The 45,068-nt window shown below is 73.3% G+C and carries 37 protein-coding genes and 1 pseudogene; 9 read left to right on the top strand and 29 right to left on the bottom strand.

Annotation, left to right across the window (positions count from 1 at the left end):
• Window positions 1-426: 426 nt before the first annotated feature.
• The gene (locus ACWC9T_RS28745) at window positions 427-1,185 is read right to left on the bottom strand and encodes an MBL fold metallo-hydrolase (RefSeq protein ID WP_449823957.1); all 759 of its coding nucleotides are present in this window, start codon (window positions 1,183-1,185) and stop codon (window positions 427-429) included.
• Between the two features lie 5 nt (window positions 1,186-1,190).
• On the bottom strand, window positions 1,191-2,141 hold the full coding sequence (locus ACWC9T_RS28740) for a saccharopine dehydrogenase NADP-binding domain-containing protein (protein ID WP_449823956.1): 951 nt from the start codon (window positions 2,139-2,141) through the stop codon (window positions 1,191-1,193).
• Between the two features lie 161 nt (window positions 2,142-2,302).
• Here ACWC9T_RS28740 and ACWC9T_RS28735 point away from each other — a divergent pair, with 161 nt between their 5' ends.
• Window positions 2,303-2,782 carry a MarR family winged helix-turn-helix transcriptional regulator gene (locus tag ACWC9T_RS28735; RefSeq protein WP_449823955.1) on the top strand — a complete coding sequence of 160 codons (480 nt, stop codon included), beginning with the start codon at window positions 2,303-2,305 and terminating at the stop codon, window positions 2,780-2,782.
• Between the two features lie 159 nt (window positions 2,783-2,941).
• On the opposite strand, the gene ACWC9T_RS28730 is transcribed toward ACWC9T_RS28735, so the two are convergent.
• The gene (locus ACWC9T_RS28730) at window positions 2,942-3,874 is read right to left on the bottom strand and encodes a phospholipase (protein ID WP_449823954.1); all 933 of its coding nucleotides are present in this window, start codon (window positions 3,872-3,874) and stop codon (window positions 2,942-2,944) included.
• A gap of 292 nt (window positions 3,875-4,166) precedes the next feature.
• On the opposite strand from ACWC9T_RS28730, the gene ACWC9T_RS28725 reads away from it, so the two are divergent.
• Window positions 4,167-4,733 carry a LemA family protein gene (locus ACWC9T_RS28725; protein WP_449823953.1) on the top strand — a complete coding sequence of 189 codons (567 nt, stop codon included), beginning with the start codon at window positions 4,167-4,169 and terminating at the stop codon, window positions 4,731-4,733.
• The gene (locus ACWC9T_RS28720) at window positions 4,730-6,247 is read left to right on the top strand and encodes a DUF2207 family protein (protein WP_449823952.1); all 1,518 of its coding nucleotides are present in this window, start codon (window positions 4,730-4,732) and stop codon (window positions 6,245-6,247) included. The genes ACWC9T_RS28725 and ACWC9T_RS28720 overlap by 4 nt, the downstream gene beginning before the upstream one ends.
• A gap of 69 nt (window positions 6,248-6,316) precedes the next feature.
• Here the strand turns inward: ACWC9T_RS28720 and ACWC9T_RS28715 are convergent, their stop codons facing one another.
• From ACWC9T_RS28715 to ACWC9T_RS28635, 17 genes are all read right to left on the bottom strand, one after another.
• The gene (locus ACWC9T_RS28715; RefSeq protein ID WP_449823951.1) at window positions 6,317-7,090 is read right to left on the bottom strand and encodes an NADase-type glycan-binding domain-containing protein; all 774 of its coding nucleotides are present in this window, start codon (window positions 7,088-7,090) and stop codon (window positions 6,317-6,319) included.
• Between the two features lie 555 nt (window positions 7,091-7,645).
• Window positions 7,646-8,209, bottom strand: a complete 564-nt coding sequence (locus ACWC9T_RS28710; RefSeq protein ID WP_449823950.1) for a phage tail protein I — start codon at window positions 8,207-8,209, stop codon at window positions 7,646-7,648.
• Between the two features lie 100 nt (window positions 8,210-8,309).
• The gene (locus ACWC9T_RS28705) at window positions 8,310-10,268 is read right to left on the bottom strand and encodes a putative baseplate assembly protein (RefSeq protein WP_449823949.1); all 1,959 of its coding nucleotides are present in this window, start codon (window positions 10,266-10,268) and stop codon (window positions 8,310-8,312) included.
• Window positions 10,268-10,690, bottom strand: a complete 423-nt coding sequence (locus tag ACWC9T_RS28700) for a GPW/gp25 family protein (RefSeq protein ID WP_449823948.1) — start codon at window positions 10,688-10,690, stop codon at window positions 10,268-10,270. Before ACWC9T_RS28700 ends, ACWC9T_RS28705 begins: the two co-directional genes overlap by 1 nt.
• A 46-nt stretch (window positions 10,691-10,736) precedes the next feature.
• Window positions 10,737-11,048 (bottom strand): PAAR domain-containing protein, encoded by a 312-nt coding sequence (locus ACWC9T_RS28695; protein ID WP_449823947.1) that lies wholly within the window; start codon window positions 11,046-11,048, stop codon window positions 10,737-10,739.
• A gap of 74 nt (window positions 11,049-11,122) precedes the next feature.
• Window positions 11,123-12,901 carry a VgrG-related protein gene (locus tag ACWC9T_RS28690; RefSeq protein WP_449823946.1) on the bottom strand — a complete coding sequence of 593 codons (1,779 nt, stop codon included), beginning with the start codon at window positions 12,899-12,901 and terminating at the stop codon, window positions 11,123-11,125.
• The gene (locus tag ACWC9T_RS28685) at window positions 12,898-13,620 is read right to left on the bottom strand and encodes a CIS tube protein (protein WP_449823945.1); all 723 of its coding nucleotides are present in this window, start codon (window positions 13,618-13,620) and stop codon (window positions 12,898-12,900) included. Before ACWC9T_RS28685 ends, ACWC9T_RS28690 begins: the two co-directional genes overlap by 4 nt.
• Window positions 13,621-13,700: 80 nt before the next feature.
• Window positions 13,701-14,126: a phage tail protein gene (locus ACWC9T_RS28680; RefSeq protein ID WP_449823944.1), complete on the bottom strand. Its 426-nt coding sequence runs from the start codon at window positions 14,124-14,126 to the stop codon at window positions 13,701-13,703.
• A gap of 84 nt (window positions 14,127-14,210) precedes the next feature.
• The gene (locus ACWC9T_RS28675; RefSeq protein ID WP_449823943.1) at window positions 14,211-14,489 is read right to left on the bottom strand and encodes a hypothetical protein; all 279 of its coding nucleotides are present in this window, start codon (window positions 14,487-14,489) and stop codon (window positions 14,211-14,213) included.
• 2,990 nt (window positions 14,490-17,479) lie between these two features.
• Entirely contained in the window at window positions 17,480-17,638 is a 159-nt protein-coding gene (locus tag ACWC9T_RS28670) for a DUF6760 family protein (RefSeq protein WP_449823942.1), read from the bottom strand.
• Complete coding sequence (locus ACWC9T_RS28665) at window positions 17,635-18,132, bottom strand: hypothetical protein (protein WP_449823941.1); 498 nt, start codon at window positions 18,130-18,132, stop codon at window positions 17,635-17,637. Before ACWC9T_RS28665 ends, ACWC9T_RS28670 begins: the two co-directional genes overlap by 4 nt.
• Complete coding sequence (locus tag ACWC9T_RS28660) at window positions 18,129-18,569, bottom strand: phage tail protein (protein ID WP_030290301.1); 441 nt, start codon at window positions 18,567-18,569, stop codon at window positions 18,129-18,131. Before ACWC9T_RS28660 ends, ACWC9T_RS28665 begins: the two co-directional genes overlap by 4 nt.
• 41 nt (window positions 18,570-18,610) lie before the next feature.
• On the bottom strand, window positions 18,611-20,152 hold the full coding sequence (locus tag ACWC9T_RS28655; RefSeq protein WP_449823940.1) for a phage tail sheath family protein: 1,542 nt from the start codon (window positions 20,150-20,152) through the stop codon (window positions 18,611-18,613).
• A gap of 191 nt (window positions 20,153-20,343) precedes the next feature.
• A complete protein-coding gene (locus ACWC9T_RS28650; protein ID WP_449823939.1) occupies window positions 20,344-22,446 on the bottom strand; it encodes an ATP-binding protein in 2,103 nt (700 codons plus the stop codon).
• Window positions 22,443-23,153 (bottom strand): DUF4255 domain-containing protein, encoded by a 711-nt coding sequence (locus tag ACWC9T_RS28645; RefSeq protein WP_449823938.1) that lies wholly within the window; start codon window positions 23,151-23,153, stop codon window positions 22,443-22,445. Before ACWC9T_RS28645 ends, ACWC9T_RS28650 begins: the two co-directional genes overlap by 4 nt.
• Window positions 23,150-26,419 carry a hypothetical protein gene (locus ACWC9T_RS28640; RefSeq protein WP_449823937.1) on the bottom strand — a complete coding sequence of 1,090 codons (3,270 nt, stop codon included), beginning with the start codon at window positions 26,417-26,419 and terminating at the stop codon, window positions 23,150-23,152. The genes ACWC9T_RS28645 and ACWC9T_RS28640 overlap by 4 nt, the downstream gene beginning before the upstream one ends.
• Window positions 26,420-26,632: 213 nt before the next feature.
• Window positions 26,633-27,376 (bottom strand): LuxR C-terminal-related transcriptional regulator, encoded by a 744-nt coding sequence (locus tag ACWC9T_RS28635; protein WP_449823936.1) that lies wholly within the window; start codon window positions 27,374-27,376, stop codon window positions 26,633-26,635.
• Window positions 27,377-27,630: 254 nt separating this feature from the next.
• On the opposite strand from ACWC9T_RS28635, the gene ACWC9T_RS28630 reads away from it, so the two are divergent.
• Window positions 27,631-29,052: a COG1470 family protein gene (locus ACWC9T_RS28630; protein WP_449823935.1), complete on the top strand. Its 1,422-nt coding sequence runs from the start codon at window positions 27,631-27,633 to the stop codon at window positions 29,050-29,052.
• Window positions 29,053-29,496: 444 nt separating this feature from the next.
• Window positions 29,497-29,652 (top strand): hypothetical protein, encoded by a 156-nt coding sequence (locus ACWC9T_RS28625; RefSeq protein ID WP_449823934.1) that lies wholly within the window; start codon window positions 29,497-29,499, stop codon window positions 29,650-29,652.
• Window positions 29,653-29,907: 255 nt separating this feature from the next.
• Here the strand turns inward: ACWC9T_RS28625 and ACWC9T_RS28620 are convergent, their stop codons facing one another.
• The 8 genes from ACWC9T_RS28620 to ACWC9T_RS28585 form a co-directional block, all read right to left on the bottom strand.
• Window positions 29,908-30,534 carry a hypothetical protein gene (locus ACWC9T_RS28620; protein WP_449823933.1) on the bottom strand — a complete coding sequence of 209 codons (627 nt, stop codon included), beginning with the start codon at window positions 30,532-30,534 and terminating at the stop codon, window positions 29,908-29,910.
• A gap of 105 nt (window positions 30,535-30,639) precedes the next feature.
• Window positions 30,640-31,206, bottom strand: a complete 567-nt coding sequence (locus ACWC9T_RS28615) for a hypothetical protein (protein WP_449823932.1) — start codon at window positions 31,204-31,206, stop codon at window positions 30,640-30,642.
• Entirely contained in the window at window positions 31,206-32,603 is a 1,398-nt protein-coding gene (locus ACWC9T_RS28610) for a hypothetical protein (RefSeq protein ID WP_449823931.1), read from the bottom strand. Before ACWC9T_RS28610 ends, ACWC9T_RS28615 begins: the two co-directional genes overlap by 1 nt.
• The gene (locus tag ACWC9T_RS28605) at window positions 32,600-33,409 is read right to left on the bottom strand and encodes an ABC transporter ATP-binding protein (protein ID WP_449823930.1); all 810 of its coding nucleotides are present in this window, start codon (window positions 33,407-33,409) and stop codon (window positions 32,600-32,602) included. The genes ACWC9T_RS28610 and ACWC9T_RS28605 overlap by 4 nt, the downstream gene beginning before the upstream one ends.
• Window positions 33,410-33,441: 32 nt before the next feature.
• Entirely contained in the window at window positions 33,442-34,290 is an 849-nt protein-coding gene (locus ACWC9T_RS28600; RefSeq protein WP_449823929.1) for a zf-HC2 domain-containing protein, read from the bottom strand.
• On the bottom strand, window positions 34,287-34,847 hold the full coding sequence (locus tag ACWC9T_RS28595; RefSeq protein WP_449823928.1) for an RNA polymerase sigma factor: 561 nt from the start codon (window positions 34,845-34,847) through the stop codon (window positions 34,287-34,289). The genes ACWC9T_RS28600 and ACWC9T_RS28595 overlap by 4 nt, the downstream gene beginning before the upstream one ends.
• 108 nt (window positions 34,848-34,955) lie before the next feature.
• Window positions 34,956-37,577, bottom strand: a complete 2,622-nt coding sequence (locus ACWC9T_RS28590) for a SpoIIE family protein phosphatase (RefSeq protein ID WP_449823927.1) — start codon at window positions 37,575-37,577, stop codon at window positions 34,956-34,958.
• Window positions 37,578-37,803: 226 nt separating this feature from the next.
• A complete protein-coding gene (locus ACWC9T_RS28585) occupies window positions 37,804-39,945 on the bottom strand; it encodes a SpoIIE family protein phosphatase (protein WP_449823926.1) in 2,142 nt (713 codons plus the stop codon).
• 413 nt (window positions 39,946-40,358) lie between these two features.
• On the opposite strand from ACWC9T_RS28585, the gene ACWC9T_RS28580 reads away from it, so the two are divergent.
• The 3 genes from ACWC9T_RS28580 to ACWC9T_RS28570 all read left to right on the top strand — a co-directional run bounded on the left by ACWC9T_RS28580 (window position 40,359) and on the right by ACWC9T_RS28570 (window position 43,746).
• Complete coding sequence (locus ACWC9T_RS28580) at window positions 40,359-41,162, top strand: papain-like cysteine protease family protein (RefSeq protein ID WP_449823925.1); 804 nt, start codon at window positions 40,359-40,361, stop codon at window positions 41,160-41,162.
• Window positions 41,163-41,176: 14 nt separating this feature from the next.
• A complete protein-coding gene (locus tag ACWC9T_RS28575; RefSeq protein ID WP_449823924.1) occupies window positions 41,177-42,145 on the top strand; it encodes a hypothetical protein in 969 nt (322 codons plus the stop codon).
• 431 nt (window positions 42,146-42,576) lie between these two features.
• Window positions 42,577-43,746 carry a globin domain-containing protein gene (locus ACWC9T_RS28570; protein WP_449823923.1) on the top strand — a complete coding sequence of 390 codons (1,170 nt, stop codon included), beginning with the start codon at window positions 42,577-42,579 and terminating at the stop codon, window positions 43,744-43,746.
• A 572-nt stretch (window positions 43,747-44,318) separates the two neighbouring features.
• On the opposite strand, the pseudogene ACWC9T_RS28565 reads toward ACWC9T_RS28570, so the two are convergent.
• Window positions 44,319-44,480 (bottom strand): annotated as a pseudogene (locus ACWC9T_RS28565) (DUF2397 family protein); the annotation flags it as partial.
• Window positions 44,481-44,573: 93 nt separating this feature from the next.
• On the opposite strand from ACWC9T_RS28565, the gene ACWC9T_RS28560 reads away from it, so the two are divergent.
• The gene (locus tag ACWC9T_RS28560) at window positions 44,574-44,873 is read left to right on the top strand and encodes a DUF1905 domain-containing protein (RefSeq protein WP_449823922.1); all 300 of its coding nucleotides are present in this window, start codon (window positions 44,574-44,576) and stop codon (window positions 44,871-44,873) included.
• Window positions 44,874-45,068 lie beyond the last annotated feature (195 nt).

Genomic DNA, 45,068 nt, shown 5'->3' with positions numbered 1-45,068 from the left:
GGACACTTCCTTCAGGCCGCCTTCCAGCGGGCCCTCCGGGCGCTTCGTTCTTTCGTGTTTCCAGCTTATCAGATGTTTTCCGCTCCGTTTCCGGGACTTCGTTCATCCAACTCGCCGGTGTCTTCCAGGACTTGACGCCCCGTCCGACGTTTCAAACACTAGCCGACCTTCGCTCCGAAAAGCGAATCCGGCCCCAATCCGATAAACGCACACGCCACAAAACACCTGACCGCACCGCGACAACGCGAAACGACCGGCGAGGACCAAAAAGTGATGGTTCAGAGGATTGGCCGCCCCGGGACCGTCCGCGCAGATGCGTGTCCGGTGCTCCCTGCCGAGCGACTGGGAGACAGTACCCCTACTCGGCTCCCGAAACAAATGCCCAGCTCGGACCGCAGTGGTGCGGCGCCCTCCCCTCTCCTGCCGCTATCGGATGCCGCCGGCCACCGCCAGCCTTGCGGCCTCCGCCAGGCCGTCCCGCCACGGTTCGCCGTGGCCCGGCAGAACGGTGTCGATCTCGTATTCGGCGACCTTCTCCAGGGAAGTCAGCGCCGCCCTGCTGTCCTGGGTGAAGGCCCGACAGATGACGCAGGGGCCGACGTGGCCGGCGACCGCGTCATTGGTGACCAAGGCGTCACCGGTGAAGGCAAGGGAGGCGTCCGGGAACACGTAGCTGGTGCTGCCGTGCGTGTGCCCGGGGGTGTGCACTGCCAACGGCAGGCCGGGCACGTCGAGTCGGGTGTCGTCCGTGAAGGTGCGGAGCTCCCGGACCGCCGGCGTGCGGAGCGCGCCGCCCCGGGCCAGGTGCAGCGGCGCCCGCAGGCCGCTCGGGCGGCGGACCGCGTAGCCGAGAAGGGAGCGCTCAGGGCGCCAGATCCGGTTGAGGCGCCGCGGTTCGGCCAGGATCGGCGCATCGGACTCGTGCACCCAGACGTCGGCCCCGGATTCCACCCGGACCCGCTCGGCGAGGCCCACGTGGTCCGGGTGGCCGTGGGTGATCAGGACCGCCGCGATGTCGGTGATGGGTCTGGCGAGAGCGCGCAGTGCCCCGAGCAGGCCGTCCCAGTGCGCGGGAAGCCCGGCGTCGACCAGCACCAGGTCTGGGCCGGTGTCGACGAGGTAGAAGTTGACCAGGTCGTCGCCCAGCCGGTGGGCGGTGGGCGTCGGGGGCTGTAGGGCGCTCATCTCGATCACCGGCCCAGCTGGATGATGGTGGCGGGCAGAGTCGCGACGCGCTCGGCGCCGAGCAGTCGCGCCGCCGTCCGGGCGCCCGGGGTCGGGCCGTCGAGCAGCGTGGCCGCAGCCGCGGCGGCCAGGGCCGCGGTGAAGGCGAAGCCCTCGCCGGTAGTCAGCTCGGCGACGTGCCGTCGGCCGTCCCCGGCGGTGAGTTCCGCGTAGGCGTAGGAGCGGCCGTCCGTCCCGGCGCCGCCGCGCGGGGCGGCGTAAGCGGTCACGTCGGGCGCACCGCCGGCGTCGCGCGCCGCTTCGAGATCTCCGGTCGGCACGGGCATCACCGTTCGGTCGGCGCCGCCGAAGGTGAGCGTCGTGGCGCCCTCGCCGAGCGGGAAGCGGACCAGCTCGCCGGCCCGGTAGACGGTGGCGCCCTCGGCAGCGGCCTCGGCCACCGTCGTGCGGACGCCCTCGGTGTCGTACGCAGTGGTGGCGGCCGAGGCGACGACCACGCTCGCCGGGTCCGCCACCCGCCCGCGCAGGGCCAGCACCAGCGCCTCGGTGGCGGCCGGTCCGAAGCCGGCCCCGGTGACGAGCGCGACGCCCCGCTCGCGCGCCTCGGCGTCGCGGTCGAGCAGGGCACGCACGGCGGCCCGCTCGTTGGCGAGGTCGACGTACGCCGTGCCGGCGTCGAGGCAGGCGCTCACCACGGGTGGGGCCAGGCGGGCGAACGGGTCGACCGTGTTGACCAGTACCTTTCCCGCCCGGGCCACCGCGGCCAGCGAGGCGGGGTCCGCGAGCTCCGCGGCCAGAACGGTCACCGCCCCGCCGTCGAACCGCGCTGCGATCGCCGCCAGCCGGCCCGCGTCCCGGCCGACCAGCGTCACCGTCCCACCCTGCCGGACGAGGTTTCCGGCGATCAGGTTGCCGGTGGCGCCGGTGGCGCCGAGAACGACGAAGTCGGATCTCATGATCGTGCTCCTTCCGCCCGAGCGGGCTTCCGTCGATGACGGGACAACAATGACACAACATCGATGTCTTGTCATCAATGTTGCGGCATCAATGTCGTGTCATTGATATGCTGGCCCCACATGGCCCGCACCCGGTCAACCGACGAAACGAAGGGCAGCCCGTGACCGCCGACCAGAGCCGCGCCACTCGGGCTCCGCAGGACGAACTGCGCTACCTGCTCCTGGCCGCACAGCGCGAGGGCAGCCGCCGGCTCGGCGACGCCCTGCGCCACCTGGGCCTCACCCCCGCCCAGGCCGAGGTGCTCGACGTCCTCGCCGCGCACCAGCCGGTCACCCTGGCCGCCCTCGGGCGCCTGCTGGTCTGCGAACAGGGCAGCCCCAGTCGGCTGGTCGACTCGCTGGTCCAGCGCGACCTGGTCAGCCGGATCCCGCACGAACAGGACAAGCGCGCCGTCCTGATCCAACTCACCGACGCCGGAAGCACGCTGGCCGCCCAGCTCGGCGACGCGACCGCACGGCTGACCACCGAGATGGCGGCCCGGCTCACGTCCTCGGAGGTCGACACCCTCACCACCCTCCTGCACGCCCTCCTCGACGGCACCGACGCCGCCCGGGCCATCCGCAGCCGGTACCCGCACTGAGCGCCCCCCGGACGGCCAGTCCGACGTGAACGGGCCGGGGTCGTGGCGGGTGCATCCGCCACGACCCCGGCCGAGGGTGTCCGCTACCCGACCGGGCGCACCGCTACCTGAACAGGCGGTCGCCGCTGTTGGCCATGCGGTGGGTGGAGCCGTGGCGGTTCACCCAGTCACGCACCAGGTCGACGGCGTTGGCGCACTGCCAGCTGTCGTCGTACTAACGCACGCCGGTGAAGGCGCCGTAGCCCGCGATGATGCCGTCCACCTGGGCGTCGCCCAGCAGCTTGTCGACGTACCACGGGTCGTTGTAGGTGGTCTCCAGGACAGCGTGGCCGCGAGCCGGCCGGCGGCACGGTCCGCGGCGCCCTTCTTCAGTTCCGCGCACGTGTTGTAGGTAGCTTCGGTGCAGTTGCCGAAGCCCTTGGTGATGTCGCTGTCGCCGTAGTCCATCGCCCGGTGACCGTTGGGGATCCCGGCACCGGACCGGCTGAAGGCGTTCTGGGCCTGGTCGCGGGTGCCGGTCGTCGTCATTCCCTCCAGACGGCCGAGCTTGCCCTCCAGGCTCTTCCAGCCGCGGCCGCCGACGTCCGGGGTGTTGCCGCCGTGGTACTCGTAGAACCCGTAGAGCACCTGGATCCCGGCGGCCGTCAACCGCTGGGCCTTGTCGTGCAGCCCGGCGACGCTGCACCCGCGGTTCTGCTGCTCCCCGCAGTAGTTCGGGTCCTTGATGTCCAGCCAGACCAGCGACAGCCGGCGCCCCGCGTTGGCGTTGGAGACGATGCGGTCGATCATGCTGTCGAAGCTGGGGCCCAGCCGGTTGTCGCCGGCCGAGGAGCAGTCGTGATAGGCGCGCCATTCGTTCGGGTTCCACCAGGCGCAGACGTCGATCTCGATGCCGTTGGCGCCGTGCTTGAGCGCGGCGTCCACGCCGTCCAGGGTGTCGACCCGGTGCGCGACGGCGTAGATCGGGTGACGCTGATCGGCCGCTGCCGCCGGGGTCGTTGCGATCGCGGTGCCACCGACGATCCCGCACAGCGCCGCCATCAGCGCCGGCAGCGTCCGCAGGCCGGCACCGTGCCTGAGGTGAGTGGTCAAGACGGGCACTCCTTCTTGTCGAGGTCGACCATCCTGAGGTGACATGCCCATTTCACCAGGTGCGTTGCCGAACCGTAAATGCTCGATAAACGACCCGGGGCATACCTATGCATTACTCGGCACGGCTCGCGGCGGACGGGGCCGGGACGAGGGAGCCGGTCGCCGACCTGCCCGGCGCCGGTCACGCACACCCCCTTTTAATGGCGGCAGCCGACCTTCGAAACCCTCTACCATCAGCCACGACCTGCCGGGATGACCGGAACACGAGGTCGTGATTTTTGGGGGGGACATCGTGGGTGTCGTCATAGTTGGAGTACTTGCCGCGCTGGTCGCGGTGCTGGTCTGGTGGGTCGTCAGGACGTACAACCGGCTGGTCCGGCTCCGCAACCAGACCCAGGCATCCTGGGCGCAGATCGACGTTCAGCTGAGGCGTCGTCATGAGCTGATACCGAACCTGGTCGAGGGCGCGCACGGCTACGCCGCCCACGAGCGGGCCACGTTCGAGGCCGTCGTCGCCGCCCGCGGGGCGGCCACCGGCGCCGGCCTCGGGGTCACCGACAAGGCGGCCGCGGAGGACGTGCTGACCGCGTCCCTCGGCAGGCTGATCGCGCTCGGCGAGAGCTACCCGCAGCTGAAGGCCGACCGCCATTTCTCCATGCTGCAGGCGGAGTTGGCCACCGCCGAGGACAAGATCGCCTACGCGCGGCAGTTCTACAACAGCGCCGTCCAGACCTACCACACCGCGCTGGAGAGCTTCCCGGGGAACCTCGTCTCCCGGCTCGGCGGTGCGCACGGCCGGCGGGAGTACTTCGAGGCCGAGGCGGCCGCCCAGGACGCGCCCCGGGTGAGCTTCGCATGAGCCTCGAAACCCAGTTCTACTGGAGCAGTGCCGGCCTGACCGTGCTCTGGTTCGCCGCCTTCGGGCTCTCCCTCGTGGCCACCCGGAACGGCACCGTACACCCCGGCCCCGCCACCCAGGAGTTCGGCTCCGAGCCCGAACCGCCGGCCGTCGTGGCCCTGCTGGCCAACCACTGGCGCTCCGTGGACCACGCCGCCGCGGCAACCCTGCTGGACCTCGCGGCGCGCGGGACGGTCGAGGTGCGACAGCCCGCCGACGACCCCGCGCTCAGCACGGTACACATCACCGGCAAGGACGCCTCGGGCCTGACCCCGTACGAGCGACGGGTCCTCGCCCGGATCACCGAACAGGCCGGCGAATCCGGTGCCCCGATCGGCGCGATCGCCTTCCGCGCACAGGAGCGGGCGAGTTCGTGGAACGGCGCACTCCGCCGGGAGATCGTCGCCGAGGCCCGGCTGCGCGGACTTTCCCGGCCCCGGTTCGCGCCCTTGCTGGCCAGTGCGCTGTTCGTCGCCGCCTTCGGCCCCGGGGTGCTCTTCGCCCTGGGCGGCATCACGGGCGGGCACAGCGTCCGCGGCGCGATCACGGTCGGGGTTCTCGCCGCGATACCGCTGGTGTACCTGCTGACCAAGGCGAGCGGGGAGCGGGCGACCCGGTTCGGACTCGAACGCGCCGGGCACTGGGCCGGGGTCCAGTCGTGGCTCCGGGCGCACGAGGACTTCGCCCAGCTGCCGCCCGCAGCCGTCACCGTCTGGGACGGCTACCTCGCGTACGGCGCCGCGCTCGGTGTCACCTCCCGCACGACCCGGCTGCTCGGCTTCGACGCGGGCGACAAGCGCCGGGTCTGGTCCTCCTACGGCGGCGCCTGGCGCCCCGTCCGGATCCGCTACCCCCGCGTGCGCCTCGGCTTCGGCGCCGGCACCGTACAGCTGCTGCAACTGGCGGGCGCCGCCGCCGTGGTGGCCGTGGGCCTGGCCCTGTTCGCCTCACTGCGCCAGCCCGCATGGGCGGTCACCTCCGGCCCCGACGTAGAACACTCACTGCGCCGCCCGGGACTGCTGCTGACGCTCGGTTGGGTGGCCATCGCCCTGCTCGCCCTCGCGGCGGCCGGCCGCTTCAGCCGCTGGACGCTGTTCGTGGCGTTCCTCGCCACGATGCCCGGCAACTACGCCAGCGGCCACGGTTGGCTGGTTCACGGAATGGACCGCTCCGGGCCCCTGCCCGGCGAGATCGTCGCGATCGCCTGCTTCTGCGCTCTCACCGCCTACTACCTCGCCCTCGCCGTGCTGGAGCGGCGCGCTCCGCACGCCGTCACCGGTGAGGTGCTGCGCATGGAGCCGCGCAAGCGCGAGAAGGCGCCGCGGTTCCTCGCGCTGGACACCGGCGACACCGACCGAACCGTCGCCTGGGCCCTGCCCGCCGGAGCTCCGCCGCTCGCGCCCGGCAGCGTCGTCCGCCTCTCGGTGTCACCGGCCACCCGGGCGGTCAGGTCGGCGGAACTCGTGACCTCCTGACCGTTGAAGCCGCCCGTCCCGCCGAACCGTTCACTGGTTCGGCGGGACGGGCGGCTTCGTGCGACGGGCTCAGGTGCGTTTGAAGAACTCCACCTCGGCCAGGGCGACGGTGCGGCCCGGGCCGGTTCCGGCGGCCTCGCGGACGGTGAGCTTCACCTGCACGACGTCGCTGATCCCGGTCGCCACGGTCTGCGGGCCCGGCTGGTCGTTGAGCGTGATCTGTTGCCGGTGCAACTCACCGTCCGAGGCCGTGACTTCCAGGGACAGGACGAGGGGACGGGCCTGCTGCTGGAAGTGCTGCGGGTCCGCGGAGTCGCCGGTGTGGATGATCAGGTCGACCAGCCGGAAGGGCGTCCGGAAGGTGAAGGCGATGGAGTCCCCGATCACGGGCGCGCCCCAGTAGGTGTTGCTGAGGCCGTCGTCGGCGGCGGTCGCGGGGTGGCCCTCGACCGCGGCGCTCGCCGAGGTCAGGGAGGGGGTGATCGGCGCGGTGTTGCCGAGCTTGTCCAACACGTCCTGGTAGGCGCTCTTGCCGACCGGGTACAGCAGGATCCCGCCGACCACCAGCGCGACCAGCACCAGCAGCGCGATGGTGCGGCGCAGCGCGTTGCCCGAGCCGCCGATCCGCACCCGGCGTCGGAACGGCCAGCGGGTGCGCCACCACGGCAGCTTCGGCGGGGGTGCGGTGTCGGTCAGCGGTGCCGCGCAGCGGCGGCAGAAGCGTCGTTCGGGCAGGTTGGGCGTGCCGCACCGGGGGCAGGGCGGGCCCTCCTGCGCCTCGTCGGCGGCGGATTCCCGAACGACCGGGCGTGGCGCGACGGGCTTGGCGGGCTGCACGGCCACCGGATCGGCCTGCGGTTCGGGAACCGAAGGCGATTCGGGTACCGGCGCCGGGGCCGGTACCGAAGCCCGAGTCGGTTCGGGCGCCGGGGCCGGTACCGAAGCCCGAGTCGGTTCGGGCGCCGGGGCCGGTCGCACGCGGGTGGAGGTTGAGCGCGGAGGCTCGGCGGCCGACGGCGTCGGCGGCTCATCGGCGGGCGGGCTCGGCGGCTGGGCGTCCGGGACGGGCGGCGGCTCCCTCCTCGTGGCACGCGTCACCCGTCGCGACACAGCTCGCCAGGTGGATTCGGTGCGCGCGGTCCCGGGCGCGGCGGGAGCAGCAGGCTCGGGCGCGGCAGGCGCAGCGGCCGCCTCCGCGGCCCCGGTCTGCGCGGACGCGGGAGTGGGCGCAGGAGTGGGAGTGGGCGCAGCAGTGGGCGCAGGCGCCGCCGGAGGCCCGGCCGCCGGCGCCGTCGTAGCCGGGGCGCTGCGCGACCAGCCCAGGTACGCACCGCAGTTGCCGCAGAAGTCGTCCCCCTCCCCGTTGGCCGTTCCGCAGTCGGGGCACACCGGCATCCGTCAGCCCTCCGTTCGCCCGGGTGGGCCGGGCAGGATCTCCACCCGGCAGGTCAGATGGACCGGACAGCTTGCCCTGACGACTGACAGCACCTGGTCCTCGTCCAGCCCCGGACCGTGCAGGGGCCAGACCCGGATCAGCACCTCACCGCCCGCCGCGGGCAGCGGGACGGCCCCGGGGGCGGTGGACCAGGAGGCGCCGCCGCCGTCGGTGATCTCGGCACCGGCGCCCAGTACCAGCCGCAGCCGCTCGGTGAGTCCGCGGCGGGTGCCGCGCCACCGGTGCAGTTCCACCGCGCGCTCGACCACCGCGCGGCGCACCTCCTCCGGCCAGGCCGGGTCGACGTCCACCGCGACCCAGGACGCCAGCCAGTCGAGGAAGTCGGCCGGTGCGAGGCGGGGTCGGAAGTAGGCGGGCAGGTTGTCCAGGGTCACGAAGACCGGGGCGAGGACGGTGTCCAGGCCTGCCGTGAACCGCTGGGCGAAGTCGTCGTCGGCGAAGAGCGCGGGGAGCAGTTCGCCGATCGGGTGCGGACTGGGCAGTCCGGGAACGGCGGCACGGTTCATGCGCCCACCTCGCCGCGCTCGGCAGGGGCATTCACCCACGCGCGCCTTCTGATGATTCTCCCCCAGCCTTCGGCCGGGGGGACCCCCATGCTCCGCTCGCTCATGGCTGCCCGTCCTCAGCCGGGGTGACCACGATCTGGTGCTGGTGGGAGAAGACCAGGGCATCCGGCGGGACCTCGACCCGCTCGGCGGGGGCGCCCCGGCGCCCGGTGATCGGGTCCGCCGGGAACAGCCGCAGCTCCTCGACCCCCGTGACGGCGGCGACCCGTTGGAGCACGGCGAACACCTCCCCGTACTGCACCGCCCGGCCGAACGGCCAGCCCGTGCCGTCGGCGCCGCCGCGCAAGGGGTTGAGGTAGCGGTACAGCGCGGCGAGCACCGCCTCACGGACCCGGTCGGGGTCGGTGGAGCGGGTGGTGAGCCGGGCGACGACCGTCACGCCCTGGTAGGCCGGGGGCTGTACGACGATCCGGGTGCCGATCAGCCGCCGTTCGTCGAGGGCCGTCGCGACGGTGGCCAACATCTGCTCGTCGGGGATCAGTTGCTCGAACCGCAGCCGGTCGCCGTCGTCCGCGACGGCGTCGGGGACGACCAGCACCCGCACCGCGCCGGCCTCCCCGCCGACGCCGGGCACACAGCTGATCCGGGCGGCGGACGGCGCGGCCTGCCGGGCGATCAGCTCGAAGTCCCCTGCGGTGACGGCGCGTTCCTGCAGCCTCAGCTGGTGCGGAGCACGCAGCTTGGCGTTGTCCACGGTCTCACCGTCGACCCCGCCCCTGGCCGCCTCGCGGTTGTCGACCCGGGCGATGTACGGGACCGAGCTGCGCAGCACCGTGATGGTGCTGCGAGCGACGTTGCCGGCGATCCCGCCGCCGGTGCGGTAGTGCGGGACGCGCAGCCGCGCGCCCTTGGGCGGCACCGCGCCGAAGGAGCGCAGGCTGCCGTCGGGTTCCCGGACCGCTGGCGGGAAGAGGAACTCGCCGGTGGTCGCGTCGAGCACCACGTGTCGGTCGGCCGGTGAGGAGTCGCCGAAGTGCTCGACGACCGTCCACCGCTGCCACCCGTCGCCGGCCGCGACCTCGACCACCGGGGGCTCGCCGTCGAGCAGGACCGGGGGCCGGGCGAGCCGGAAGCGCTGGCCCGCGATCCCCTCGGAGGAGCCGAGCGGCGCGTCGGTGACGGTCTGCGCGTGGACGACGGTCACGGTGCCGCCGACCGTGAACACCTCGGCCCGGCGGACGGTCGGGGACTCGGAGTAGAACGGCTGGCCCGGCCGCGGCTCGGTGACCCGGCACCGCAGCCAGCCGGCCCGTCGCCCGGCGACCACCGACGCGGTGTGCCCGGCGGGCACGAACACCACCACCTCGCCGGGCCGGTTGAGGCCGCCGGTGGTGTCGCCGCCGGTCTCGCAGGCGATCCAGCGCCCGCCGTCCCACACCTCCCAGGCCAATGGCGGCTGGCGCGGGTCGACGCCGACGCCCTCCACCCGGCTGTCCAGCCGGACGACCAGGATGCAGCGCGGCACCACGGTCGGCAGGGCGAAGAGCATGGCGTCCCCGGCCTCCGGACGCGGTTGGAAGCACGGCACGTCCGCCCCGTCGGCGAGCCTGGCCGTGGCGTCGGACTGCTCCCCGGAGGCGGAGACGGTGACCAGCCGCTCCAGCGAGCTGGGGACGATCGGGAGATCGTCGGCAGTGGAGAAAACCACCGCGTCGTCGGTCTCGGTGCGCAGCGTGGAGACCTCGGTGCCCGCCCGCAGCAGGACCGTCTCGGGCTGCGGGGCCGAGAGCCAGAAGTCGACCTCGGCCCGGGCGGCGGCGGGCGGGAAGAGCCGGATGCCCAGCAGGTCGAGGAAGGCGGCGTAGTTCTTCTCCGGGACCCGGTTCAGCCGGTAGAGCAGCTGGTCCACCAGGTAGGCGAAGGTCTCGATGAGGGTGACGCCCGGGTCGGAGACGTTGTGGTCGGTCCACTCCGGCGCGCGCTGCTGGACGTACCGCTTGGCCTCGTCGACGAGCTGCTGGAAGCGGCGGTCGTCCAGGTTCGGGGAGGGCAGTGCCATCAGCGGTCGCCCCCGTCCGCCGCGGTCGGGGACTCCGGGATGGTGTAGAAGGGGAAGACCAGGTTGCGACGGTCGTTGGTGGCACGCACGGTGTAGTGGACGTCGATGTAGAGCGTGCCCTCGTCGACGCTGTCGAAGGCGATCACCACGTCGTCGACCTCGATCCGCGGCTCCCAGCGTTCAAGCGCGATGCGCACCTCGCGGGCGATCCGCCCGGCGGTGGTGCTGTCGCCCGGGGCGAAGACGTACTCGTGGATGCCGCAGCCGAACTCCGGGCGCATCGGCCGCTCGCCGGGGGCGGTGCCGAGGATCAGCCGGACGGCCTCCGCGATCTCCCGGTCCCGCTCCACCATGCCGATGCCGCCGGTGGCGTTCACCCGCAGCGGGAACGCCCAGCCGCGGCCGATGAAGCTGCTGCTCATGCGCCCACCTCGCTCCGCTCGGCACGCCTTTCGATGACTCGCTCGCTCACGCCACACCTCCGATCAGCACGTTGAACGCGCCGGTGGTGACGGTGGCGCCGCAGGTCGTCTTGTCTCCCATGCGGGCCGCGGGGAGGCCGCCGATCAGGACCACTCCCCTGGTCGCCGTGCCCAAGGAGGGCTCGACGAGGTTGGCGGGGCCCATCTCCACGTGCGGGACGCAGGCGTGGATGCTGCCGACCACCGCGGCGGGCCGGCCGCCGATCAGCACGGTCGCCACGGCGAGGGCGCCCGGCGGCGGGGTGGTGAGGGCGCCGCCGTGATCGGTGAGGTCGCCGGTCCGGGCTGCGGGGGGCATGTACGGTCTCCATTTCCAATGGTGCCCTTCGGGGTGGTGGGCACGGTTCTACTGCCTGTTGACTTGATGTTTCGTCAATTGATGCGTACGAAGGCTCCCTTGAGCACAGCCTCGGCCCCGCCGTCCACGGTGACCGCGGTCGTGCCCTGGACGGTCACCGAGCCGCCGCGCACGTTCACCTCACCGGTGCCCGCGTCGAGGGTGATGCCGGAGGAGGAGAGGCGCACCGTACTCCCCGCCGCGACGCCCAGGCCGTGGACGGCCAGTACGATCTCCCCGCTCTGCTGGTCCAACCGGACCTCCAGCCGTCCGTCCCCGCTGGCCAGGCGGACGGCGGACTTGCCGCCCGGTACGTCCAGCAGCTCCAGGCGGTGGCCCGAACGGGACACCACGGAGCGGCGGTTGACCTTGCCGGTGGCCGCGTCGACCAGCGGTACGTCGTGCGTCGAGGGCCGGTCCACGCCGTTGTAGAGGCCGCCCAGCACGTAGGGGCTGTCCAGGTCGCCCTGCTCGAACCCGACCAGCACCTCGTCGTTGACCTCGGGGCTGACCACGCCGCCGCCCCCGTGACCGCCCCACTGCACGGTGCGCACCCAGTCGGAGACGTAACTGTCGTCCAGCCAGGGGAACTTCAGCCGCACCCAGCCCCGTTGCCCGTCGCCCGGCTCGCGGACGTCGGTGACCACGGCGACCGCCAGGCCAGGCATCCGCGGCCCGCGCGGCGGCGCGTTGCCGCCGGTGACCAGCCCGGCCAGGGAGCGGTCGGGTGCCGCGCTGACCACCACGGTGGTCCGGTAGCCGCGGAACGGTTCGAGGAGGTGGCGCGCCCCGGTGACGCTGTAGCGGCCGGAGAAGGCGGCGCCGACGTTCCCCAGCGCGACCGCGGTGCCCGCCCGCAGCCGCGGGTTGCCCTCGACGACCGCCTCCAGCTCGCCGAAGCCGGCTGCCACCGAGGCGGCCAGCGACCGGGCCGCGGTGGTCGTCTCTGCCTGGGTGCGGTACGGGGTGTCGGCGACGGTCAGCCGGGCCGGACCGGGGAACGCGGAGACCACCTCCGCGGGGCTCATCCCCGGCTGGACGGTCAGCGAGGTCACCGACGCCTCGGTGGCGACCAGGGCGCTCTTGGTGGTGACGTTCCAGCCGCGCGCCTCGACCGTGTCCGCGCCGGCCACGCCGGTCAGCACCCCGCGCAGCTCCAGCAGGTTGCGGCCGTACTCCAGCACCATCGGGTTCTGCGGCGCGGGGGTGGAGGGGGCCGGTGCGCCGGACGCGGGCTCGGGCCGGACGAACTCCAGCCTGCCGTCGTCGTCGGCCCGCACCTGGGCGCCGCTCTCCTGCGCCAGGAACTGGAGGAACTCCCAGTCCGGGACGTTCGCCTGGGAGAGCTGCTGGTGGACGACCGGGAAGGAGTCGATCCGTCCGCAGGTCAGGCCCGCGCCCGCGGCGACCTCGCGGACGATGTCGGCGGTCGTCATGTTCCGGAAGGCCTTCACCCGGCGCCCGCGCATCAGCCGGTGGGTGACCGCCGAGGCCCGCACCACGGTGTACGAGCCGGTGGTGTCCACCTCCAGCTCCAGCGCCGTCACCTCGCCGGTGAACAGCCGCACCTGGGTGTGCCCCTGCACGGTGACCACGGACACCCGCAGCCTGGTCCCGATGCTGATCCCGGTCGCGGTGAGGAAGGTGTGGTCGGCATCCCGGAAGGTCAGCACGGCGGTGTCGGGCAGGCCGACGCTCTCCTCGATGTCGCAGGAGACCAGCTGGGTCGCCCAGACCGGCGGCAGCGGGCCCGGCGCCTCGACGACGGGATCCGCGGCGAACGGGCGGCCGCCCCGGGCCTCGGGCGTGGTCACGACCGCCCGCCACGGGTGAGCTCGTCGATCCCCGGCACGATCAGCTCCGCGCCGGCGACCAGTGCCAGCGGATCGTCGATGTCGTTGGCCTCCGCGATGGTGCGCCAGGCCGTCGCGTCCCCGTACGCCCGCCAGGCGAGCAGCGGCAGGCTGTCGCCCGCGATCACCCGGTGGGTGCTGCGGGCCTCCGGCGAGCCGGAGGTCGGGTTCTGGCCGGCCGGGTCGACGCTGGCCTCGTCGATGGACAGCGAGCAGACCGCGCGCAGCGGATTGCCGTCCACGTCGAAGAGCGTGTAGGTGACCGACAGGCCGGTCAGCACCCCGTTGAACGAGGTCGTCTTCAGGGTGCCCCAGTCCAGCCGGATCCACGGACTGGCCGGCGTCTTGCGCGCCAGGCTGGTCGGGGTGGGCACGCACGCCGTCATCAGTTGCTCGACCGCCCGCTCCACCGAGTTGTCGTGGGTCGCGGTCGAGTCCAGGAACACGTCGAGCGAGAGCGAGCGCGGACCGCTGCCGACGAACTCGGGCAGCGCGGACTGGCCCGCCATCCGGGACGGCGTACGCCGCCACTCGGTGGTCTTGCGCAGCACCAGGGTCGCCGGGTTGAACTGCAGCGGGAGCTGCGCGATCGCGCCGCCGGGCTGGGCGCCGACCGTGGACGGGGGCTCCATGATGGTCAGTTGGGCCCGGGTGACGCTCGCGGGGACCGCCGGGGACATCCTTGGTGCTCCTTAGGTGGGTGGGGCGGCTGGTGGAACCGGGTCGGTGCCCGGCCGGGCCGGTGCGGCGGCGGGTGGCGTCAGGACGGGCGCAGGCCCGCGTGGGCGATCTCCAGGGTCTCCACCGCGGCCTGGGAGCTGGACGGGTCGAAGGACGGGCCCTCCCACCGCACCGGGACGATCCCGAGCACCTGCCAGCCGACGATCCGGCTCAGGTCGGGCCGCAGCGCCACGATCTCGCCGTCCTTCGGCTCGACCTTCCGGACGATCTCGCCCAGCCAGCGCGCGATCTTGGCGGTGTCCGCGGTGACCGCGCGGGTCAGCGTGATGTTCGACCAGGTGATGCGGCCCGGCAGCTGCCAGGCGAAGCCGTTGTTGCCGCCCTCCGCGTACTGCTCGATCTCGACCTGGGCGCCGAGTCCCGAGCAGGTGGTGAACTCCCCCAGGTCGTTGCCGCCGATGGTCAGGCTGAAGAAGACGCTGCTCGCGAAGATGTTGTCGGTCATCGGTCCCGCTCCCTGTTCCCTGCTTCCTGCGTCCGGTCCCGTCGCTGCGGTGGCCCGGCGGGCCGCCCTCCGCCGGGTCTGCGCTCAGCGGCGCATGTCGTACGGCTTTCCGCTGCGCTCCCTGCCCCTGCGCAGTTCGGTGCGCAGCAGCCGCCCGACGGGTTCGACCAGGCGCCGGGCCAGTTCGTCGAGGTCGGCGGGCCCGGCGCCGGCGGCGGTCTCGACGGTCGCGGCGGGTGACTCGCCGACGGCCTTCGCGGGTGGCGGGGCGGTCCGGGACGGCGGGGCGGCCTGCACCGTGACCGGCGTCCGCGCCGGGACAGCCGTCAACGGCACCCCGGCCAGGCCCGCCTGCTCGGCCACCCGCTGCAGCAACCGCGCCGTGCCGGGCGAGGGCGGAGCGGGCGGTGCAGAAGGTGCAGACGGTTCGGACGGGACGCTCGCGGGGCGCCCGGCCGGTGCGGCCCGCATCACGACGGGCGCGGGTGCTCCGGCGGGCTGCGGGTCCGGTGCCCGGGCCGTTCCCAACGGGGCCACGCCGGTGGGCGGTTGCGTCGGAGACGGATACGGGGGCCGGGACGGGGCCGGAAGACGCTGGACCGACGGAGTCGCCAGGGGCGCGAGCCGGACCACCGGCGGGCGCGGGCCGGTCCCCACGGCGGACGGCGAACCGGAGCCGTCGGGCCCCGGTCGCCCCTCGGACGTCGGCGCTGCGGCACGCTGCGGGGCCGGGCGGCCCGCGCTCGTGACGCCGCCCTGCGGCTGCCACGCCCCCGGCGTCACCGGGGCGCTCACGTTCGGCGCCGCCCCGGGCAGGGCGGCGCGCGGCGGGTCTACGGGCACGGTTGCGGTCGGGATGGCGCCGGGTGCTGGCGAACTCCCCTGCGGCGACGGGTGATCAGCCGCCGCCCGGCCGTCCCCGCCTTCCGGTGAACGTCGGGCACGCGAGCGTTGCACAGCAGCCACGACCCCGCGCGCCGCATCCGCACCGGGCGGGCGGCCCGGCGTCGGCACGGCTCCCGGGGTGCGAAGCCGCACCGGACTCGCCTGCGTCGCTGACTGCCCGGTGGCGGTACGGCCGTGCCCCGCCCCCGGTGAGCGCGCCGAACGTGAACGTGCCGCCGAGCGCTGCTCACCGGCCGCAGCCGGTTCGCCGCCCCTGCGGGGCGCGAGCGCATGGGGCCAGACGGCCGGAACCACCGGCGGCGCAGGCGCCGTGCCGGTGCCGGTGCCGGTGGGAGCGTTGGTACTGGTCGCGGACGACACCGACGGGGCCGCGAGGGCGACCGCCATCCCGCGCTCGCCCAGCAATCCACGCCTCGGGCCGGTGAGTTCTACGGCTCGCTGCACACCCAAACCACCGACGGCCGGACGCACGGGGACCGTCACAGGGACCGCTTGGCCGCCACCGTCTCCGCGCGGGACACCGCCCCGGTCCGGTGCTCCGGCAGGCCGGGTCCGGGCTGCGGGGACGACCGGCTGCGGCGCGGTTCCCGGCCACCGCTCCGGACCACTGCCCGACCGCGCCGGGGCGGAACCACCCTGCGTCCCCGTCCCGGCGCTGTGGGGCCCCGCGTCGGAGACCACCGCGCCCCCGGTCACCGGTCCGCTCCGGCCGCGCTCCGCACCGGCGTGCACACCCCGACCGCCACCGTCAGGACCCTTGCGCCTGGCTGACGTTGCATCACCGTTCCTATTGGGTAGAGATGTTGAATCCGACGAGTCGCCACCAGGACGCCGGGTCGCACGCCGCACCCGCGGCCCTTCGCCGACCACAGGCGCGGCGCCGGCGGGCACAGCCTGCTCCGCCGCGCTCCCGACGCTTCGGCCTGCGGTGTCGCCCGGCATCGGGCCTGTGATCCGCCGGACCGGTCGACGCCCACCGAGGAGCGGAGCAGCACCGCCCTGCGCTGCCGCCGTCGGTGGCAGCGCGTCGAGGGGCGCGCCCAGACCCACGCGCGTGCGGGCCGGGGCCGGGTCGGACGGCACCCGTCCGGTGCGTTCGGGGCCCGGCGACGACGGCGCGGGCGGGGCGGCACCGGCCCCGGACGGTGTGCGCTGAACGGGTACGCCACCGGCCGGCCCACGCTCAGGGCGGGACGCTGCCGGGCCGCCCGCCTCGGCAGCCGGACGGGTGCGCCGGCCGGAGGTGACGTCGTGGCCCCCGTTCCCGGAGTGCCGGGCGCCGTCGACCCCGCCCGCCTCGGGGCCGGTGGGCCCCGCGTCGGCGGGGACGACGGGCATGACCGGCGCGCCGGTGGCGCCATCGGCCGCCTGGGGGCCGGTGGTCGCAAGGGGTGTGGCGCTGGCGGGCAACGCGGTCAAGGGCGCGCCGAGGACCGGGCGGGCAGGTGCGGCAGCACCCGGCACGGCGGCACGCTGGGCCACGCCTTCGGTCCGCCCGTTTCGCCCGGGCGCGGCGGCGCCACCCGGGCCCGGCTCCGTCCGTACGGCGGCCCCGCCGCTCACGGGCGGGCGCATGCCGCTGACCGGTTCCTCCGCTACCGCTACGGGCCGCGGCGCGTCCGCACCCTGACTCGGCGACCGGTCCACGACAATCGGCGTCCTGCGCGGCCCCGGAACCACCGCAACCGGGCGCGCGGACAGTGACCGGGGGCGCCGCGCCACGGTCAGTGGCTGGCCGACGGTACGCGGCCGCACCGGGCTGTGGGCCCGGCCCACCGCGTCGCTCCGGCGCGGGGGCTCGGCAGCCGCATCGGGTACCTCCGCGCCGGGTATGTCGGCAACGACCCCTGGCGCAGCAGGACTTGGCGCAGCGGGCGTCGGCGTATCAGCCGTCGGCACGCTCGCGCGAGCGCCGTCCGGCGCGGCCCGTCGGTCGGCCGCACCCGCGCGCGCCGTCCGCTGCACCGACCGTACGGGAAGCCGCCGTACCCGGACGGACCGCTGAACCGATCGTTGAGCAGACCGGGCCTCCCCCGGCTCCCCCTGTTCCTCCGCGCCGGCCGCTCCCACGGCAGCCGGCAGCACGAGCTCGTCCCCGCCCGCGACGACGGTGGACGGTGAGCCCGGCACCGCCACCGCCCGCAGGATGCCCATCGGGGCCGACGGCAGGACCGCGTGCCCGAGCGGGCCGCACAGCGAGGGGTCCTGCCAGGAGGCCAGCCGGGAGCGGAACTTCAGTCCGTCGCTGACACCGTGCACCGCCCCGCCCAGGGTGGGGGCCATCGGCGGCACCGCGCGCCATCCCCCGTCCCCCGCCGGGCGCCGCCGAGCCGCACCGCCGGCCCCGGCCTCGCCACCATCGGTGCCGCCGGTACCGGCGGTGGCACCATCCCCCGCCGCCCCGCCGCCCCTCCGCCGGGCGATCCAGTCCCACAGCCCCACCCGACTCACCCGCCTTCGCTGATACGGGTGTTGAGCCGCGCGATCTCACGCACCCACTGCCCGCGTTCGCGGTGGATCAGGTCGAGGATGTCCTCCCGCTGCCAGTGGAAGTGGTAGGCGATGTACGCGATCTCCTCGTACAGCCGAGCAGGCGCGTACGTCACGATTCCCCCAGGCGCCCACCGGCGAGGTCGACCTCGAAGGCGCCGTCGCAGTGCGGGCAGGTCACCGCGGCGCGCGTGTGACCCTCGCTGTTGATCCGCTGGTAGAGGTCCTGGAGGAACGCGACGTCGGTGGCGTACATCCGCTCCACGATCCCGGCGTGCACATCGGTGATGTCGCCCAGCCTGGTGATCACGTGGCTGAGCAGCACCACGCTCAGGTAGGCCGGGTTCTCCTTGACCCGCAGGTCGATCTGCGGCATCAGCTCGTCGCGGGCGGTGGCCAGGCGCATGGCGCCGTGCCGGTGCACGGTGCCCTCGTCGTCGACGTAGCCGAGCGGCAGCTCGAACTCGAACTCGGTGTGCGGCGCCCGCCCCCGGGGCCCGGCCGCCCCTGTCTGTCCCTGGGCCTGCCCCGGGGCCTGCTGCTGCGGCGCGGTGTTCTGCGGGGCCGGAGCCCGTTCCAGCAGCTCCTCAAGGCCGATTTTCCGCCTCACTCGACGCTGATCTCCTCGAACACGATGGTCACGGTCTCCGTCGCGGCGCTGGACTCGCCGGCGCTGAGCGTGGGGCCCTCCCAGCGGCTGGCCCAGGCGTTGGTCAGCTGGATGCGCCGCAGGGTCGCCCCGGTGGTGTCCTTGACCTCGATGGTGAGGTTCTGCCGCGCGGTGTTGATCGCCCCGTTGTTGAGGGTCTCCTTGATCCAGTCCGTGAACGCCCCGCTCTTGTCCAGACCGCGGGTGATGGTCACCTCGCCGGGCAGCCGGGCGCCGGGCTGCTTGCGGACGATCAGCTTGCCCTCTTGGGTCACCTGCTTGTACTCGACGACATCCTGTTCGACCGTCAGGTTGCTGATCTCCTTGACGGACTCGACGTTGTAGCCGCCGAGCTGGACGCCGAATATGTGTGTGGAGAGCGGATCGCCTTCAGCCATGGCCTGTTGTCACCTTCCGATGCATTGCGTTGGGGGCCGGGTCACTCGTTGACGAGGCTCGTGCTGTCGGAGAACTGGGACAGCCGGAACACCACGAACTCCGCCGGCTTCACCGGGGCGACGCCGATCTCGCAGACCACCTGCCCGAGGTCGATGGACTCCGGCGGGTTGTTGTCGCGGTCGCACTTGACGTAGAAGGCCTCGGCCGCGGTCTGGCCGAACAGCGCACCGCGCCGCCACTCCTCGGTGAGGAACGCGGTGATGTTCCGGCGGATGCTGGACCACAGCCGGTCGTCGTTGGGTTCGAAGACCACCCACTGGGTCCCCAGGAGGATGGACTCCTCCAGGTAGTTGAAGAGCCGGCGCACGTTCAGGTAGCGCCAGGCCGGGTCGGAGGAGAGGGTGCGCGCGCCCCAGATCCGGATGCCGCGTCCGGGGAACGCCCGCACGCAGTTGACGCCGATCGGGTTCAGCAGGTCCTGTTCGCCCTTGCTGAGGCGGATCTCCAGGTCCACCGCGCCGCGGATGACCTCGTTGGCCGGCGCCTTGTGCACGCCGCGCTCGGCGTCGCTGCGCGCCCACACCCCGGCGACGTGGCCGCTCGGCGGGACCAGCACGTTGCGGCCGCTGGCCGGGTCGAAGACCTTGATCCACGGGTAGTAGAGGGCGGCGTAGCGGGAGTCGAAGCCCGCCTCGTCGTTGCGCCAGGTGCGCATCCGCTGGGCGTTGAGGCCGGGCGGCGGGTCGAGCACGGCGATCCGGTCGCCCATCTGCTCGCAGTGCGACATCACGGCCAGCTGGACGGTCCGCAGGCCCTCGTCGTCGAGGTCGCCGCGTTGGTAGGCGCTCATCAGGTCGGGCACCGCAACCATGGTGATCTCGTCGATCGCCTCCAGGCCGGAGAAGCCGGTCCGGGCCGCGACGTCGCCGACGTACTCGGCGGGGTCGAGCCGGCCGGCGGGTGCGGCGGCCGGCGCGGGGGCGGGGGCCGCGGCGAGGGCGTGGGTCTGGCGCTCGGGGCGGCTCGGCGCGGTGCCGGGCTGTTCGGCGACCGCGACCAGCTTCGACTCGCGCAGCTGGGTGACGACGTAGCCCTTGGTGTTCCTGCGGGTCGACACGTCGTAGGTCTCGACGACCTCGGCGCCCCGGCGGACCAGCAGTCGGAACCGGTCCTCGGGGACGTTCTCCCCCTCCAGGTCGGCGATCTCGACGGACACCTCGCCGCCCGCGCCGGGCAGGGCCGAGAAGAGGAAGCCCGAGACCGCGACGGGCGGGGCCGCGGCGGGGGCGGGGGCGCCGTCGGCGGAGGCCTGCCGGGCCGGATCGCCGACCCGCACCACGTAGGCGGAGCCGCCGCCGTTGGCGAAGAAGCCGTACACCGAGTGCGCCAGGTAGGTGCCCTCGGTGAACCCGCCGAACCGCTGGACGTACTGGTCCCAGTTGGTCACCAGTGTGGGCTCGTGGAAGGGACCGGTCTCGGCGAAGCCGACGAAAGCGGCGACGGCCGTGCCGACCCCCTCGATCGGCCGGGCACCGGACTGGACCTCCTCCACGTACACGCCCGGGGTGAGGTACGACGGCATTCGCGCTCCTTCGGGTGGCCGGTCATTCGCCCCCGAGTCTGCTGCCCGGGCGCCGTCCGGGGACATGTCCCCGGGGCCCGGACCGGGGGCAGGAACGACTGCCCCCGGCGGGCAGCGCGGCGGGTACTCACAGGCGGCGCGGACGGCCCCTCCGCCCCTGGCGCCCCGGCGGGTCGGGCGTGCCCGGCGGGTCAGGACTGTCCGGCGGCCCCGGCGGCGTCCAGCCACGGCCCGAACTCGCTGTCCAGCACCAGCCGGCCGAGCTTGCGGTACTCCCCGACCACCGCGGCGACCAGCTGCGCCATGCCCAGCGGGGCGCCCGTTCCGGCGGCCAGGTAGGCGGCGGAGACCGCGCAGGCCCGGATGGACCCGCCGGTGAGCTCGAACTGCCGGGCGCAGAAGTCCAGGTCGAGGTCGTCGCCGCGGGGCAGCCGCAGCCCCAGGCAGCGGTCCCACAGCAGGCGGCGCTGCGCCTCGTCCGGCAGCGGGAACTCCGCGATGACGTCCAGGCGCCGGGTGAACGCCTCGTCGAGGTTGGCGCGCAGATTGGTCGTCAGCACCGCGATCCCGTCGAAGGACTCCATCCGCTGGAGCAGGTAGGCCGTCTCCACGTTGGCGTGCCGGTCGTGGGCGTCCTTGACCTGCGAGCGCTTGCCGAACAGCGCGTCCGCCTCGTCGAACAGCAGGACGCCGTTCACCTGCGCGGCCTCGGTGAAGATGCGTTCCAGGTTCTTCTCGGTCTCACCGATGTACTTGTCCACCACCGTGGACAGGTCCACGACGTACAGCTCCATGCCGAGTTCGGCGGCGACCACCTCGGCCGACATCGTCTTGCCGGTGCCCGACTCCCCCGCGAACAGGGCGATCACCCCGTTGCCCCGGCCGCCGCCCGGCCGCATCCGCCACTGCGCGAGCACCTGGTCGCGGTGCCGGGCCCGCAGGACCAGTTCGCGCAGCCGGCCGGCGGTGGGGTCGGGGAGCACCAGGTCGGCCCAGCCGACCGAGGGCTCGATCCGCCGGGCCAGGCGGGCCAGGCCGGCGGCGTTCTGCGCCCGCACCGCGGCCCGCAGGTCCTCGGCGCGCACCGGACGCCGCTCGGCGGCGGCCGTCCTGGCCGCCACCGCGGCGGCCCGCTCCAGCTTCTCCCGGTCCACCCGGTAGGCGGCCACCGCCTCGGCCAACCCGTCGGTCAGCTCCGCGCTCAGGGGCGTCCCGCCGACGGCCAGGGCGCGGGCCCACTGCTCGGCACGGCCGCGCGCGTCCGGCGGCGGCACGGTGACCACCACCGGGCTCTCCCGCGCCCAGGCCGGGTCCCACACCTGGGGGCCGTGCACGACCAACGGGAGGCCGGCGAGTTCCGCGCACAGCTCGCCCAACAGGGCGGCCCGTTCGGGTCGTTCGGGTTCGAGCCGGTCCAGCGGTCCGAGTACCACGCCTCCCCCGCCCAAGCGCGCCTCGCGGGCGAGCACCCGCACGGTCCTCCCCGGCGGGCGGGCGGCCAGCGCGGCGGCGTCGATGACCAGCGGCGGCCGGCCGTCGGCCGCGAGGGCGGCCGCCGCCAGTGGGCCGGCGTGCCCGCTCCGGTCCAGCAGGTGTACCAGTCCGCCGTCCGCCGCGGCCGCGCGCAGCTGCTCGACGGGCCCCGCGGTCACGCCCGTACCCGGGGCGGCCCGGCGGGCCAGCCCGGCGAGCGCGTCGTCCGGTTCGTCGTCGCCGAGCAGATGGGCCGTCACCCGGTCCGGCACGCGCAGGGTGCGGGAGAGCAGCGGGCGCTCCGGCTCGGCGATCTCCAGCAGGCCGCCGGCGATCAGCGGGGCCCGCGCGGAGAATCGGAAGCGGCCGGCGCCGGCTCCCGGCTGTCCGCACAGTTCGAGGGCCAGCCCGACGGTCGCCCGGCGCCGGGTCAGGTCGTCGTTGAGGTAGCCGTAGAGCTGTTCGAAGCGGCTGTCGAGGTCGGGGGCGAGGGCCACCAGCAGGAGGTCGAGGTCCACGGGGAGCAGCCCGAAGGCGGTGCTGAGCCGGGCGAGCCGCGAGCCGGGCGGCGGCGCGGGCACGTCAGCGCCGCCAGCGCGGTCAGGGCCGCCGCGGCCCGTCGGGGCGGAGGCCGCCAGGATCCGCTCCACCGCCTCCGGGCCGAGGTACTGACCGCGGTAGGGGTCGTCCGGGTCCGGGTCGTCGGCCCGGCGCTCGCGCACGGCCGTCCGGACCCGTTGCTCGACCCGGTGCAGCCGTTCCCAGAGGGGGTCCGGGGCGGTGGGTGGTGCGGCCACGGCGGGCCCGAGGTCCAGGCTCATCGCGCCCCGCCCCGGGGCCGGCGGCCCGGTGGGAGCGCGCGGTCCCGGGGCGCGGCGAAGCCGTCCGGTCCGGGGTCCGCGGCGCCGTGGTAGCGCAGTCGGCGGCCCGGGCCGTCGGCGGCTTCCGTGTTCTCCCGGGTGGTGTCCTCGGCGCGCACCACCAGTCCCTCGGTGACCGGCGGTCCCGCCGGGCTGAGGGCGGCGGCCAGCGGGGCGAGCACCCTGAGGTCGATCGAGGGCCGCAGCTCCCCGCCGAGCGCGGACCAGACGTCGGACACCGACGGCAGGCCGGTGTCGCGCCCCGCGATGTCCAGCCCGACCGTCAGTCCGAGCCGGGCGAGCGTTCCGGTGAGCACCCGGACGGGCAGCGCGTCCACGGCGGCCAGGCACTGCAGCACCTCGGTCAGCAGCCGGTGTTCGTCCTGCGGCCGGTTGGTCCAGACGGTGACCAGGTAGGCCAGCTCGAACCAGCGGGGCGCGGCACGGTGGCCGACCACCATGCCGTCCGCGTCGTACTCCGCGACGGCGCCGGTCTGCCGACGGGCCGTCTCCTCGCGGATCCCGTAGAGGAAGACGCTGACCGTCGGCGCGGTGCGCCGGGCCGCCAGGTCCCGGGTGGGGGCGTCGAAGACCACCTCGACCCCCCGCTCGGGCAGACCGGCCTCGGCGAGCAGCAGCCGCAGCGCCTCGTCGACCTCGTGGATCACCGTCGCTCCACCTCCCCCGGCGGGCCGATGCTGCCCTCCACCACGAGGAAGGGAGTGGTCACCGGGGAGAATCCGGGGCCGTCGGCGGTGATGGTCCGCGGGCCCGTCTCGTCCTTGGGGAGGATGAGCAGCTGGCCCGCGAAGGTGCCGTCGGCCCGCGGGTGGGTGGGCGCCGCCGCGGCGGTGATGCCGGGCTGCCAGGTGAACCGGACCGGCACGCCGGGCGGGAAGTCCACGCCGCGGACGGAGGTCACGAAGCCGGGCTTGCCGATCGGCGGCACGGCGACGATGCGGGGCTGCAGGATGCGCAGCGGGGTGCTCGCCCGGTGCGGTCCCGGGCGGGCGTCGGTGCCGGTGGTGGTCAGCTCCGCGGTGACGGTGGTGTCCAGCGCCGCCTCGGGTGACAGCACCACCCGCACCACCTGGCTGCCGCCCGGGGACAGGTCGGCCAGCTCGCAGGTGCCGCCCCGGCAGCCGGGGGGCAGCGACTCGGTGGGCACTCCTGCGGGCAGGCCGAGCGACAGCCGCAGCCCCGTGGCGAGGGCCTGTCCGCTGTTGCGCACGGTGTAGCTGACGGTCACGTGGCCGCCGACATAGCCGGGGTTGGGCTGGGCGTCGACCGCCACGTCCGGGCCGGCCAGCGGCGTCGGTGCGGGTGCCGGGGGCGGGGGCGGTGCGGGGGCGGGTGAGGCGGGGGGTGTCGGCGTCGATGTCGGCGTCGATGTCGGCGTCGGTGCGGGGGTCGGCGAGGCGGACGGTGTCGGCGTCGGCGTCGATGTCGGGGTCGGGGTCGGGGTCGGTGAGGGCGTCGGCGGGTCCAGCACCGGCAGGATCGTCTCGGCCCAGTCGTCCTCGGGGTTCGGGTCGACCACCGTCCCGGTGACGCTCCAGCCGAAGGTCTGCGGGCCGCTGCGGGTGCCGATCAGACGGGCGGTCACCCGGACCACCGCCCCCGGTTCCAGGGTGCCGAGTTCGCAGCGCAGGGCCCCGGCGTCGCACCGCCCGACCGGGGTGGTCAGCCCGCCGAGCCGGGCGCCGGACGGCACCGAGGCCGTGAGGACGGTGCCGGGCGAGGGCGCGGGGCCCTTGTTGGTGACGGTGATCGTCACATCGGTGCCGCCGTCGACGGGGACGGCGGGGGTCCGGGCGGGCGCGCTCAGCGCCAGGTGGACGGACTGCTGGACGGCCGGTTCCTTCTGGCGTCCCGGCAACCGCCGGTCGAGCGGGGTGAGCGTGCAGGCCGCGAAGTCGTAGACGGCCAGCCCCTCCGGCGAGTTCGGCGGCAGGGCCCGGCGGGAGGTGAGCACCAGCTGCGCGCCGTTCGCCGTCCAGGCCACGTCGCGGGGCTGGAACGGGCCGACGTCGGAGGTGTCGGGCAGCGGCCGGGTGCAGGCGCCCTTGTCGTGCTCCAGCCCGGTGGGCAGGACCACCATGCAGTCGCCGCCGGTGGGCGAGGTGACCAGCACCCCGTCCCGTCGGTTGTTCCCGCCGTCACCGGCCTTGCGGTTGAAGGCGATGCGCCGGCCGTCGGGCGAGAACACCGGGCTGTCGTCGATGACGTTGCAGGTGCCCGGGCAGATGGCCCGGCTCAGGTCGGTCTGCCGGGCGAGGTCGTCGGCGGGCACGGTCCAGACGTGCATGTTGCCGGCGTTGCCGTTGATCACCGCGGTCCGGGAGAAGGCGATCACCTTGCCGTCGGGGGACCAGAAGGGCTCGCCGTCGGAAGCACCGGGCTGGTCGGACGGCGGTTGGACGGTGCCGACGATCACCCCCGTGGACGCCTGGGCGATCATGATCCGCCCGGGGCGCGCGGGCTCCTTGCCGCCGCCCGGGGAGCTGCGGCTGAACACGATCAGCCTGCCGTCCGGTGAGAAGGAGGGGTCGGTGTCGCGGTCGAGCGGGCCGCGCCCGGCCAGGTTCATCGGGCGCGGGTTGGAGCCGTCGGCGTCGGTCAGCCAGACCCGTTGGATCCGCCCGGCCGGCGAGTCCTCGTAGCGGGTCACCACGATCTGTCGGCCGTCGGGCGTGTAGGCCTGCCGCTCGTACCACGGGTCGTAGCCGGGGCCTGGGTGGAAGAGCGGGTCGGCCGCCGGGTCGGGATCGGTGTTGAGGTCGGCGGCCGGGTCCTCCTTGAGCACGCTGATCCCCAGGTCGCGCGGGTCGGCACCGTCGGGGCGGACGTCCTGGAGGTCGGCCACGTTGGCGGCGGAGGCGCTGGTCTGCTCCACCACCGGACCGCCCTCGGCCTGGGTGCCCAGCCAGGTCGGTGTCGCGATCAACCGGTTGGTGCTGTAGAGCAGTTGGGGATCGGTACAGTCACAGGTCGGCGCGCGGTAGAGGTTCACCACCGGCGGCTCGACCGGGATCGAGGAGTTGAGCCGGTCGGTGCTCAGGAAGAGCACTCCGCTGCCGTCGGCCAGCCAGGAGGCGGAGCCCGTCCGCCAGGTGGAACCGGTGCCGGGGAAGAACGCCTTGTCGCCGCCGGTGGGCGAGGTGAGCATCAGGGTCCGGCCCTGGTCGCCCTTGTCCCAGGTGTAGACGATCTGGTTACGGTGCTGGTCGTCGTTCAGCGGGTTCCAGGTCGGGTCGAGGGCGTTGCCGGTGGTCACGTCGGTGACCTTGACCGGCGCACCGCCGGTGAAGGGCCGCAGGTAGATCTGGGTGTGCGCCGGGTCGCCGGTGCAGGCGTACGCGACCCACCGGCCGTCGGGCGAGACCGTCGGATGCGTCTCGTCGGCCGAGCCGTCGGTCAGCCGGCGCAGGCCGCTGCCGTCCCGGTTGACCACCCACAGGGCGTGTTGGGGCCTGCCACCGGGCCCGGTGGGCTCCACCGCCTCGAAGACGACGCCCTTGCCGTCCGGGGCCAGCGCGGGGTGGGCGGTGTCCATGCCGGTGGTGAGTTTGTGCACCGCACCGGCCGCGTCGCGCAGGTAGACCTGGGGCAGGAGGGCGTCCCGCAGGCTGGTGAACACCAGCTCGTTGCCGCGGGCCGACGGGTCCTGGTCGAAGTGGACCGGTCCCGGCCCGAACAGCGGGGTGCTGGACGCCGCGCCGGTCACCCGGCCGAGGCCGCGGTGGTTGGTGCCGGCGAAGACGATCCGCCCGCCGGCCGGGTCGTCGGCTGCGGTCCGCGCCGTGGGGCGGCCGTGCCCTTCGGGCGCGGCGGAACCCAGGGTCAGCACGGCAGCCGCCAGCGCGAGCAGGATCGCGACGGTGGCCCGGGCCGGCCGCCGGACGGAGCGGGGAGTGCCGGTGGCGCCGATCACGCTCGACCTCACAGGGTGGCAGGGGCGGTCTCCCCCGCGGTCTCATCGGCCGTGGCAGGGGCGGTCTCCCCGGCAGTCTCATCGGCTCGGGCACCCGGGAACAGAGCCCGGGTGCCCGAGCCGGGGGTAACAACCTGTGTCCCCAAAGGGCAGGCCGTCATGGCCGCGGTCGGTCTTCGGTGGTCGTCACTGCTCGTCGACCGCTCGCGATCCTCAGATCAGGCCGCGCCGCATGGCGTACCCCACCGCGTGCGCCCGGTTGCGCAGCCCCAGCCGCGTGATGATCTCGTGCAGCACGTTCTTGACGGTGCGTTCCGAGTACGAGGTCTTGGCGGCTATCTCACTCGTGTCGAAGCCCTCGGCGACCAGCCGCAGCATCTCCGCCTCCCGGGCCGTCAGGGTCGATAACGTCAGCCCCCGCCCGTCGAGCATGGTGCGCTGGAGCATCCCGATCCGGTCGAGCAGTTCACCGAGCAGGTCGCCGGGCATCACGCCCTCGCCATTGGCCAGGGCGGTGATCAGGTGCACCAGCCGGTCCTGGTCCGCCTCCGAGCGGCGCAGCACGGCGGCGACCCCGCACTCGACGATGGTCTGCAGTCCGCCGGCCTCGAAGTGGCCCACCACCAGGCCGATCCGGCCCGAGGTGGCGAGCCGCAGTCGGCGCAGGTGCTCGGCCACCGCCTCGGTCAGGGCGTCGACCACCAGCAGGGAGACCTCCGCCCGCCCCGCCTCGCCCTCGCTCAACAGCTCCACCTCGGGCCGCTGGCGCAGCTGTTGGACGACGCCGGTCTGCAGGATGAGATCCTCGGCGTACACCGCCACGGGTACCTGGGCCGGCTTGCCGCGGCCCTGGACGGGGACGCGTGCCCGGGACGGACGGGCGCCGCCGGACCCCGGTGTCATCGGGCTCCGCCGGGTGGTGACGGCCTCCTCACGGGATGTGTCGGTCGACGTCATCGAACACTCCATTCTGCAGTGGACCTGCGGTGGTGACGGCCGGCCGCCGCGGGGCGGACCGGTCGTTGGCCTGGATGGGGCGGGCGCCCGGATCGCGCGGTTCGCCGCGACGGCACCGGAACGGGGCGACGGCACCGGGCGGGCGCGCCGCCGCCGCCGGGCAGGGTCGGTCTGTCCGCACGGGCAAGGGGTGTGCCCACGGCTTGCCCGCACGGCCCTCTCCGCGGACGGTCCGGCGGTCCTACCGTCACGCCATGACCACATCCGCCGAACTCGGCCTGCCCGCACTGACGGTGGCGCCCGGTGGCGTGGCCACCACGACCCTGACGGTACGCAACGACCTCGACATCGTTGAGGCGTACTCGCTGGAGGTGGTCGGCGACTGCGCCGCGTGGACGACGGTCGAACCGGCCCGGGTCTCCCTCTTCCCGGGGACGTCCGAGACGGTGACGGTGCGCCTGGCCCCGCCGCGTTCGTCCACCGCTCGGGCCGGTGAATTCCCGCTCGGTATCCGGGTGTTGCCGACCGAGCGCCCCGAGCTGGTGACGGTTCCGGAGACCACGGTCACCGTGACGCCGTTCCACGAGCTGCAGGCCGCGCTCGCGCCCCGCCGTCGTCGCGGCTGGCTGCGCGGGCGCTACCGGACGTCGGTGCGCAACCTGGGCAACGCCCCCGCCACCGTGGTCCCCACTCCCGGGCAGGCCGGCGAGGACCTGCGGTTCCGGGCCACCCCGGAGCGGCTGCGCCTCGAACCCGGCGAGTCCGGCGAGCTGCGGCTGCAGGCGCGCGCCCGCAAGCTGATCTGGTTCGGCAAACAGGCGTCCTGGCCGTTCGAGGTCACGGTGGGCCCGGAGGAGGGTGCCGGCGGCAGTGGCACGAACGGCAAGGCGGCGAACGGAAACGGCGGCGCGGACGGGAAGGACTCCGGCGGCAGGACCGAGACCGCCCCGGCCGCCCCTGGTTCCCTGACGGCAGTTCAGAATCCTCTCCTTGAAGGCGAGTTCATTCAACTTCCGATCTTCCCCAAGTGGCTGCTCGCCCTCCTGGCAGCGCTGCTCGCCCTGCTGCTGGCCTGGTTCGCCCTGGTCCGCCCGGCGGTGCGCAGCTCCGCGAAGCAGGCCGCCGAGAAGGCCGTCGCCCAGCAGAGCGCCACCCCGGTCCCGACCCCCGCCGCACCCGCCGACGGTGCGCCGGCGACCCCCGCGGGCGGGAACCCCGGCGGTCAGGGCAAGCCCGGCACCGGGCAACCGAGTGCCGGCACCGGCAACCGCGGCCCCGGTCCGGGTCCGGGCATGGCGGTGCCGGGAACCGGCCAGCAGAGCTCCGCCACGATCGAGGTGCAGACCGCGAACAGCGCCTCGTCGGCAGGCAGTTACCAGGTGCCGCACGGCAAGGTCTTCGACATCACCGACATCGTGGTGGCCAACTTCCAGGGCGACCAAGGACTGCTGACCATCACGGCCGGCAAGCAGACGATCACCACCATCGCCTTGGAGACCTTCCGCAACCAGGACTACCACTGGGTGACTCCCATCCAGGTCCCCGAGGACCAGGCAGTGACGGCGAACGTGACCTGCGAGTCACCGGGCACCCCGGCCTCGGGCAAGCAGGCGTCGACGTGCCACGAACTCCTCAACATCAGCGGAACGCTGAGCGACATCAGGCAGGGGAACTGAACCGGTGCGCAGGGCGACCCCCCGTCCCCGGGCAACCGGACCGGAAAGGTGCACCGGACACTCCGCCGATGTCAACGGGCCCCCTCCGCCGGAATCGACCCGTTCATCCCCGTGGTCTCCCCTTCCACGTTTCCCCTCCCACGCCCCGTGACCATGTCAACACCCGGTGGACACCGTGACCCGTTCGAGCACCCACCGACAAGTCGCCCGGACCACGCCGATGCGAACGACCTGCCCTCCCGGGGAAGACCCGGCAGGCCCTCGCGGGCATCGGGGTCGCCCCCGTGGACGGCGAAGTCTGCCCCGGTGCGCTGCTGACGTTCCGTCGGTACAGCAGTAGCTTTGCGCTGTTCCCGCACCCAAGGCGCCATGAGAGCCGTATACGCACCGAATCGTCACAGAAGAAGCCCGATCGATCGCCGTGCGCGCCGAGGAACGGGTTCCGTGGGCATCCGTACAACCGCCAGCGGCATCGGCGAGGCGCTGGGCGGCAGTTGCGGTGTCACCCTGGAGGGCCCGCTCGCCGCGCTGCGCGAGCAGATCCGTCTGCTGGTCGAACGCACCCACTCCGCCGGGGTGCTGCGCCCGGACGTGGCCTGAAAGGACGTGCGCTTCCTGCTTGCGGGGTGGCCGCCGAGGCCCGCACGATCGGCCTGACGGCCGGGGACGGCAGTGGGAGCGCAACCTCCGCATCATCCTCGACGGCCTGTCCACCGCCCGCCCCGGCCCGATGCCCGACGCTCCGCCGAAGCCCTAGCGGCCAGTCGCCCTGCCGGCGGTCCGGACGGGCCTCCCGCACGGACCGCCGCCGGTGTCACACCGAGTACTCCGGCATCGGCCGGCCCACGCGGCTCCTCAGGCGTCGACGGCCAGCCGGCGGCCCTCCTCCAGGAAGGCCATGACGCCGATGGCGCCGCCCAGTTCACGGATCGTCCGGGCGGCGCCGAACGGCGCGTTCCAGAACCCGCCCTGCCGCAGGGTGTGCGGGCCGACGTACGCGTACGGCTCCGGCTGGAACGTGTCGCCCGGTGAGACGCCGTAGTTCGCTCCGTCGACGGTCACCCCGAGGTCGAAGTGCTCCGGCCAGATGACCGGCTCCGCCCCAGGGAACAACCCGCCCAGCGCGGCCTCACCGAGCGCGAAACAATGCGCGAGCCGACGGGCGGCGGACGGGTCCGCCTCAACCGCATCGTCGACGGCGATACCCGGCCCGTCCCGGTACAACCCGGCGGGAGCACCGACCGTGAACCCCAGGGCCGCACCGAGCGCGGCGCAGGTGGTCCATTCGAGCGACAACACCTGCCCGGGCGCGACCAGCTCCGCACCAATCACCCGCAGCCGCGGCTCGACACTGGTGGCGAAGCCGCCCGGGCAGGCGCGCAGCCGGATCGTGCCGCAGGCCCGGTACTGCGGCCCGGCCAGGACCAGCTCGGCCACCGCGTGCAGGGCGCGGCGGGTGCGTAGGTACGTCTCGCTGTCCATGGAGACCATGCTCTCCCAGAAAGGGTGCCTACGCGTTGACCGATCACGATGCTCGTGAGTCGACCACCGCACCGCGCAGCCGGGACCGGGGCCGGGGGCGGCCCGTTACCGTCTCGGTCCCGCCAGGGCGTACAGCACGGTCCCGGTCACCAGCAGGGCCCACGCCGTCCCGGTGGACGCCGCCGTGCCGGGGGGAGAGAACATCCATTTGACCACCTGTCCCGCGGTGCCGCGCGGAGTCGGGACGAGGAGGGTGATCGCGAGCCAGCCGGCCGGCAGGGTCCATGCGAACTGCGCCCCGCACAGCGCCGCCCCGAGCGCCGCCAGGCCGACCAGGCCCGCGCTGTCCCGGACGACGACCCCGGTGGGGGTGAGCCCCACTCCCGCCGCCCGGACCGTCAGCAGCGCCGCACCGGCAAACGCGCCGATCAGCAGCACGTGCGCCGCCCGGCGCGGTGCCCACCGGATCGCGGCCGTCCGCTCCAGCACGACATCCCACCCACCGAGCCCGACGGAAGCGGCCGCCACGTTCGCGGTGAGGACCAGGACCACCATCCCCAGGTCCACCGGGCCCGGGCCGTCGAGGGCCCACAGCGCCAGCGCGACGAGCGCGACCGCGGTGGCCGAGACGGGCACCTGCCGTGAACGTGCGTACAAGGTCAGCCACCTCATCACGACGCCTCCCCCACCAGCACCGGAAGCTGGCTGTACCCCGTGCAGGAGAGGGCGGCGGCGCGCACCTCGGCGATCCGCGAGTGCTGCTCGGCCGGTGACAGCGCCATCAGCTTCTGCCAGGCGACGTCGGCGTCCGCCCAGGTCTTGAGCGAGTACGCGTCGGTGCCCTTCTCCTCCAGCGGCCGGAGCCGGGGGTCACGGAGGGCCCAGCTCACGGCGATGCTCTGGACGGCGACGTCGACGTGTCCTCCGCCCTCGCGGTCGTTGTACGCGTGGCAGGTCGGTGCCAGGCCCTGGGCGATCAGCGCGCGGGTCAGTTCCTCACCCGCCGCATCGGCGAGCTGCCGTTCGTCGAAGTCGACCAGCACCACGTCGCCGGACAGTTCGCGTTCGTCGCCGAGCGCGCGCAGCCTGGTGTCCTCCCGCACCGAGTTCGGCGCCGTGTCGCCCAGGACGTCGTGCAGCACGCTCAGCGCCTCCTTGCTGCGCAGCGCGAGCTCGGGCAGGCGTGAGCGGTTCGCCTGCGTCACACACACCGGTCCGTCGCAGACCAGAGCGGCGGCGGCCTTGTCGACGACGTAGGTGTCGCGCGGAGCGGCCGGGAACACCAGCAGAGCCAGGGCCGCGCCGACCAGGACGGGGACCACCGCGAGCAGCCGGGCCCGGCGGGTCACGGCCGACAGCAGGGCGAAGCCGGTGCCGAGCAGGCCGAGCAGCCAGAGCGTCTGGCCGAGGTGCACGGAGCCGGACAGGGTCAGCAGCATCTCCCGCGGCTCCGCGATCGCCGGGGACAGCTGGGCGAGCCGGTTCGGCGCGATGCTCGACGGCAGTGCCCCGTCACTGCTCTTGTTCAGGAGGAGGCCCGTCAGCAGGAGGACGAGCACCACCAGGGCCGGCGGGGTGAACACGGAGGGCAGGGCCCGCGCGACGCCCATGCCGAACACGGCCCCCGCGGCCAGGGCCAGCGCCGCCACGAGCGAGATCGGCAGCCACCCGAGGGACGTGTAGGTGGTGGCACCGAGGGCCACCTGGACTCCGCCCACGAGGACGAGGAGACCGAAGCCCGCCGCCAGCACGAGCGCCATCGCACCGGCGGGCACCGCCGCACGGCGCCAGGCTGGCAGCGGCGTGGTCGTCAGCAGTTCGGCCATCCGCGAGCGGGATTCGCGCAGCCCGTACACCGCTCCCGTGCCCACCACGAACGGCCACCAGAAGGCCAGCAGGTACCGGGTCCACATGGCCATGGAGGTCCACTGGGCCGTCCACCCCGCGTTGCCCCTCCACCAGATCCCGTCGATCAGGCAGAAGACCGCCAGGCTGCCGCCCAGGACGACGACGCCGGGCCACGGGGCGACGGAGCGCTTCAGTTCGGTGCGCAGGACACTCCTGTTCACCAGGTGCCCCCCTGCTGCCCGGAGGTGCGGAGCAGCGCCGAGTAGCCGCGCTCCAGGGGGCTGTCTCCCGGGAACTCGGTGCTGCCCGCCGCAGCCAGGTCGTCCGGCGTGCCCTGGAAGACGAGGCGGCCGTCGGCGAAGAGCACCACGTCGGAGCAGGCGGCCGCGACGTCCTCGACCAGGTGGGTGGAGACGACCACACAGGTGTCGCGGCCCAGTTCCTGCAGCAGTTCGCGGAAACGCAGTCGCTGCGCCGGGTCCAGGCCGGCCGTCGGCTCGTCCAGCAGCAGCACCGCGGGGTCGTTGACGATGGCCTGGGCGATGCCGGCCCGCCGCACCATGCCGCCGGACAGGGTCTTCATCCGGTGGTCGGCGCGGTCCGCCAGGCCGACCCGTTCCACGGCCCGCTGGACGGCCGCGGGGACGTCCGCCTTCGGGACCTCCTTCAACCAGGCCATGTACTCGACGAACTCACGCACCGTGAAGCGCTTGTAGTAGCCGAAGTCCTGCGGCAGGTAGCCGATCCGCCGACGCAGGGCGCGGTGGTCGCCCGTCCCGCCCACGGAGGTGCCGAGCAGCTCCAGTTCGCCCTCGGCGGGGCGCAGCACGGTGGCCAGCGCCCGGATCAGGGTGGTCTTTCCCGCCCCGTTGGGCCCCAGGAGGCCGTGGGCGCCGGTGCCCAGGGAGAGGTCGAGCCCGTCGACGGCCATTTTCCTCCGTCCGACGCGTACTCTCAGGCCGCTGGCCCGGATCTCCCAGGCGTAGGTCTTCGGCGCGGTGTCGGCCGCGCTCGTCGTGGGCGTCATGCGGTGGTTCCTCTCAAGGGTCGACGATGGTTTCACGGCGTTGAGTACGCCTTTCTGCGGACGATCACGGCGCCGATGCCGAGCGCGAGGAGCAGCCCCCACACGGGCAGCCGGTCTGGCTGCAGGACGAGCTGCAGCGCGAGGGGGACGCGGCCGGTGGCCCCTGCGGGTACCACGACGGCGACGCCCCACACGACCACCAGCCCGACGGCGGCGCGGGTCACGCCGACCACGCTGCCCAGCGCCAGGGCGGTGGAGGTGAAGGCCAGGGAGGGCAGCAACCACTGCGCGGCCGTCATGGTCCCGGTCAGCCATCCCCCCAGCAGGAGCCCGGGCAGGACCACCACGAGGACTGCCGTGGTGCGTCTGAGGAGCAGGGGCAGGCCGGCCCGGGCGGTCGAGGCCGTCAGTTCGTGCGCCGGGTCCAGGCCGCGCGACCACGATGCGGCGACACCGCACAGCGGCAGCACGGGCGCGATCGGCAACACGGGAGAGGCCTCGCCGAAGAACGTCGACGGCGCGACCGCGTCCAGCAGCAACGCCATCAGGGTGACGACGACGGTCATGGCCAACCACGGGGTCATGACCGGCGTCAGCCAGGCCGAGACCCACCTCGGCCGGTGGCGCCGCGAGGACGCCCTGACGGCCGCGTCCAGCTGCGGTTCCAGACCGGCCCGGACGGTGTCGAGGAGCGCGGCGACGTCGGGCGCCTCGGTGGCCACGGAGGCCGCCAGGTGGCTCCGGCACGGCGCGCACGTCTCCAGATGGGACTCCAACGCCCATACGGTGTCCGTGGCCATCGTCGCGTCACCACGTGCGTAGGCGTCGATCAACCGCCTCGACGCGCACCCCTTGGTGATCCGCTCGTTTCGCCTGCTCATGCCAGCGCCTCCCGCATCGCGATCCTGGCCCGGCGGGCGCGGGTCTTGACCGTGCCTTCGGGCAGTCTGAGCAGGACGGCGGTCTCCCGGACGGAGAGTCCGTCGAGCACCGTGGCCTGCAGCACCTCTCGGAGTTCCGGCGCCAGTCGCCGCAGGGCGTCGCCGACGTCGCCGCCGACGGTCCCGGCGAGTACCTCCTCCTCCGCCGCGGGCACCACCGCCCGCTCGGCGGCGGCAACCGGCGGTTCGGCGTGGTGGGCACGGCGCCGGAACGCGTCGACCAGGCGGCGCGCCGCGATCGTCCACAGCCACCCGACGGCCGTCCCGCCGACCGCGCTCCCGGCGAACGCGCCGGCCGCGCGCCACACCGCCAGATAGGTCTCCTGCAGGACTTCGGCGACGATCTGCTCGTCGGCGCAGCGGCGGCGCAGCCGCACCGCCAGCCATGGCGATGTACGCCGGTACAACTCCTCGAACGCCCCGCGGTCACCTCTGGCCACCAGCCGAAGGAGGCGTTCCTCGTCCAGCTCGTCCAGTGCTCTCCTGCGTGATCTCACACCAGCCAGACGCCCGCTGCGGCGCGCAGGTTCTGCATCCGCCGTGACCTGCGTCACAGGTCGGAATCCCGGCCACCGACTCCGGTCCGGTTCGGCCCGGGCGCTCGGCTACAGGCGCTGCTCGGCCCAGATGATCTTGCCCCCGGGTGTGTAGCGGACGCCCCAGCGTTCGGCGAGCTGGGCGACGAGGAACAGGCCGCGGCCGCCCTCGTCCTCGGCAGCCGCGTAGCGCAGGTGTGGGGCGGTGCTGCTGGTGTCGGAGACCTCACAGATCAGCGTGCGGTCGTACAGCAGCCGCACCTTGATCGGTCCGGTCGCGTAGCGGATGGCATTGGTCACCAGCTCGCTGAGCACCAGCTCGGTGACGAAGCCGGCCTCGTCCAGGCCCCACTCGGTGAGCTGTCGGGTGGCCTCGGCGCGGGCCTCGGCCACGGCCGCGGGAGTCGCGGTCACCTCCCACTCGGTGATCCGATCGGGCTCCAGCACGCGGGCACGGGCGACGAGGAGGGCGATGTCGTCGGTCTGGCGGACGGGCAGCAGGGCGTCGAGGACGGCGTCGCAGACCTCCTCGGGCGATCGGTCGGGGTGGGCCAGGGTGGCGGTGAGGACGTCCAGGCCGACGCCGATGTCGCGGGTGCGCTCCTCGATGAGGCCGTCGGTGTAGAGGACCAGGCTGCTGCCCGGCGGCAGTCGCACCTCCGTGGCTTCGAAGGGCATCCCGCCCAGGCCGAGCGGCGGGCCCGCGGGGAGACCGAGTACCTCCACCGTGCCGTCCGGATGGACGAGGGCGGGCGGCGGATGGCCCGCCCGGGCCAGGGCGCAGACGGCGGTGGTGGGGTCGTAGACGGCGTAGAGGCAGGTGGCACCGGTGATCGCGAGCTGCCCCTCGGTCGCGGCCGTCTCCTGGTCGATGTGGGCGACCAATTCGTCCAGGTGCCCGAGGAGCTCGTCCGGCGGCAGGTCAAGGGTGGAGAAGTTCTGGACCGCGGTGCGCAGGCGGCCCATGGTCGCGGCTGCGTGCAGGCCGTGGCCGACCACGTCGCCGACGACGAGCGCCACACGGGTGCCCGGCAGCGGGATGACGTCGAACCAGTCGCCGCCGACCCCAGCCTGGGCGGGCAGGTAACGGTAGGCGATGTCGAGGGCGCTCTGCTCGGGCAACGCGCGGGGCAACAGGCTGTGCTGCAGGGTGACGGCCATCGTGTGCTCGCGCGTGTAGCGGCGGGCGTTGTCGATGGACACGGCGGCCCGGGCGGCCAGCTCCTCGGCCAGGGACAGGTCGTCCTCCTCGAACGGACCTCTTGCCCGGCTGCGCCAGAAGCAGGCGACGCCCATCAGCACACCCCGTGCCGACAGCGGAACGGCGATCAGCGATGCCAGGCCGAACTCCAGCACCGCCTGCGTGCGCTCGGTGTCCTGCCTGCGCCATCCGGCGTCGCTCGCCACCTCGGGGACCAGCGCGGAACGCCCGCTGACGAAGCCCGCCGCCTGCGGGGTGCTCCCGGCCCACGTGACCAGCTCCCCCTGGGGGTACAGCGGCGAATCGTCCCGGACGCCCGTGACCGCCACCCGCCGCAGCACCACCGGGGCCCCGGCCGTCAGGTTCTGGGGTTCCTCGCCGAGCAGGACCTCCTCGGCGAGGTCGACGGTGGTGTAGTCGCAGAATTCCTGGGCGGCCGTCCGGGCGAGTTCCTCCGCGGTGCGCCGGACGTCCAGGGTGGTTCCGATGGTGACGCTCGCGTCGTACAGCAGCCTGAGCCGGCTGCGGGCGACCTCGGCCTTCCCCGCGAGAGCGAGGAGCTCGGTGGAGTCGCGCAGGGTGGTGACGCTGCCGGGTGGGCCTCCCCCGCTGTCGGTGGGGCGGTTGTTGACGGCCAACAGGCGGTTGCCGACGTGGATCACCTCATCGGTGACGGCGCGGCCGGAGATCAGCAGTTCGGTCGTACGGGGGGCGAGGCCGAGGTCGGCGACGAGGCGTCCCTCCGCGTCGGCGGGCAGGTCGAGCAACCGGCGCGCCTCGTCGTTGGCGAGCAGGACCCGGCCGTCGCCGCCGACGATGGCCACGCCCTCGCGCACCGCGTGCAGCACCGCGTCGTGGTGCTCGTACATCCGGGTCATCTCCTCCGGCCCCAAGCCGTGGGTCTGCCGCAGGAGACGCCTGCCCACCAGCGCCGTTCCGGTCGTGGCCAGGCCCAGCGCGACGGCGCCGGCGCCCAGGACGACCGGTAGCTGACGGTTGATCGCGCTGCTCACGTTGGCGACCTTCATCCCGGACGACACGATGCCCACGACCGCACCGTGGGCGTCCTCCACCGGGACCACCACCTGGTACTCCTGGCCGAGCGGGCCGTGCACCTGCTCGACGGTGACCCGGCCCTCCAGCGACGGCCCGATGGTGCCGACGAACTTCTTTCCGATCTGCGCCGGCTCGGGGTGGGTGTAGCGGATGCCGTTCCGGTCGGTCACCACGATGAAGTCGACGTGGGCGGCCTTGCGGGCCGCTTCGGTCAACGGCTGGAGCACCGCGCTGGGGTCGGGCCCCTGCATCGTTGCCACCAGGCCGGGGCCGTGGGCGAACGCCTCGGCCGCCGCGAGCGAACGGTCACGCGCTGCCGCGAACCGGTCACTGCGGGACTGGATCAGCAGCGCGACTACCGCCGCCACCACGAGCAGCAGCACGACCAACACCTGCAGGACGAACATCTGACCGGCGACGCTGTGGATGCTCATCACCGATCGCAGTTGCCGCACGGACGGCTGCCGAGGGATCGAGGCATGCCGCCGTCCACGGCGGCCACGCGATCGGCCCGGGGGCCGCGGAGAGGAGCCCGTGTCTTTCGCCATACCCCCATGGTCCCGCCCCGAGCCCGAGTGGGGCGCGGCAACGAGGGGCCTCGCCCGAGCACTCACGCACGCCACGCCCGCCGGCCCGAAGCGGTCCCCCGCCCGTCCCGGCTCACCGGGGGACGGACCGGATCAGCAGCAGCGCGACGTCGTCGGTGCGGTGCTCCCCGTGCCCGGCCCGGTCGACGAGCGCATCGGCCAGCCGGTCGAGTGGTTCGCCGCCGTGGCGGGCCAGCGTGGCGGTGAGGTCGGCCAGCGCCCGGTCGAGGTCCGCGCCGGGCGTGTCGATGAGGCCGTCGGTGTACAGGACCAGAGTGGTGCCGATCGGCAGGTCGATGCGGATCTGCGGGTATTCGGCGGCGGGATCGACGTTCAGCAACGTGCCGATGAGCGGCTCCGGTGCGTCCGCCCGGCCGTCCGGGCCGTACCGCAGGGGCACCGGGTGGCCGGCGTCGGCCAGCCAGGCCTCGCGGCGGGCAAGGTCGACGCGGAGGTAGGCGCAGCTGGCCAGCAAGGCCGTGTCCAGGTCGGCCAACAGGCGGTTGGTGCGGGAGAGTACGGTGCTCGGATCGGCGTCGGCTGCGGCGAAGGCACGGACGGCGGTGCGGATCTGGCCCATCAGCGCGGCGGCGTTGACGTTGTGGCCCTGGACGTCGCCGATCACGACCGCCACGTTGTCGGGCCCGACGCGGATGAGGTCGTAGAAGTCGCCTCCGATGTCCATGCCCGCGGTGCACGGCAGGTAGCGGGCGCCGATCTCCAGGCCCGGGACCGCGGGCAGCGCGCGGGGCAGCAGGCTTTCCTGGAGGCCGTGGGCGAGGACGAGCTTGGTGTCGTACAGCCGGGCACGGTCCAGGGCCTGGGCGATCAATCCGCCGAGGGAGGTGAGGACGGCGCGTTCCTCCACGTCGAAGTGGTGCGGCTCGGCGAACGCCAGCACGCAGGTCCCGATCACCCTGCGCGAGGTGACCAGCGGCAGATAGGCCCAGGCAGCCATCCCGTCCTGCGTCTCGTGGCGGTTCGGGTAGAGCCGCTCCAGCTCCGCACGGGTCTCGAAGAACGCCGGCACGGGGCTGGTGGACGCCTGGACACCGGGCGTGGGCTCGGTCAGCGGGGTGCTGTCGAACTGGTCGACCAGGCCGGGTCGATAGCCGCGATGGCCCGCGATGCGCAGCCGGCCGCCTTCGGGAATCAGCACCGCCACGGCCTGGCCGCCGAAAGCCGGCACGATCTGCTCGGAGATCATGCTCACCACGTCCTGCACGCTGATGGCCTCGGTCAGCGCGCTGGCGAGGTGGAGCAGGTGGTACAGCGCTCCGGGCCGGGTGTGCGGCGCCCGCTCGGCCGGTGCTCCGGTGGACCGGCCGCGGTGGACGGCATCGGCGGCGCCGATCCGCACGGTGAGTCCGGAGGCGTCCGGGAACAGCTCGAACGACAGCCACCGGTCCGGCGGCCGCAGGGCGACGAACGAGGTGGACTGCCCGCTGATCACCGAGGCCCGGCAGTGGTACTCGTACACCGGATCCCGTAGCCACGGCAGGACCGCCCACGGCTGGGAGCCCACCAGTCGCTCGACCGGCTCGCCCAGCAGCTCGGCCGCGGCCGGTGTGACGGCGGCCAGCCGGCCGTCCAGGTCGATGTCGCAGATCCCCTCCGGAAGTCGTGCCGCCATCGTGGCGAGGGGATCGACGGAACAGTGCTCCTCCGCCACCGCCGGGTGCGAGCCGGGGAGGACCGGACGGCCTGCCCGCGCCGCCTCCGCCAGCACCTCGGCCAGGCGGACGGCGAGCGCGTCGAGCCCTTCGCGTTCCCACGGCGACATCTCGGGGGGATGCGCGGCGGGCCAGAGTACGAAGACAGCCCCGCACACGATCCGCCGCCGCGTGACGAGGGGTGCCGCCGCGAGGCAGAACCCGTACGGCATGGCGACTGCGACCCTCGGGAACCGGCGCGCCATGTCCTCCGCGCCGCCCACCCACACGACCTGGCCGCTGCGCACCGCTTCGGCCACCGGGACCGGCGAGGTCACGCCGATGCGCTGCCACAGCCTGGTGAACTGCCGGGCAGCCCCAAGCGTCATGGCCAGTTCGAGCAGCTGCTGGTCCTCCGAGAGCAGGTAGACGCCCCCGATGTGCGCGTCGAGCCGGTCCGACGCCGTCCGCAGGAGCTGCGCCACCGCCTCAAGGCCTCGCCCGGCCGACGCCTCGGCGGCCTCGCGTCCGGGCTTCGGCGACGGATGCCACTGCACGCCCATCACGAGCACCCCATTCGAGCCGACCAGTGAACCCGTAGGTCCCCTCCCATAGTGGCCCGGTCAGGCCCGCATGAGCTCTTCTTCGGGCTCCCGAATCCTCCCTTCTCAAACCGTCATCGTGAGTAACATTGCACTCACTCTGTGAAATTTCACAGCCTGAAATATATCAACGGTAGATAACAATACGATAACAGTGGACTAGACCACTAGGCCTGCTGATCGACAAGTGGCCTTCAGGTACTGCTCATTGGCGCTCGACAACCACCGCCTATGCGCGTAGCCATCAAGCGGCCCGGACTTCTCCGTTCCGGTTTTGACGTGACTCTGCCAGACTCCCCCGCATTCGGTTTCACCTAACGGGGAGTGAGATCTGACGCATGAACAAACACCGCAGGAAATCGCATCGGACGGCCGTGACGGCAGTCGCCGCCGTGCTGGCCGCCGCGGCCGCGCTGGGCATCGGCGCCGTGGCCCAGGCGGGCCTGGTCAAGGGAACCCTCATCGGGGGACAGGGGAACTTCAGCACCGTCAACGAGCGTGTGCTCCCCTCGCTCTCGGCCCGGGTCTCCGGCCAGGCCGCGCCGGGCGACCGCATCCCGATGATCTGCCGGACCACGGGGGACACCGTCGAGAACGACAACCGCTGGATCTGGTCCGGCGCCTACTACATCGCCGACGCCTTCATCAGTGAGGACACCGGGAACCTGCCGCTCTGCAGCTCCACCCGGCCCACCGGCTGGACGGCGCTCGACATCACCATGCAGAAGCAGGTCCAGGACCAGTGGTGCTGGGACGCCTCCGGCCTGACGGTCGCCACCTACTGGGGCTACAACCAGTACAACCAGTACGACTTCTGCCGTCTCGCCCAGCAGGGCCGCTGGCTGGACTGCAACGACCGGCCCGCCACGCTCGACGACATGGCCAACGGCCTGTCCGCCATGGGCTTCCGCAACAGTGGCCACGACCTGAACCGCAACGCCTCGTTCAGCGAGGTCACCAACGAGATAGCCAACGGGCGGCCGTTCGCGGTGCGCATCGGCTGGACCTCGGGCGGCGGGCACATGAACGTCATCTACGGCTACGACAGCACCAGCAACATGATCGCGGTGGGCGATCCGTGGCCCAGCACGCAGACGTACACCTGGTGGAACTTCAACACCTACGTCAACAACGGCTCGTTCCAGTGGACCCACTCTCGGGTCGGCATCCACGCGTGAGGAGACAACCAACCATGAGGACACTGAAGGCGGTTGCCCTCACCGCCGCCGCACTCGTGAGCGTCGGCGCAGCCACCACGACAGCCCGGGCCGACGGCGGGAGCGATGTCCCCGACTACGGAGCCGCTCAGCAGGTGCTGCGCTCCGGGCAGACGCACGACACCGTCTCCCGCTTCCTCGGCGCCGCGAGGACGGCGGCCGTGCCCGGGACCGGTACCGGCGCCGGTACCGGTCCCGGTGCCGACGGCGGCAGTGCGGGCGGACGGCCGAACACCCCGAACGCGGCCGCCGCGCCACCGTCGTTCCAGCTCAAGGACCCGGTTCCGATGTACGAGCTGTCGGTGGACTTCGTAGCGGGCAAGGCCCAGCCGACACCGCAGAACGCGCTCAGGCTGTCCTACCTCGCCTCGCGGGTGAGCGCGGCCGACGGTCACCAGGCCGCCGTACTGCTCGCTCCGCCGGACACGGGCGGCGGCTGGCGGCTGGCCGGCATCCGGGACGGTGACAACGAGCTCAAGCTCGCCGAACGCACCACCGCCGACGCCCGCACCTTCACCGAGCCGCAGATCCACGCCTGGTACCGGCTCACCGCGAGCGGCGACGTCGAGCCGCTCAACACCGAGGCCACCACGGGCCTCGGTGGCAAGCAGAGCCTCCCGCTGGCCGCCTACCAGAAGCTGGTGACCGGCCGGTACGCGGACAAGCTCCCCGGATCCGGTTACGACCGGAACGGGCTCGCCGGAGGGTTCGGACTGTTCGACGGCACGGGATCCGCGGCCGGGTCACCGGCCGGAACACCGCCCCAGGTCCTGCCCGAAGCACGATCCGAGACGTGGACACCGGCGACCTCGTCGGCCTCGGCCCGTCAGCCGTCCCCGATGTCGTGGCAGCTGCCGGTGGTCGGCGCCGTCGTGCTGGCCGGCGGCACGGCCGGGCTCTGCCTCCGCCTGCGCCGTCGCGGCCGCGGCGCACCGACGGACTGACATCCGAACGACGAACGCACGAGGCACCGGGCGACGGGCAACGCCCCCGGACGCCCGGTGCCCCGCGCTGGCCGGCCACGACCAGCCTGCCGCAGCCCGCCCAACTCGCCGACCACAGCCCGGGGTGAGGTGTTGCCCGGCTCGCAGCCTGACATTCGGTCGACAATGAGATCCGCCGTTCCGTCAGCCAAGAAAAAGGGCGGCCACGCACACCGTCGATCATGCGCATATTCGCGAGCTCGCAATTCGATCACGTTCCCCCCACCCGCCAACCGGCCCGACCAGCGACCACTACCCGCCAGTAGCTCATTCACAAATCATTCACACAATTCCGCTTGCAAACCCGATTTGCGGTATGTGCAGAATGAGGCGCTTTTTGGCCCACCGCAGACAGTTCTCGGCGCGAAGAACTGGAATTGGAGAGTTACCGCGTGAATCCTCGCGCCACCCGTTCGGCCGGCACCGACGCTCCGCTGTCCGCACACGACATCACCCTGCTCCGGGCGAGCCGTGCCGCCGTCGAGCCGTATGCCGCGGACCTCCCGGCCCACTTCTACGCGACCCTGTTCCAGCGCTACCCCCAGGTCCGCGAGTTGTTCCCGCCCCGCATGGAGATCCAGCACGACAAACTGCTGCGCGCCCTCCTGCTCATCGTCGACCTGGTGGACGATTCCGAGTACCTGGTCCGCTTCTGCGCCGAACTGGGCCGCGACCACCGTAAGTTCGGCACTCTGAGCGGGCACTACGCGGCGGTCGGAGAGTGCCTGCTCGCCACCCTGGAGCACTTCGCCGGCCCCGCCTGGACCGCGGACATCGCCGCGGCCTGGACACGCGCCTACACCGCGGTCGCACAGGCCATGGACGGGGCGGCCCAGGCCGACGCCGCCGAACGGCCGGCCGTCTGGGACGCCCGGATCGTGGACCACCACAGGTACGGCCCCGACCTCGCGGAGGTCACCGTCCGGACCGACCAGCCGTACCCGTTCACCGGCGGGCAGTTCGTCAGCGTGGCAACCCCGTGGTGGCCGAAGATCTGGCGCTACTACTCCCCCGCCAACGCCCCCCGACCGGACGGGACGATCACCTTGCACATCCGCGCCGTTCCCGGCGGCCCGGTCAGCAGCGCCCTGGTGCACCGCGCGGCGGTCGGCGACGTGCTCCGGCTCGGCCGTCCCCTCGGTGACATGGTCCTCGATCCGGCCTCCACCCGCGACGTCGTGTGCGTCGCCGGCGGCACCGGGCTCGCGCCGATCCGCGCGCTGGTCGAGCAGGCCCTCCTGGACGGCGTCCAACGACGGATGGACATCTTCGTCGGGGCACGCGGCACGAACGAACCGCACGGACTCGATGACATCCGCCGGCTCTCGCGACACCACCGCTGGCTCACCGTACGGTCCACCGTCTACGACACGGACACCCCCGGCGCCGACCCCGGCCTGCCCGTGGCCCTCACGTCAGCCGGACCCTGGCTGGACCACGACGCCTACGTCAGCGGCCCCGCACCCATGATCTACAGCGCCGCCCGGGCGCTCTACCACGCTGGGGTTCCACTCGATCGCATCCACCACGACCCGTTCGTGCGCCTCGACTTCGCCTCCTGAGCACAGACGACCGTCCGGGCGCCGAAGTCTCGGACGGCCCGACGCCCTTCGGCGTCGCGTCGCGAAGTCGACGTGGACGAGGCCGAAGCGTCGGAGGGCGAGGGGCTGCGCGGGTGAGCGGCTGGCCCGCCTCGTTGACCGGGGCGAGGCCGCCGGGGCGGTCGATCCGCGCGCCGGTGGTGAAGTAGTCGACGGTGACACCGGTGGTGTGCACGGTGGCCTGGAGCCTGGCACCGCAAGTGAACCAGGTGGGGCCGCCGTCGTCGCGGACGAACTCCAGCCACACGTATCCGACCCGGGTCTTGCCCGACGAGCCCTCACCCATCAGGTTCCAGTGCATCGTGCGCTCGGAGCCGCCGAAGGTGGACAGCCGGTTGGGCCGCAGGCTGGCGTCGAGCAGGAACGGCAGCAGCACCTCCAGCGCCTCGGACTTGCCGGTGCCGTTCTGTCCCCGCAGGAGCAGCTGGCCCTCGTGGAACGTGAAGGTCTCGTCGTAGTAGCGCCAGACGTTGAGGATGCCGGCCCTGGAAGGCTGCCACCGCGCCCCGTTCCTCCAGCACGAAGCCGCCCTGCGCGGCGGCGAACCAGCGGGCCAGCTCCCGGAAGTCCTGGACGGCGCTGGAGGAGCGACGTCCCGACTCGGTGATCCGGTCGAGGACCTGGAGGAGCGTCACGATCGCCCGCCGCGCCACGCCGTGCAGCTGCTCGACACGGGGACGTGCCCCGTCCGTCGGCCGGCGCCGTCGCCACGCCGAACCTCATCATCCATCCGGGTGGCCACCATCCAGCACCTGCGCTGTCGGTCCCCGTGCAATGCTTGGCCCGTGATGTTCGTTTTCGATGCCGAGCTCTGGATCTGGGCTGCCCGACGCGCCGACAGCTGGACTTTCGTCAGCCTGCCCGTCGAGGCATCCGAGGAGATCCGAGACCTGGTCGGCGGTGCGCGTCGCGGCTTCGGCTCGCTGCGGGTGCGGGTCACGGTCGGTGGCAGCACCTGGACGACCTCGATCTTCCCGGACAGCGCACGCGGCTGTTTCGTCCTGCCCGTCAAGCGGGCCGTGCGCAAGGCCGAAGCCCTCGTCGCGGGTGACATCGCGACCGTGGCCGTCGAACTCCTCGACTTCTGACACTGACGCGTCGGCTCTGGCCGACGGTCCCAACCGCACGGGCCACCGGTCCCGGTTCCGCCGGGACCGGTGGGTGGCACGGGCCCTGAGCCGTGCCCAGACATGGCGCTGAAATGCGAAGAGCCCCCATCCGGAATCCGGATGGGGGCTCTTCTGAAGAATTGTTCGGCGGCGTCCTACTCTCCCACAGGGTCC

It is taken from the genome of Kitasatospora sp. NPDC001159, assembly GCF_053598235.1.
This window is presented reverse-complemented; position numbering and strand designations above follow the sequence as displayed.

Coding starts and splice junctions, on each gene's coding strand:
- ACWC9T_RS28585 (WP_449823926.1), bottom strand. CDS start 39,945: ATGGGCGTGCAGTGGCATCCGTCGCCGAAGCCCGGACGCGAGGCCGCC.
- ACWC9T_RS28650 (WP_449823939.1), bottom strand. CDS start 22,446: ATGAGCCTGGACCTCGGGCCCGCCGTGGCCGCACCACCCACCGCCCCG.
- ACWC9T_RS28630 (WP_449823935.1), top strand. CDS start 27,631: ATGACCACATCCGCCGAACTCGGCCTGCCCGCACTGACGGTGGCGCCC.
- ACWC9T_RS28705 (WP_449823949.1), bottom strand. CDS start 10,268: ATGGCACTGCCCTCCCCGAACCTGGACGACCGCCGCTTCCAGCAGCTC.
- ACWC9T_RS28605 (WP_449823930.1), bottom strand. CDS start 33,409: ATGACGCCCACGACGAGCGCGGCCGACACCGCGCCGAAGACCTACGCC.
- ACWC9T_RS28620 (WP_449823933.1), bottom strand. CDS start 30,534: ATGGACAGCGAGACGTACCTACGCACCCGCCGCGCCCTGCACGCGGTG.
- ACWC9T_RS28745 (WP_449823957.1), bottom strand. CDS start 1,185: ATGAGCGCCCTACAGCCCCCGACGCCCACCGCCCACCGGCTGGGCGAC.
- ACWC9T_RS28560 (WP_449823922.1), top strand. CDS start 44,574: ATGTTCGTTTTCGATGCCGAGCTCTGGATCTGGGCTGCCCGACGCGCC.
- ACWC9T_RS28600 (WP_449823929.1), bottom strand. CDS start 34,290: ATGAGCAGGCGAAACGAGCGGATCACCAAGGGGTGCGCGTCGAGGCGG.
- ACWC9T_RS28635 (WP_449823936.1), bottom strand. CDS start 27,376: ATGACGTCGACCGACACATCCCGTGAGGAGGCCGTCACCACCCGGCGG.
- ACWC9T_RS28660 (WP_030290301.1), bottom strand. CDS start 18,569: ATGGCTGAAGGCGATCCGCTCTCCACACACATATTCGGCGTCCAGCTC.
- ACWC9T_RS28700 (WP_449823948.1), bottom strand. CDS start 10,690: ATGAGCAGCAGCTTCATCGGCCGCGGCTGGGCGTTCCCGCTGCGGGTG.
- ACWC9T_RS28710 (WP_449823950.1), bottom strand. CDS start 8,209: ATGAACCGTGCCGCCGTTCCCGGACTGCCCAGTCCGCACCCGATCGGC.
- ACWC9T_RS28615 (WP_449823932.1), bottom strand. CDS start 31,206: ATGAGGTGGCTGACCTTGTACGCACGTTCACGGCAGGTGCCCGTCTCG.
- ACWC9T_RS28720 (WP_449823952.1), top strand. CDS start 4,730: ATGAGCCTCGAAACCCAGTTCTACTGGAGCAGTGCCGGCCTGACCGTG.
- ACWC9T_RS28655 (WP_449823940.1), bottom strand. CDS start 20,152: ATGCCGTCGTACCTCACCCCGGGCGTGTACGTGGAGGAGGTCCAGTCC.
- ACWC9T_RS28575 (WP_449823924.1), top strand. CDS start 41,177: ATGAGGACACTGAAGGCGGTTGCCCTCACCGCCGCCGCACTCGTGAGC.
- ACWC9T_RS28680 (WP_449823944.1), bottom strand. CDS start 14,126: ATGACCGACAACATCTTCGCGAGCAGCGTCTTCTTCAGCCTGACCATC.
- ACWC9T_RS28695 (WP_449823947.1), bottom strand. CDS start 11,048: ATGCCCCCCGCAGCCCGGACCGGCGACCTCACCGATCACGGCGGCGCC.
- ACWC9T_RS28740 (WP_449823956.1), bottom strand. CDS start 2,141: ATGAGATCCGACTTCGTCGTTCTCGGCGCCACCGGCGCCACCGGCAAC.
- ACWC9T_RS28685 (WP_449823945.1), bottom strand. CDS start 13,620: ATGTCCCCGGCGGTCCCCGCGAGCGTCACCCGGGCCCAACTGACCATC.
- ACWC9T_RS28590 (WP_449823927.1), bottom strand. CDS start 37,577: ATGAGCATCCACAGCGTCGCCGGTCAGATGTTCGTCCTGCAGGTGTTG.